At 72.8% G+C, this 57671-nt stretch carries 47 protein-coding genes (1 of these 47 cut by a window edge); 30 read left to right on the top strand and 17 right to left on the bottom strand.

The features are described 5' to 3' along the window. The 3 genes in view from B056_RS0118005 to B056_RS0117995 are tightly spaced (at most 34 nt apart) and all read left to right on the top strand, a layout consistent with a single transcriptional unit that may run on beyond the window. On the top strand, positions 1–168 hold the 3' end of the coding sequence (locus tag B056_RS0118005; protein ID WP_035751913.1) for an acyl-CoA dehydrogenase family protein. It extends 1008 nt beyond the left edge of the window; only the last 168 of its 1176 coding nucleotides appear in the window; the start codon falls outside the window, past its left edge; its stop codon occupies positions 166–168. A gap of 34 nt (positions 169–202) precedes the next feature. Then, positions 203–2125 (top strand): rhodanese-like domain-containing protein, encoded by a 1923-nt coding sequence (locus B056_RS0118000; RefSeq protein ID WP_026239827.1) that lies wholly within the window; start codon positions 203–205, stop codon positions 2123–2125. Further along, positions 2122–3531, top strand: a complete 1410-nt coding sequence (locus B056_RS0117995) for an FAD-binding oxidoreductase (protein ID WP_026239826.1) — start codon at positions 2122–2124, stop codon at positions 3529–3531. Before B056_RS0118000 ends, B056_RS0117995 begins: the two co-directional genes overlap by 4 nt. A gap of 51 nt (positions 3532–3582) precedes the next feature. On the opposite strand, the gene B056_RS0117990 is transcribed toward B056_RS0117995, so the two are convergent. The 3 genes from B056_RS0117990 to B056_RS0117980 are packed head-to-tail and all read right to left on the bottom strand — an operon-like array spanning position 3583 to position 7387. Further along, positions 3583–4950 (bottom strand): NtaA/DmoA family FMN-dependent monooxygenase, encoded by a 1368-nt coding sequence (locus B056_RS0117990; RefSeq protein ID WP_018503258.1) that lies wholly within the window; start codon positions 4948–4950, stop codon positions 3583–3585. Between the two features lie 44 nt (positions 4951–4994). After that, positions 4995–6206, bottom strand: a complete 1212-nt coding sequence (locus B056_RS0117985; RefSeq protein ID WP_018503257.1) for an LLM class flavin-dependent oxidoreductase — start codon at positions 6204–6206, stop codon at positions 4995–4997. 14 nt (positions 6207–6220) lie between these two features. Next, on the bottom strand, positions 6221–7387 hold the full coding sequence (locus B056_RS0117980) for an LLM class flavin-dependent oxidoreductase (RefSeq protein WP_018503256.1): 1167 nt from the start codon (positions 7385–7387) through the stop codon (positions 6221–6223). A 474-nt stretch (positions 7388–7861) separates the two neighbouring features. On the opposite strand from B056_RS0117980, the gene B056_RS0117975 reads away from it, so the two are divergent. Then, complete coding sequence (locus B056_RS0117975) at positions 7862–8188, top strand: hypothetical protein (protein ID WP_018503255.1); 327 nt, start codon at positions 7862–7864, stop codon at positions 8186–8188. Positions 8189–8281: 93 nt separating this feature from the next. Here B056_RS0117975 and B056_RS43650 read toward each other — a convergent pair whose 3' ends face one another. Both B056_RS43650 and ddaH read right to left on the bottom strand, forming a co-directional pair. Then, the gene (locus tag B056_RS43650; protein WP_165938603.1) at positions 8282–8428 is read right to left on the bottom strand and encodes a hypothetical protein; all 147 of its coding nucleotides are present in this window, start codon (positions 8426–8428) and stop codon (positions 8282–8284) included. 210 nt (positions 8429–8638) lie between these two features. Further along, positions 8639–9418 carry a dimethylargininase gene (gene ddaH / locus B056_RS0117965; RefSeq protein ID WP_018503253.1) on the bottom strand — a complete coding sequence of 260 codons (780 nt, stop codon included), beginning with the start codon at positions 9416–9418 and terminating at the stop codon, positions 8639–8641. A 238-nt stretch (positions 9419–9656) separates the two neighbouring features. Between ddaH and B056_RS37025 the strand changes: the two genes are divergently transcribed. The 3 genes from B056_RS37025 to B056_RS0117950 all read left to right on the top strand — a co-directional run bounded on the left by B056_RS37025 (position 9657) and on the right by B056_RS0117950 (position 12724). Further along, positions 9657–10553: an alpha/beta fold hydrolase gene (locus B056_RS37025; protein ID WP_018503252.1), complete on the top strand. Its 897-nt coding sequence runs from the start codon at positions 9657–9659 to the stop codon at positions 10551–10553. A gap of 93 nt (positions 10554–10646) precedes the next feature. Further along, positions 10647–11972, top strand: a complete 1326-nt coding sequence (locus B056_RS0117955; protein WP_076784718.1) for a DUF427 domain-containing protein — start codon at positions 10647–10649, stop codon at positions 11970–11972. Further along, positions 11969–12724, top strand: coding sequence for a DUF427 domain-containing protein (locus B056_RS0117950; RefSeq protein WP_026239824.1), 756 nt, complete (start codon positions 11969–11971; stop codon positions 12722–12724). The genes B056_RS0117955 and B056_RS0117950 overlap by 4 nt, the downstream gene beginning before the upstream one ends. Positions 12725–12805: 81 nt before the next feature. Here B056_RS0117950 and B056_RS0117945 read toward each other — a convergent pair whose 3' ends face one another. The 3 genes from B056_RS0117945 to B056_RS0117935 form a co-directional block, all read right to left on the bottom strand. After that, positions 12806–13636 (bottom strand): crotonase/enoyl-CoA hydratase family protein, encoded by an 831-nt coding sequence (locus tag B056_RS0117945; RefSeq protein WP_018503249.1) that lies wholly within the window; start codon positions 13634–13636, stop codon positions 12806–12808. Positions 13637–13708: 72 nt separating this feature from the next. Beyond that, positions 13709–14590 carry a DUF2889 domain-containing protein gene (locus B056_RS0117940; protein WP_230203051.1) on the bottom strand — a complete coding sequence of 294 codons (882 nt, stop codon included), beginning with the start codon at positions 14588–14590 and terminating at the stop codon, positions 13709–13711. Positions 14591–14855: 265 nt separating this feature from the next. Next, complete coding sequence (locus B056_RS0117935; protein WP_018503247.1) at positions 14856–15863, bottom strand: LLM class F420-dependent oxidoreductase; 1008 nt, start codon at positions 15861–15863, stop codon at positions 14856–14858. Positions 15864–16101: 238 nt separating this feature from the next. Between B056_RS0117935 and B056_RS0117930 the strand changes: the two genes are divergently transcribed. Together B056_RS0117930 and B056_RS0117925 are read left to right on the top strand one after the other, a co-directional pair. After that, a complete protein-coding gene (locus B056_RS0117930; RefSeq protein WP_018503246.1) occupies positions 16102–17061 on the top strand; it encodes an HdeD family acid-resistance protein in 960 nt (319 codons plus the stop codon). Between the two features lie 165 nt (positions 17062–17226). Beyond that, a complete protein-coding gene (locus tag B056_RS0117925) occupies positions 17227–18033 on the top strand; it encodes an enoyl-CoA hydratase-related protein (RefSeq protein ID WP_018503245.1) in 807 nt (268 codons plus the stop codon). Here B056_RS0117925 and B056_RS0117920 read toward each other — a convergent pair. Continuing rightward, on the bottom strand, positions 18017–18994 hold the full coding sequence (locus tag B056_RS0117920; protein ID WP_018503244.1) for a GlxA family transcriptional regulator: 978 nt from the start codon (positions 18992–18994) through the stop codon (positions 18017–18019). The two genes, B056_RS0117925 and B056_RS0117920, sit on opposite strands and share 17 nt — an antisense overlap. Positions 18995–19265: 271 nt before the next feature. Here B056_RS0117920 and B056_RS0117915 point away from each other — a divergent pair, with 271 nt between their 5' ends. Further along, complete coding sequence (locus tag B056_RS0117915) at positions 19266–19766, top strand: hypothetical protein (RefSeq protein WP_018503243.1); 501 nt, start codon at positions 19266–19268, stop codon at positions 19764–19766. 60 nt (positions 19767–19826) lie between these two features. Here B056_RS0117915 and B056_RS0117910 read toward each other — a convergent pair whose 3' ends face one another. Then, positions 19827–20327: a MarR family winged helix-turn-helix transcriptional regulator gene (locus B056_RS0117910; RefSeq protein WP_018503242.1), complete on the bottom strand. Its 501-nt coding sequence runs from the start codon at positions 20325–20327 to the stop codon at positions 19827–19829. A 467-nt stretch (positions 20328–20794) separates the two neighbouring features. Between B056_RS0117910 and B056_RS0117905 the strand changes: the two genes are divergently transcribed. Further along, the gene (locus tag B056_RS0117905; RefSeq protein WP_018503241.1) at positions 20795–22531 is read left to right on the top strand and encodes a serine/threonine-protein kinase; all 1737 of its coding nucleotides are present in this window, start codon (positions 20795–20797) and stop codon (positions 22529–22531) included. A 5-nt stretch (positions 22532–22536) separates the two neighbouring features. Here B056_RS0117905 and B056_RS0117900 read toward each other — a convergent pair whose 3' ends face one another. Further along, positions 22537–25110: a helicase-associated domain-containing protein gene (locus tag B056_RS0117900; protein ID WP_018503240.1), complete on the bottom strand. Its 2574-nt coding sequence runs from the start codon at positions 25108–25110 to the stop codon at positions 22537–22539. Positions 25111–25334: 224 nt separating this feature from the next. On the opposite strand from B056_RS0117900, the gene B056_RS0117895 reads away from it, so the two are divergent. Continuing rightward, positions 25335–28073, top strand: coding sequence for a bifunctional acetate--CoA ligase family protein/GNAT family N-acetyltransferase (locus tag B056_RS0117895; protein WP_026239822.1), 2739 nt, complete (start codon positions 25335–25337; stop codon positions 28071–28073). 80 nt (positions 28074–28153) lie between these two features. On the opposite strand, the gene B056_RS42865 is transcribed toward B056_RS0117895, so the two are convergent. Beyond that, positions 28154–28351, bottom strand: a complete 198-nt coding sequence (locus B056_RS42865; RefSeq protein WP_154677095.1) for a hypothetical protein — start codon at positions 28349–28351, stop codon at positions 28154–28156. A gap of 60 nt (positions 28352–28411) precedes the next feature. Between B056_RS42865 and B056_RS0117885 the strand changes: the two genes are divergently transcribed. The 12 genes from B056_RS0117885 to B056_RS0117830 all read left to right on the top strand — a co-directional run bounded on the left by B056_RS0117885 (position 28412) and on the right by B056_RS0117830 (position 43664). After that, positions 28412–28969, top strand: a complete 558-nt coding sequence (locus B056_RS0117885) for a DUF4180 domain-containing protein (RefSeq protein ID WP_018503237.1) — start codon at positions 28412–28414, stop codon at positions 28967–28969. A gap of 415 nt (positions 28970–29384) precedes the next feature. Next, positions 29385–30152 (top strand): FadR/GntR family transcriptional regulator, encoded by a 768-nt coding sequence (locus tag B056_RS37020; RefSeq protein WP_018503236.1) that lies wholly within the window; start codon positions 29385–29387, stop codon positions 30150–30152. A gap of 136 nt (positions 30153–30288) precedes the next feature. Next, positions 30289–31077, top strand: coding sequence for an SDR family oxidoreductase (locus B056_RS0117875; RefSeq protein ID WP_018503235.1), 789 nt, complete (start codon positions 30289–30291; stop codon positions 31075–31077). Positions 31078–31195: 118 nt separating this feature from the next. After that, positions 31196–31405, top strand: a complete 210-nt coding sequence (locus B056_RS0117870) for a hypothetical protein (RefSeq protein WP_018503234.1) — start codon at positions 31196–31198, stop codon at positions 31403–31405. A 269-nt stretch (positions 31406–31674) separates the two neighbouring features. Next, positions 31675–32982 carry a metallophosphoesterase family protein gene (locus B056_RS0117865; protein WP_018503233.1) on the top strand — a complete coding sequence of 436 codons (1308 nt, stop codon included), beginning with the start codon at positions 31675–31677 and terminating at the stop codon, positions 32980–32982. Further along, positions 32982–36911, top strand: coding sequence for an AAA family ATPase (locus B056_RS0117860; protein ID WP_018503232.1), 3930 nt, complete (start codon positions 32982–32984; stop codon positions 36909–36911). Before B056_RS0117865 ends, B056_RS0117860 begins: the two co-directional genes overlap by 1 nt. Before the next feature lie 192 nt (positions 36912–37103). Next, entirely contained in the window at positions 37104–37967 is an 864-nt protein-coding gene (locus B056_RS0117855; protein WP_018503231.1) for a prephenate dehydratase, read from the top strand. A 6-nt stretch (positions 37968–37973) separates the two neighbouring features. Further along, positions 37974–38807: a PhzF family phenazine biosynthesis protein gene (locus tag B056_RS0117850; RefSeq protein ID WP_026239820.1), complete on the top strand. Its 834-nt coding sequence runs from the start codon at positions 37974–37976 to the stop codon at positions 38805–38807. A 137-nt stretch (positions 38808–38944) separates the two neighbouring features. Next, the gene (locus tag B056_RS0117845; RefSeq protein ID WP_018503229.1) at positions 38945–39208 is read left to right on the top strand and encodes a DUF2277 domain-containing protein; all 264 of its coding nucleotides are present in this window, start codon (positions 38945–38947) and stop codon (positions 39206–39208) included. A gap of 102 nt (positions 39209–39310) precedes the next feature. Continuing rightward, positions 39311–40210 carry a KPN_02809 family neutral zinc metallopeptidase gene (gene ypfJ / locus B056_RS0117840; protein WP_018503228.1) on the top strand — a complete coding sequence of 300 codons (900 nt, stop codon included), beginning with the start codon at positions 39311–39313 and terminating at the stop codon, positions 40208–40210. Positions 40211–40358: 148 nt separating this feature from the next. After that, complete coding sequence (gene ftsH / locus B056_RS0117835; protein ID WP_026239819.1) at positions 40359–42338, top strand: ATP-dependent zinc metalloprotease FtsH; 1980 nt, start codon at positions 40359–40361, stop codon at positions 42336–42338. A gap of 48 nt (positions 42339–42386) precedes the next feature. Beyond that, positions 42387–43664, top strand: coding sequence for an FAD-dependent oxidoreductase (locus tag B056_RS0117830; protein WP_018503225.1), 1278 nt, complete (start codon positions 42387–42389; stop codon positions 43662–43664). 100 nt (positions 43665–43764) lie between these two features. Here B056_RS0117830 and B056_RS0117825 read toward each other — a convergent pair whose 3' ends face one another. After that, on the bottom strand, positions 43765–44181 hold the full coding sequence (locus tag B056_RS0117825; protein ID WP_051105664.1) for a MarR family winged helix-turn-helix transcriptional regulator: 417 nt from the start codon (positions 44179–44181) through the stop codon (positions 43765–43767). Between the two features lie 201 nt (positions 44182–44382). On the opposite strand from B056_RS0117825, the gene B056_RS0117820 reads away from it, so the two are divergent. After that, positions 44383–45156: a pirin family protein gene (locus tag B056_RS0117820; protein ID WP_018503223.1), complete on the top strand. Its 774-nt coding sequence runs from the start codon at positions 44383–44385 to the stop codon at positions 45154–45156. 35 nt (positions 45157–45191) lie between these two features. Here B056_RS0117820 and B056_RS40025 read toward each other — a convergent pair whose 3' ends face one another. Next, a complete protein-coding gene (locus B056_RS40025; protein WP_026239818.1) occupies positions 45192–46391 on the bottom strand; it encodes a glycoside hydrolase family protein in 1200 nt (399 codons plus the stop codon). A gap of 773 nt (positions 46392–47164) precedes the next feature. Between B056_RS40025 and B056_RS0117810 the strand changes: the two genes are divergently transcribed. The 4 genes from B056_RS0117810 (at position 47165) to B056_RS0117795 (ending at position 53553) form a co-directional block, all read left to right on the top strand. Beyond that, entirely contained in the window at positions 47165–48223 is a 1059-nt protein-coding gene (locus B056_RS0117810) for a class I SAM-dependent methyltransferase (protein WP_230203072.1), read from the top strand. Positions 48224–48865: 642 nt separating this feature from the next. Then, positions 48866–49807 carry a hypothetical protein gene (locus B056_RS0117805; RefSeq protein WP_026239817.1) on the top strand — a complete coding sequence of 314 codons (942 nt, stop codon included), beginning with the start codon at positions 48866–48868 and terminating at the stop codon, positions 49805–49807. A 537-nt stretch (positions 49808–50344) separates the two neighbouring features. After that, a complete protein-coding gene (locus B056_RS0117800) occupies positions 50345–52297 on the top strand; it encodes a DUF1800 domain-containing protein (RefSeq protein ID WP_018503219.1) in 1953 nt (650 codons plus the stop codon). Between the two features lie 11 nt (positions 52298–52308). Further along, positions 52309–53553 carry a DUF1501 domain-containing protein gene (locus B056_RS0117795; RefSeq protein ID WP_026239815.1) on the top strand — a complete coding sequence of 415 codons (1245 nt, stop codon included), beginning with the start codon at positions 52309–52311 and terminating at the stop codon, positions 53551–53553. Positions 53554–53662: 109 nt separating this feature from the next. On the opposite strand, the gene B056_RS0117790 is transcribed toward B056_RS0117795, so the two are convergent. After that, complete coding sequence (locus B056_RS0117790) at positions 53663–53959, bottom strand: GNAT family N-acetyltransferase (RefSeq protein WP_018503217.1); 297 nt, start codon at positions 53957–53959, stop codon at positions 53663–53665. Positions 53960–53986: 27 nt separating this feature from the next. Continuing rightward, complete coding sequence (locus B056_RS0117785) at positions 53987–55015, bottom strand: Acg family FMN-binding oxidoreductase (RefSeq protein WP_018503216.1); 1029 nt, start codon at positions 55013–55015, stop codon at positions 53987–53989. 142 nt (positions 55016–55157) lie between these two features. Here B056_RS0117785 and B056_RS0117780 point away from each other — a divergent pair, with 142 nt between their 5' ends. Next, entirely contained in the window at positions 55158–55853 is a 696-nt protein-coding gene (locus B056_RS0117780) for a response regulator (protein WP_018503215.1), read from the top strand. A gap of 67 nt (positions 55854–55920) precedes the next feature. On the opposite strand, the gene B056_RS0117775 is transcribed toward B056_RS0117780, so the two are convergent. Continuing rightward, positions 55921–57510: a bifunctional aminoglycoside phosphotransferase/ATP-binding protein gene (locus B056_RS0117775; RefSeq protein WP_018503214.1), complete on the bottom strand. Its 1590-nt coding sequence runs from the start codon at positions 57508–57510 to the stop codon at positions 55921–55923. Positions 57511–57671: the final 161 nt, after the last annotated feature.

The raw sequence follows: 57671 nt of genomic DNA, 5'->3' as shown, positions 1-57671 counted from the left end.
GCCGCCGTCACGGCGGTGCAGACGGCCGTCGCCGCGATCGGCAACCCGGCGCTGACCAGACACAATCCCCTCGAACGCCATCTGCGGGACGTGCTGTGCGCCCGGGTCCACCCGCCGCAGGAGGACACCGCGCTGCTGGTGGCCGGCCGCCGCGCGCTCGGCCTCTGAGCGCTCGACTGTCCAGACGACTTACGGAGACCGCATGACCGCCAGATATGTGATCATCGGGGCGGGCGCCGTCGGGGGGACCGTCGCCGCCCAGCTGCACGACGCCGGGGTCGACGTCGTCCTCGTCGCCCGGGGGGCGAACCTGGCGGCGCTGCGCGCCGACGGCCTGCGCTACCTGCGGCCCGAGACCGACCGCCCCGACTGGGACCGGCGCCTGCCCCTGCCCGTGGCCGGCGGTCCCGACGAGGTCGAGCTGCGCCCCGGCGACGTGCTGGTGCTCGCCGCCAAGTCCCAGGACACCGAGGCGCTCGTCGCCCAGTGGGCGTGGCGGCCGGTGCGCCCGGACGGCACCGCCGCCGAGCGGCTGCCCGTCCTGCTGCTGCAGAACGGGGTGGAGAACGCCCGGGCCGCGCTGCGCCGGTTCGACACCGTCATCGACGCGGTCGTGATCATCCCGTCGTCCCACTCGACCCCCGGCACGGTGGCCTCGCCGGGCGCCCCGCTGGCCGGCGCCTTCTACCTGGGACGCGCCCCGCGGGGTGACAGCGCGGCGGCCGAGCGGATCGCCGCCGACCTGCGGCGCGCGCGGTTCGCGGTGAAGGTCGTCCCGGACATCGAGCGGTGGAAGGTCGGCAAGCTGCTCGGGAACCTCGCCTACAACCTCGACGCGGTCTACCCGCCCAGCGCGGCCCGCGACCGGCTCGGCGCGGCGCTGGTCGCCGAGGCCCGCGCGGTGCTGGCCGCCGCCGGGGTCGAGGTGACCGACATGCTCAGCGGCGACACCGGGCTCGACCTGTCCGGCCTGGTCCTGCACGACATCCCCGGCCATCCCCGGCAGGGCAGCTCGACGTGGCAGAGCCTGGCCCGCGGCGCCACGGTCGAGTCGGACTTCCTCAACGGTGAGATCGCGCTGCTGGCCCGCCTGCACGGGACGTCCGCGCCGCTGAACGCGGGGGTGCAGCGGCGCATCGCGCTCGCCGCCCTGGGCGGGGCGAACCCCGGCGGCCTGGGCGAGGACGACCTCACCGCCCTGCTCGCGTCCGCGGCACCCGCCGACGGCGGCGCTCCCGACGGCGACAGCCGCGACGGGCTCGGCGAGGTGCTCGTCGACGCCAAGCGGCTGCACGACCTGGTGGCGGCGGGGCCCGCGCCGGTGCTGCTCGACGTCCGCTGGGCGCTCGGCGACCCGCACGGGCGGGAGCACTACCTGGCCGGTCACCTCCCGGGCGCCGTCTACGTCGACCTGGACACCGAACTGGCCGCCGCGCCGGGCGGGACCGCGGGACGCCACCCGCTGCCCGCCGTCGAGGATCTGCAGCGGGCGGCCCGACGCTGGGGGGTGGCGGCCGGCCGGCCCGTCGTCGTGTACGACGACAACGGCGGGCTGTCCGCCGCGCGGGCCTGGTGGCTGCTGCGCTGGGCGGGTGTCGCGGACGTCCGCATCCTCGACGGCGCGCTCGGCGCCTGGCGTGAGGCCGGGTTCCCGCTCGCCACCGGCGACGTCGTCCCCACCCCGGGGGACGTGGTGCTCGAGGCCGGCCACCTGCCGACCCTCGACGCGGACGACGCGGCCCGGACCGCCCGTGACGGCGTGCTGCTCGACGCCCGTGCCGGGGAGCGCTTCCGCGGCGAGGTGGAACCGGTCGACCCACGGGCGGGCCACATCCCCGGGGCGGTCAGCGCGCCCACCGGTGACAACCTGGACGAGCACGGCCACTTCCTCAGCCCGGACCGGCTGCGGGAACGTTTCGCCGCCCTCGGGACGTCCGCCGGTGGGACCTCCGACGGTGAGACGTCCGCCGGTGACCGGCCCGTCGGCGTGTACTGCGGCTCCGGGGTGACCGCCGCGCACGAGATCGCGGCCCTGGCCACCGTCGGGATCGAGGCCGCGCTCTACCCGGGCTCGTGGTCGGCCTGGTCGTCCGACCCGCAGCGCCCCGCCGCCACCGGGTCATGACAGGCACGGCGGGCACGGCGGGCACGGCCGCGGGGGCCGCGTTCGCCGCGGCGCTGCCGGCCGGGCGGTGGAGCCGGGACGACGCGGTCGTCGACGCCCACCGGCTCGACCGCTCCGGGTGGCGCCCGCCGGGACGTCCGCTCGGCGTGGCGTTCGCCGACGGCGTCGACGACGTGCGGGCCGTCCTGCGCACGGCGCTCGCGGCGGGCACCCCGGTGACGGTCCGCGGCGCCGGGACGGGGCTGGCCGGCGGCGCGGCCGCCCCGGACGGCGCGGTGATCCTCGACGTCAGCGGCATGAACCGGATCCGTGAGCTGTCGGTGCCCGACGCCGTCGCCGTCGTCGAGCCCGGAGTGATCACCGACGACCTGGACCGGGCCGCCCGGGAGGTCGGACTGAGCTACTCCCCCGACCCGGCCAGCTCGGCGATCTCCACCATCGGCGGGAACATCGCGACCAACGCCGGCGGCCTGCGGTGCGCCAAGTACGGCGTGACCCGGGAGTCCGTGCTCGGCCTGGACGTGGTCCTCGCCGACGGCGAGCTGGTCAGCACCGGGCGGCGCACCGTGAAGGGCGTCGCCGGCTACGACCTGACCGGGCTGTTCGTCGGCTCCGAGGGCACCCTCGGCGTCGTCGTCGGCGCGACCCTGCGGCTGCGGCCGGCGCCGCGGCGCACGGTCACCCTCGCCGCGTTCTTCGACTCCTTCGGCGCCGCGGTGGACGCGGTCACCGCGATCATGGCCACCGGGATCGTGGTGGCCATGGCGGAGCTGCTCGACGGGCCGACCGTGCGGGCCGTGGACGCGGCGACCGGCGGCGGTCTCGCCGCCGCCGGTCAGGCCCTGCTGCTGGTCCAGACCGACGGCGCCGGAGCCGACGACGAGGCCGACGCCGTCGAGGCGGTGCTGCGCGGCCGGGCCCGCGCCGTGCGCCGCGCGGCGGACCCGGCTGCCGCGGCCGAACTGCTCGCGGCCCGCCGGGCGGCGCTGCCCGCCCTCGAACGGATCGGCCGGGTACTGATCGAGGACATCGCCGTGCCCCGCTCCCAGCTGGCACGGGCGGCGGCCCGGATCACCGAGATCAGCGCCGCCACCGGAGTCCGGATCTTCACCATCGCCCACGCGGCCGACGGAAACCTGCACCCGATCATCGTCGTGGACGGCTCAGACGGCACCGGCTCGGACGGGGCCGCCGACGAGATTCCCGCCGACGCCTGGAAGGCCGCCGATCTCCTCTTCCAGACCGCGCTGGACCTGGGCGGCACCGTCACCGGCGAGCACGGGATCGGGGCGCTCAAGCGCCGTTGGCTCGGCGCGGAGCTGGGGACCGCGAACCACTCCCTCCAACAGCGTCTGCGGCGCCTGTTCGACCCGACCGGGATCCTGTCCCCGGACCGCGGCCTGTGACGGGGTCGCTCGTGGACCCGGGCCCCCACCCGGGTTCGCGGCAGGAAAGTCTCAGACCGCGTGAACCGGCTGTCCCGGGACCGGAGCGAGACCGAGATGGTCGCGCAGCGTCGTCCCCGTGTAGTCGGCTCGGAACACGCCGCGTTCCTGGAGCAGCGGGACGACCGTGTCCGCGAACTCGTCCAGGCCGGCGGGGGTGATGTGCGGGACGAGGATGAAACCGTCCGCCGCGCGGGCCTGCACGAACCGGTTGATCGTCTCCGCGACGGTCGCCGGGCTGCCGACGAACGCCTGCCGCCCGCTGACCTCGATGACCAGCTCGCGGGTGCTCAGCCCGCCGGCCTCGGCGATCTCGCGCCAGCGGCGGGCGGTGGCCAGCCGGTCCTCGTACATCCGCACGCTCGCCCGGCCCTGGGCGACCGTGTTCTCCCCGGGCACCGGGTCGACCTCGGGCAACGGCCCCTCCGGATCGTGGTCGCCGAGGTCGCGGTTCCACACCTGTTCGAGGAACTGGATCGCGGTCGCGCCGCTGACCTGCTGGCGGCGGACCTCCTCGGCCCGCTCCCGCGCCTGCTCGTCGGTGTCACCGAGGACGAACGTCGCCGCCGGCAGGACCAGGAGATCCTCGGGCGCGCGGCCGTAGCGGGCCAGGCGGCGCTTGACGTCCGCGTGGAACGCCTGACCGGCGTCGAACGTGCTGTGCCGGCTGAAGATCGCGTCGGCGGAGCGGGCGGCGAACTCCCGGCCCGCGTCGGAGTCACCCGCCTGGAAGATCACCGGCCGGCCCTGCGGGCTGCGCGGCACCGTGAACTGCCCGCTGATGTCGAAGTGGGCGTCGTGATGCTCGAACGCCCCCGCCTTGGGCTCGGCCAGGAAGACGCCGGACTCCTTGTCCGCGACGATCTCGTCGCCCCGCCAGGAGTCGAACAGCTCGCCGGCCGTCCGCAGAAACAGCTCGGCGCGCTCGTAACGCTGCTCCTCGGCCAGGAAACCACCGCGGCGGAAGTTCTCCCCGGTGAACGCGTCCCAGGAGGTGACGACGTTCCAGGCGGCGCGCCCGTCGGAGAGATGGTCCAGGCTGGCGAACTGGCGGGCCACCTCGTACGGCTCGTTGAACGTCGAGTTGATCGTCCCGGCCAGGCCGAGACGGTCGGTCACCGCCGCCAGCGCCGCCAGCACGGTGAACGTGTCGGGACGTCCGACGACGTCCAGGTCGTGGAGGCGCCCGCGCTGCTCCCGCAGCCGCAGACCCTCCGCCAGGAACAGGAAGTCGAACTTCGCGCGCTCCGCCGTCCGGGCGAAGTGGACGAACGACTCGAACTCGATGTGGCTGCCCGAACGCGGATCGCTCCACACGGTCGTGTTGTTCACGCCCGGGAAGTGCGCGGCGAGGTGGATCTGCCTGGTCGGGCTGCTCATCCGGTTCTCCCCGGTAAGGACGGACGCGTCAGGTCGTGGCGGGCTCAGGTGGCGGCGGGCTCGGGCCGTGCGGCGGCGTAGCGGTTGGCCGGCCGGGGGAACCCGAGCAGCCCGCGCAGCGTGCCCGCGTCGTACCCGGGCGGCACGAGGCCACGGCGGCGCAGCTCCGGCACCAGCCCGCGGGTGATCGCGGTCAGATCGGTGGGAATCCCCGCCGGGCGCAGCTGGAAGCCGTCGATGCCCACCCCGGCCCACTCCTGCAGGACGTCGGCGAGGCCGGCCGGTGTGCCGGTGAAGACGGCCGCGTCCGAGCGGAACTCACGGCCGGCGAGCTCGTCCAGGCGGCCCTTGCGCGCGGCGGCCCGGCCCTCGGCGACCGGTCCCTCGGCGTCGTCGAGGAACACCACCAGGTCGGCGAACACCCGCAGCGACTCCGCGGGCCGCCCGGCCGCCGCCAGCTCGGCCCGCAGATCGCGCAGGATCCGCGCGGCGTCGGCGGCGTCGCGCGGTGTCACATGGACGAGGTCCACCGAGCCCGCGGCGAAACGGTACGGACCGGCCGCGTGCGCGAGCGCGGTGACCAGCGGCTGCCCCTGTGGTGGACGCGGCACGATCGACGGCCCCCGCACGCTGAACCACCGGCCCGCGAAGTCGATGTGGTGCAGCTTGTCCCGGTCGATGAACCGGCCCGTGGCCACGTCGCGGATCTCGGCGTCGTCCTCCCAGCTGTCCCACAGCCGGCGCATGACCTCGACGTAGTCCGCGGCCTCGTCGAACAGGTCCGCGGGCCGCGCCGATGCCAGGTCGCGGCGGCCGAAGTGGGCGGCCTCGTCCCGCCCCGCGCGGACGCGCACCCGCACCCCGGCCCGCCCGGAACTGACATGGTCGAGAGTCGCGACGGCCTTCGCCACGTGGAACGGCTCGGTGTGCGTCACGACCACCGTCGGGACGACGCCGATGCCCCGCGTGCGCGGCGCGGCGCGGGCCGCCACCAGGACCGCGTCGAGCCGGCCGCGGACCTCGTCGACCCGGCCGTCCGGGCCGTCGTACCGGGACGACTGCAGCGCCAGCGTGTCCTCGATCGTCACGAAGTCGAGCCGGCCGCGCTCGGCCTCCTGGACGAGCTCCGTCCAGTACCGGCCGGAGAACAGCTCGCGGGGCCGGGCATCCGGCTCCCGCCACGCGGCGGGATGCCAGCCGCAGCCGTCGAGCGCGACGGCGAGCCGCAGCTCGCCAGGGGCGGTTGGACCGGTCATCGTCGTCAGCCCGCTCAGCTCGACCGGGACCAGGCCTCGGCGAGCAGCTCGTAGGAGCGCACGCGGTCGGCATGATCGTGGGTGATCGTGGTGATCAGCAACTCGTCGGCGCCGGTGACATCCCGCAGGACCCGCAGCCCCCGCACGACCGTCTCGGGCGAACCGACGAACTGGGTGTCGACCCGGTCGGCGACCAGCACCCGCTCGGCGTCGCTCAGCCCGCGCTCCGCCACCTCCGCCGGGCTCGGATACGGGATGGCGCCGCCGCCCGCCCGAATGCTGGCCACCCACGGACCGTAGCCGCTGGCGAGCCGGCGGGCGGTCTCGTCGTCCGGCCCGACGACCACGTCGGCGGAGACCATCACCCGCGGCTCACTCAGCACCCCGGGCCGGAACGCCGCCCGGTACGCCGCGATCGTGTCGAGCACCGTGGAGGGGACGATGTGGTAGTTCGCCCCGAGCGGCAGGCCGAGCTCCGCGGCCGTGAGCGCGCTCCCGCCCGCGGTCGCCGCCAGGACCCAGATCTCCAGATCGGCGCCCTCCGCGGCCGGCGCCGAGAGCGGTGTGCCGTCAGGTGCCCGGTAGGTACCACCGACGAACGCCTGGATGTCCCGGACCAGCGCGGTGTAGTCCTCCTCCGGGCCGTTCCGGAAACCGACCAGCCGCAGCTGCCGACTGAGGCGCTCCACGTCGAAGGCGAGCGCCGGCGGCTCGGGCAGAAGCAGGCCGTCGACCACCCGCGCCGCTGGCCGAGACGGCTGCCGCTCGGCGCCGTTCGGCGGTGGTGCCGCGCCGTTCGGCGTGGGCTTCGCGGCCCGGTCGACCAGGCGGCCCACGCTGGAGCGGCCAAGGCCCAGGTCGACCCGCCCAGGATGAAGATGGGCGATCGTGCCGAACTGTTCGGCGACGACCACCGCCGTGTCATGCCCCGTCTGGACCGCCCCGGAGCCGACCCTGATCCGCTCCGTCGCCGCCGCCACCAGGGCGATCAGGACAGCGGGCGCGGCGGAGACGACCCCCGGGGTCAGGTGATGCTCGGCGAGCCAGTAGCGGGCGTAGCCGAACCGTTCGGCCTGCCGGGCCAGATCGAGCGTGTTGCGCAGCGCGTCGGCCGCCGAGGATCCCGAGGTGAGGGGTGTCAGGTCGAGCACTGACAGCGGGATCGAGCCTGCTGGAGGCATGAGAGCCACCGCCCTTCCGTCGCCCTTCGATCACCATTCGATCACCATTCGATCGCCGTCAGTAACCCCACTTTGTTCAGTCAATTAGTGAACATATGACCGTGGTCGCACGCTGTCCAGTCCTCGGACCGCCCGGTCGGCGACGCCCCACCTGAGCAGGCCGCTCGGGCAGTGCCCCTCGGGCGGCACCGTGGCCAGCGCTCCCACGACCGATGCGCCGACGCCGACGCCAGCGCCAGCCTGCGCCCGAACAAAGCCATCGAACGTCCCATGGCCCGCCGACCAGACCGCAAATTCCACTATTCCGAACAGCTCGAAATTCTGGATTCAACCGGCGGATATGGACGCCACACGCACCTTGATACCAGCCCACATAATTAGTCCTCGGCTTTGCCGGGAGACGTTCCTGCGGTAGCGTCACGGGCGCCGCCTAGCGGGAAATAAAAATCCCGACCGAAAGGAGTCTTCCGAACCATGGAGCAGCAGCAGGCACAGCAGGTGGAGCAGCAGCTTCGGCAGAACTGGCGCCAGATCCGCTACCGCATCCTGGACCAGTTCGGTCAGGTGAGCACCGCCGACCTGGACGCCTCGACCAGCGTCAACGACCTCGTTGCGCGGATCGCGGACAAGACGAACCACAGCGAGCGGTACGTCGAGAACCGTATCCAGGAGCTCGTCGGCGCCGGTTCGGCCCTGAGCGGCGCCTCGCGCGACCGACTCGGCTCCAACCAGTACAGCCAGTACAGCCAGTTCAACCAGGGCGGCCAGCAGCAGGGCCAGCCGTTCGGGGCGCAGCAGTGACCCGATGAGGCCTCACCGGACGACGTCGCCTGCCCGGTAGGGCCGGAAACGCCGTCCGGCGCAGCCGGGTTCCGGTCGCTCTGGAGCAGTCGCTCAGACGGCGGCGGCGAGGAGCGACCGGAAATCCAGCAGCTCGTCGATCAGATCGGTCACCACCGGATCCCGCGGAAGCCGATTCAGTTCGACCAGCATCGCATCTGTTTCTTCTATGGTCGGCAGGCCATCCACGGCCGCGACCATCGTGACAATTTTAGTCATATATTGTCCAACGTCGTCCCGATGAGTTCGTTCCAGAGTGGTACAGGGCGCTATAGAAAATACCTCCGCCACGCATCAGGCGAAACTTGCCACGATTGGCAGGCCCCACGCACCCACGTAACGTGCACGATCTTCGACAGAAAGACGCAACGGTTCCGCTCGGTGAGCGCCTCCGGGCCCAGCCAGCCGGACTCAGCTGGCCGGACGCAGTTCCAGCGTGCAGCATTTCGCGCCGCCGCCACCCCGCCGGATCTCATCCGTGGCCACGCCGATCGGGATGAATCCATGGTCACGCAGCATGCTCGCGAACCCGGTGGCGTCGGCCGAGATCACCACATGCAGCCCGTCACTGACCGCATTCAGCGCGAACGCGACCGCCTCTCGCTCGGTAACCGTGAGTGCTCCCGGAAACACCTCCCGAAGGACCGCGTTGCTGCACGCGCTGAATGCAGCCGGATAATACGCGATAAGATCCTCGGTGAGGACGCAGAGCGCGGTGTCGAGATGATAGAAGCGAGGGTCGACCAGTTCCAGGGTCAGGACCCTGCGGCCAAGGATGCCCGCCACCTCGGCATGCGCGCGTTTCTCGGTACGGAAACCCGTCCCGGCCAGGACGACGCCACCGACCGCCAGGAAGTCCCCCTCCCCCTCGTTGACGTAAGACGGAGCGTGCGCCCGCATTCCAGCGCCGCGGAACCAGTCGAGATAGTGGTCCGCCTCGGCCCGCCGCTGCGGGTACCGGAAACGCGCCCCGACCGCGACACCGTCGACGACCAGGCCGCCGTTGGCCGCGTAGACCATGTCCGGCAGCCCGGGTACCGGCTCGACCAGCTCGACCTGGTGGCCCAGCTCCAGGTACACGGTCCGTAGTGCCTCCCACTGGGCCTTCACCCGAGCGAGGTCCGTCGGCACCTCCGGCCGCATCCACGGGTTGATGGCATAGGTGACGTCGAAGTACTCCGGTGGGCACATAAGGTACGTGCGGGCGGAGGCTCGACGCGAGACAGTCGAATCGCCCGGGGCAGCGTCCACGTCCAACAGGATGCCAGCCCTCGGCCACGGACTCACGGAATAGCGGGAACGTCGGACGGGCACGGATCGTCGATCTGGCAGGGCTTCGTCCGCATCATGCGTATACCCTCCCGGGTCGGACCCGGCATCCTCCCCGGTCCACTGCCAACGAACGTCGTCTAGCGAACGGGGGCTGCCGATGCCGCACTTCGACCTCGGGGTCGAGACCAAGCTGTTCTTCACCGACGATCCCGCCCAGGACGGAAGCGCGCTCCTCGGCGAGAACCCAGGCCCACTGAGCCTGAACGGAACGAAAGCACCCAGCGCACCCCCACCGCTGGTGCTCATCCACGGCTGGTGTTGCGACTCGCACGACTGGAACTTCCAGATCCCGGCTTTCCTCCGACGCCACCGGGTGATCGCCGTCGATCTACGCGGCCACGGTCGATCCACCGGTTCGAAGGGGCTACGACCGCGGATCCTCGCGACCGACGTCGCGGCTCTGCTCCGCGAGCGGGGGGTGACCGCGGACAGCGGCGGGGTGATCGCCATCGGACACTCGCTGGGAGCGATGGTGGCCAGTGCGCTGGCCGTGGAACATCCCGATCTCGTCCGCGCCGTCGTCGCGGTGGAGCCCGCCTACGGTCTACCCGAGGCCGACGTCGAGAGATCCGCGCGGTCGCTGGCGAACCTTGGCGAGCCCGGCGGGATGGACCGTCTGCTGAGGTATCTCGCGGCGCTGGCGGGCCCCGACGCCCCCGAGAGCCTGACGACCTGGCACCGTCGACGCGCGCTGGGTGTACCCGTCGACGTGGCCCAGGCGGCCTTCGCCGGCATGTGGCTGGACGTCGACCAGTTCGGCCGCCGAGAGCAGAGCAACGACTACCTGGCCAAACGCACCTGCCCCGTGCTGTCCGTGTACGCGGAACGGCGTGCCGACCAGGCCGAGTGGGAACGCGGACTGGCCACGGGCCCGTCCGACGAGGTTCATGTGCTGCCGGGTGGGCACTGGTTGCACCAGAAGCACCCCGAGGTGTTCAACTCGCTTGTCCTCGACTGGCTGACCCGCCTCTCCTCGAGGGCGGGCACCCCCTGAGCGGACGGCGACGACTCAGGACAGTAGGGCCGGATGCCTCCCGGCTCCGCATTCCTCGTCCCGACCCGGGGCACGGTGTTAGCTTCCTGTGACGTGCAGCCTGTAACGGCCGACGCGACGTCGGCAAGCGATCCGGCCTTAACTCGGCAGCCATGCCTCTACCAGGCCCGAGCGTGGTGGGGCGGCACCCTGGTGGCGGAGTCGACAGCCGCCGTCCGGGTGCAGGAGCCGGGGCAGGTCCCAGTTCTTTACTTCCCACGCTCCGATATCCGGTTCGACTCCTTCGGAGACGAAGGCCGCACGGTGTCGTGCCCGGTGAAGGGCACCGCGCGCCTGTGGTCCCTTGAGGGGAAGATCGACACCGGCTCCGTCGACTGGCACGACCCCGCCAGCACCACGACGGTCGACGGCCGAGACGCGCTGTGGGTCTTCACCCAGCCGACCTCCGGTCTGGAGTGGCTGACCGACCTCGCCGCCTTCGACCACGACCGGGTCAGGGTGGAGATCGTCGACGAGGTCCCCGGCGAGCAGCCCCGCGACAGCACGATCAAGCGCTTCCCCACCTGGGGCGACGCCACCGATCTCATCGACATCATGAATGTCCGCCAGGCCGGCGACCGCAGATACGTCAGCGTGGCCCTCGCGGATCCCCGGCGACCCGTGGTCGAGGGCAGTCAGATGCTCGGGCAGGCCGTGGTGGCCGGCGGTCGCCACGCGCCCGGGCGGCGGGTCGTCTCGGCGCACATGGTGTTCTACCGGGCGGCCGACGCTCGCGAACCACTCGAGTTCGAGGTGGACGAACTCAGTTCCGGTCGGAGCTTCACGACACTGGCAGTGCATGTCTCCCAGCGCGGAAAGCGGCGTGCCAGCGGCACTCTGCTGCTCGACGTCACCGCACCGGACGTCGTCCGCCACGCCGCGGACCCGCCGCCGTGCGCAGGGCCATACGACAGCGAACCCTACGACATGTCGGTGACGGGGCGCGATATCCGCATGGTCGACGCGGCGTACACCGACGACTCGGCCGCGCCAGTGGGGCCTCCGGTCATCGACACGTGGGTTCGGTTTCGCGCGGTGCCGGACGATCCGTACCTACAGGCCGGGCTACTTGCCCAGTTCACCGGGCACATCTCCATCGCCGCCGCCCTGCGCCCGCACGAGGGGGTCGGCCAGAACCAGGCCCATCGCACCCTTTCGATGGGGATCAACGCGATTGCCATCTCCTTCCACTCCGAGGTCCGGGCCGACCACTGGATGCGCTACCACCATCTGTCGACCTTCGCCGGCGATGGGATGACCCATTCCGAATGCCGGGTCTACGACGAGGCCGATACCCTGATCTCGTCGTTCACGGTCGATGCCATGTTGCGTGGCTTCCGGAATGACGGGCGCGCGGTCGACGGCAGGACCGCGCTGTGAGTCTCACTACAGGACGAGGCCCCCTGTCCGCGCGGCCGGCCGGCCGATTCAGCGTCCCGCTCCCGACACCGCTCGGCTACGTTGAGCCTTTCCAACGTCGGGTACGTGGCCGGTCCGGCGGCCAGACCGTGGTCGACAGCGAGCGAGTGCTGCTGGTTCACGCCCCGGGACAACCTCCGACCTATGCGTTCCCCGCCGAGGACGTCCAGGCGACCGTGGCGTCCGAACCAGAGCCCGCCGTCGCGGGACACCTACGGGTCCCGTGGGAGGCAGTCGACGAATGGTGGGAGGAGGAAGAACGGATGCTCGGCCATCCGCGCAATCCCTACCATCGGATCGACTGCCTCCGCTCGACTCGGCACCTGCGCGTCGAGGTCGGCGACGTGGTGCTCGTCGACACCTCGGACACCGTCGCCCTGTACGAGTCAGCGCTCGCGCCGCGGCTCTACGTTCGCCGCGAGCAGGTCGACATGGGGCTTCTCCACCCGAGCGCGACGAAGACCTACTGCCCCTACAAGGGGGCCGCGTCCTACTGGTCGGCGATCGTCGGGGACGTCGTCGTGGAGGACATCGCCTGGTCCTACGAGGATCCCCTCCCCGAAAGTGTCCCGATCTCCGGCCTGTTGAGTTTTGACGGGTCCCGCGCGACGGTGGAGCACGACCTGCCCGCGCCGACCCGTGTCCTCGAGGACCTCGAGGACCTCGAACCGCGGCTGGACGGACCCACCTGCGATAGCGGGGGACAGTGCTGACCGGGTGAGCCGTTCCCGGCAGCCGGGGTCCACCGCGAACTTCGGCAGTACGCCTGGATACCGGGCGGCGGCGCCAGTCAGTCAGTCAGTCGAGGTCGGCGGAAGATCCGGATAGCTTGGAACGCGCTTCTCCATCCGGGCCTGAATCGATTCGGTCACGTCCACCGGCTGGAGTGCCCCCGCCTGCCAGGTCGCCGTGTGTGCCAGCGCGTCGGAGACAGAGTGATCACGGGAGTAGAGCAGCATCTCCTTGCTCCCCCAGACCGCCATCGGACTGTTGGCGGCGATTTCCTCCGCGACCTCGCGCACACCGCGCAGCATCGCCTCCTGATCGGGATAGACCTCGTTCACGAGGCCGACGGTGAGCGCACGGTCGGCGGGAAGTCGGCGACCGGTGTAGACGAGCTCGCGCGCGACTCCCTCCGGAATTATCTTGGGGAGCCGTTGAAGTGTGCCGAGATCGGCAGTGATTCCGATCTTTGTCTCCTGGACGACAAAAAACGCGTCCACCGTGGCATAACGCATATCGCATGCGGTAACGAGATCGAGTCCGCCGCCGACACAACCGCCCTGCACGGCGGCGAGGACGGGAAAGCGCGCCCGTTCCAGCGCGGTGAGAGCGTCCTGCATGCGAAGAACAAGCGAGCGGCGGGCCATGTTGACGCGGGCCGGCTCGCCGTCCGGGAAAAGCTCGGTGCCGCCGAAGACATTCAGGTCCAGGCCCGCGGTGAAGTGCCGACCGGTCGACGATATTACGAGCGCCCGAACGCCTCCGTCCTGGTCGATTTTCGACACGGCCAGCGGAAGATCCTGCCAGAAATCAGACTGAAGCGTGTTGAGTTCTTCTGGCCTGGATAGGACGAGCCACGCGACCTTGTCGACCACGTCCATCTCGAAACTGCGGCTACCCACGAAGGACTCCCGAGGAAATTGTGGCCCGTCCGAATCTCCCCACCTTCTCCTATCGACACACCCGCCGCAAGATCACGCCTGGTGCGCCGACCGGCCTGGCAGCATGGCCACCAGGGCGGGGACATCTCCAAGCGATCGCAGTGTGTCGTTCAGGTGGGTGCAGGTGGACGTCCCGCGGAAGGTCGTGCCCACGACCTGCCGGGCGTCGGCGGCAGCGGTGCCAGCCAGTCGGGCCGCGCTCGCGGCCGCGAGCGGGCACTCGACCCAGGGCAGCACGCGAGGAGTCGACTCGATCTCGGTGAAGGTCAGTGTTCCCGAGTCGAGCGCCGCGTTCACCTCGTACTCGTGGATGACGGCCTCAGGTCCACCGTCGGACTGGTAGCTGTCTCGGAAGAACACGTCCAGCCGCAGTTCGTCGACACCGGTCGGGAGCAGGTCAAGACGGCGGGCCCGCCTCATGCCGTGTGGCGGCAGCCCGGCCAGTTCGTGCCATGCCATCGGATCGGCTGGCACCAGTACGGACGGCGCCGGTGGACCGGTGACCATGGGCGGGCCGTTCCCGTCCTCGATCGAGCCGATGATCGTCGCGTCGCGCGCCCAGCCTGCGCACTGATCGGCCTGTGCCAGCATGATTCGCCCATTGCCGTGGACAAGCCCCATGCGGGTTGTCGCGTAGCCGGAGACGAGCGAGGTCACCGGGGCGTCGTCAAGCAACGCGGCGAACAGCGGGTGGGTGGTGCGCAGCTCCGGCGCGATCTCGGCGAGGTGACGGCGGAAGCCGGATGTGGAACTGACGCCGACGAGGCCGGCCAGCGCGGGAACCTCTGGAACGGTCTCGACGCGCAGGATCTCGCGTCGCCCCTGAAAGGCGATCTCGAACCGGAACATCGCCTCGGCGATCACGGAGGCGGCGCCGTCGAGGCCGGTGACCAGGTCCCGACCGCGACCGATCATGATCACATTTCCGGTCGGGCCGTCTGGACGCGCCGAGTCGAGTGTGATCGTCCGTCGGACCGAACCGGGCCGGCGCGGAGGGCTGCCCACGGTCGGTTCCTGGATGCCGTGCCGCGGGTGCAGTGGCGGCTCCGCGGGCGGTGGGGCTACAAGTTCCCAGCTCGAGGCCATCCTGATCACCCTCCGCGGCTCGGGACTCGTCTAGCACGACACCTGGCGACGGCTACCCATTCCCGATTGGGACGGACAGGACGGACCGGGCAGGTCAGCGTGCCGCGTCGAGCACCGCGGGCCAGTGCGCCGGGTCGGAGCCGCCCGAGTCGTAAAGCGTGGTCCGGGCGTAGACGCCGCCGATCTTCTCGCTGAGCGCGCGGCCGACCTCCTCGGGGGTGCCGACGACGGAGAACTCGGCCAGCATCTCGTCGGTCACCAGGTCGGCCATGTCATCCCAGCGGCCCTGCTTGGAGAGAGCGGTCAGCTCGGGCTGCGCCTCGCCCCAGCCGTGCATGTCGAAGACCGCGCGGTAGGCGGGGGTGGACCCGTAGAAGGCGATCTGCTTCTTGGTGGCGGCCACCGACCGTCCCATCTCCTCAGCGGTCCGGCCGATGGTGACGAAGGAGGGCCCGCAGATCGTGAAGCCCTCCAGGTCGGCCTTGCCAGCCTTGGCCCGGCCGCGCAGCAGCGCGGGAATCGTCACCTCCTCGACGTAGCGCATGGTGCTGAAGGGATGGACGAAGAACCCGTCCGCGACCTCGCCGGCGACCTCGGTCATGCCGGGTCCCACCGCGGCGAGGTAGATCGGGGGCGGGCCGAAGGCGTGCGGCTTGGGGGTGAAGAACGGGGTCATGAGCGTGTGGGTGTAGAAGTCGCCACGGAAGTCCAGCTTCGTGCCGTTCTGCCAGCAGTCCCAGACCGTCCGGATCGCCAGGATGAGCTCACGCATGCGGGCGGCGGGGTGCGACCACGGCATCGAGAAGCGCTTCTCGATGTGCGGCTTGATCTGCGAGCCGAGGCCGAGGACGAACCGACCCTCGCTGTACTGCGCCAGGTCGTATCCCAGGTTCGCCAGCGTCATCGGCGTGCGGGCGAACGCGATCGCGATCGACGTCCCGACCGTCAGGGAGCTGGTCGCGGTCGCGGCCTGGAGGCACTGCATGAACGGGTCGTGCCGGGTCTCCCCGACCCAGGCGCCGGCGTACCCGTCCTTCTCGACCTGGGCGGCACTGGTCGAGGTCGAGGCGATGTCGTCAGACAGAGTGAAATCGATCTTCATCGCGTCTCCTCGTTGCAGTCCCCGGGCACGCCGCCGGTCATCAGGTTGGTGCCAGCGGACCGACGCAGGCAACCGATCCTGCCACCAGGTCCGTCGTGTGTACCGATCGGACCGATCTCGTCACGCACGGTATGAGATGCCCGCGCTCAGGGCACGTGAAAGACCGGAGGACACGTGAGGAGCACGCGCGAAGGAGGACAGGCGGCACAACCACCACTTCGATGGAGGGGATGACCTCATGAGTGCATCTACTGGCGCCGGCGGTCCGCGGCGTGAACGACGCGGCGGGCGCGCCGATCCGGACCTGCCCGGCGACTTCTCCACCCGATCAGGTGGGGATCTCCCATCGGGCAGGGAGATCACGGAGCATCCGAACGCCGGTACGAACGAACAGACGATCTTCGCGGATCGATCCCGGGCGCCCGAGCGCACCCACCAGAACCAGCCGGATCACCCGCGCGGTGATCACGCGCACGGCGGTCGGCCGGGCGCTGGCGGCAAAAAGGCCATCGGCGGCCCTGGGCTGGCGGCGAAAGCCGGTCCCGCGCTGCTGATGCTCGGGATCGGCTGGATCCTCTTCGCGCTGGCCATACCGATGTTCGGCCTCACCACCGGCAATTCGATCGCCAACCTGCTCGGGATCATGCTGTTGGTCGCAGCGGTCAGTGAGCTCGCCGCCGCGATGACGACCGCGGCGGACTGGCGCCCCACGCACGCCCTGCTGGCGCTGCTGTTCGTCATCGGCGGCATCGTCGCGCTCGCCTGGCCGGCGCCCACGCTCACCGTGGTGGCCCGCATGGTGGCGTGGTATCTGCTGGTCGCGGGCATCCACGCCATCGCGACGTCGTTCGCGCACCGACGCGTCGGCCGCGGTGGTCCGGCGTTCGGCACGGCGGCCGGGAACCTGCGTGGTGGGGCTCCGTGGTGGGCGCCGCTGGCGATCGGTGCATTCTCGATCGGCATCGCCTTCTGGGCGGCGGCGCACCACCACCCGACCTACTCGTTCGTCGTCCTGTGGGTCGCGCTGGCCGCGCTCGTCACCGGTCTTACCAAGTTGGCCGCGGCGTTCCACTCCAATGACCACGGCGAGGAGCAGGAGGTGGACTCGCTGACCGAGAGCGGCTTCAGCGGACGCGCCACCGCCGAGTCGGCGCGGTCGCAGGCACGTGGCGACGCCCGGGTCCGCGGTGGAACGTAGCCGAGTGGACCGTGGCTGGTCAGGAACCGCAGCTGATCAGAAGCGGAAAGCGGCGGCCGGGGATTCCCGGCCGCCAGGCACAACCCATGTCACAAGCGGGCGCATCGCCTGCCCGCGGTCCCCTAGGCTCGCGGGCGACGACCAACGACGACGGAGGCGGGCGCGGTGACGGCGGAGACCGACGAGAAGGAGATCCTGACCGAGATCCGCGACGGCGTCTCTGTCATCACGTTCAACCGACCGCAGGCACGCAACGCGGTGACCAGCACGATGGCGCTCGCGTATGCGGCCGCCCTGCGCGCGGCGGATGACGACCCGCAGGTCCGGGCAATCGTGGTCACCGGTGCCGGCGCGGGCTTCTGCGCCGGAGCCGATCTCGCGGTGCTGCGCGACGGCGCCGAAGCGATCAAGAAGTTCGTACCGGCCCGCGAGGACCTGCCGGCCCTCACGATGCGCCTGCGCAAGCCGGTGATCGCCGCGGTGAACGGCGCCGCGGTGGGCATCGGTTTCGCCTACATGATGGGCAGCGACATCCGCATCGCCGCCGAGTCAGCGAAGATCGCGACCGCGTTCTCCCGGCTCGGCCTGGCGGCGGAGTACGGCGTCTCCTGGCTGCTGCCGCGGGCCATCGGCCTCCAGCCGGCACTGGATCTCCTCCTCACCGGGCGGACCGTCGGCGCGCAGGAGGCCGCGAAGCTCGGGCTCGTCCACCAGGTCGTCCCCGACGGGACCGTGCTGGAGGCCGCGGTCGCCTACGCGAAGGACCTGGTCGACAACTGCTCGCCGTTCTCCCTGGCAATGATCAAGGAGCAGGTCTACCTGGACCTCGATCGTTCCCAGGACGACGCGCTGACCGACACGCTCCGCCGGATGGACATCGCCTTCGAGGGCCCGGGCCTCGCGGAGGCACTGACCGCGCGTACGGAGAAGCGGTCGGCCGTCTTCGACCCGCTCCCTACCCGGGAGGCGTGACGGCACCGGCGTCGCGGAAGGCCCGGCGGTAGGCCTGCGGGCTGGTGCCGACCAGCCGGCGGAACCCGTCCCGGAAGGCGGTGGGCGATCCGAAGCCGACCTGGGCGGCGATCCGCTCCACCGAGTGCCCGGTGGTCTCGAGCAGGTACTGCGCCTGGCGCAGGCGCACCCGGTGCAGCCACTGGGACGGGGTCGTACCCGTCTGCTCACGGAAGCGGCGGTTGAGCGTGCGCGGGCTCGTCATCGCCTGGGCGGCGAGGTCGTCCACGGTCAGCGGGCGGTGGCAGTTCGCCTCCATCCACCGCAGCAGCGGTTCGAGGACGGAGCCGTCCGGCGGCGGGCGGTCGCGGACGATGAACTGGGCCTGACCGCCTTCCCTGGCCAGCGGGACGACTGACAGCCGGGCGACGTCGGCCGCCACGGCGACCCCGTGGTCGGAGCGGATCATGTGCAGACACAGGTCGAGGCCGGCCGCGGCGCCGGCCGAGGTGAGGATCTGCCCGTTGTCGACGAACAGCACGTTCGGGTCCACCCGCACCGTGGGGTGACGGCGGGCGAGCTCCTCGGCGGCGATCCAGTGCGTGGTGGCGCGCAGACCGTCCAGCAGGCCGGTCTGCGCGAGCAGGAACGCCCCGCCGCAGACGGAGGCGATGCGGGTGCCACGCGCGGCGGCGGCCCGCAGCGCGACGACGGCCTCCTCCGGCAGGGGCCCGGCGTGCTCGCCGACGCCGGGGATGACGATCGTGTCGGCCTCGGCGAGCGTGTCCAGCCCCCAGGGGGCCCGCAGGGAGAACGCCCCGCCGTCCGCCTCGACGGCGCCGTTGACACTCCGGCCAGCGCAGATCCTCACCCGGTAGGCGGCCCGGCCGTCGGGTAGCCGGGCCCGGCCGAAGGTGTCGACCGGTACCGCCAGGTCGAAGGGGACCACGCCGTCGATGGCCAGGACCGCCACGGTGTGCATGGCAGGACGATAACCAGGCGACCGCTTCCCGCCAACGGGCGATCCTGCCGGTACCGCCCGTGACCTGAGCCGCGCCCACCGGGGTATTACGCCATGAAAAGGAAGTATCGATCGCCGACAGCTGTGGGTGTCAAGGGCAGAAGGGGTCGGACCACCCTGGCGGGAATCCGTCGACAGCTGGCGCTCCCGCCACTCACGGGAATGGTGACTGGACGCCTAGCGTGGCGGTTGCCGACTCCTCCGGCTGCCCCCGCACTCCCAGGACGGACCCGTGACCACATTCCTGCTGAGCGTCCACGTACTCGTAGCGATCATCGCCATCGGCCCGGTGACGGTCGCGGCGAGCATGTACGCGCCGGCGGTGCGGGCGGCGCTGCGCGACCCCGGCGACGTCCGGGCTACCGGAGTGGTCGAGACTCTGCACCGCATCTGCAACGTCTATGCCGCGATCGGCATCACAGTGCCGATCTTCGGCTTCGCCACCGCCGCGAGCATGGACGTCCTCGGTGACCCGTGGCTCGTCGCCTCGATCATCCTGACGGGGCTGGCGGCGGTGCTGCTGGCGACGGCGGTCCTCCCCTGGCAGCGGCAGCTTCTGGAGGAGATCGCCCCGGGCGAGGGCACCGGGCCGGCCGGTGCCGGGCCCGTGCGTCAGGCGGCCATCGCCGCCCGGACGAAGCGGCTCGCGATGACCACCGGCATGTTCAGCCTGCTGTGGGCCGTGGTCACCGTGCTGATGATCGCCCGGCCGGGGTCGACCACAGGCGTCTGACCTTCGAGCGGGTCGCGCCGGGCCGGCAGGCCGGGCAGCCAGGCAGGCCAGGCAGGCGGATCAGCGCGACCGGGGCGGCGGCACGGTGTCGAGGCGGTCGAGGATCTGGCCGCAGATGGCGGCGAGCTGGTCGAGCTGGTCCCGCGCGAGCGCCTCCACGACCAGGTCGCGCACGGTCTCGACGTGGCCGGGAGCGGAGGCGGCCAGCTTCGCGAAACCGGTGTCGGTCAGCGTGGCGTTCGTGACTCTCCCGTCGGCCGCGCACGGGGCGCGGCGCACCCAGCCCTTGTCCTCGAGGCGCTTGACCGCGTGCGAGAGCCTGGACAGCGAGCCGCAGGTGAACTGGGCGAGCCGGGCCATCGCGAGCGTCCGGTTCGGCGCCTCCGACAGCCCGACGAGCACCGAGTACTCGAAGTGGCTCAGCCCGGCGTCCCGGCGGAGCTGCGTGTCGAGGGCGGCGGGCAGCCGGGTCATGACACCGATCAGACCCCGCCAGGCGGCCCGTTCGTCGGCGTCGAGCCAACGCGGCTCGGCGGCCGGCGTCGCCGCCTCGCCGAACACCGGCTCGCCGGACGTCGCCTCCCCGGGCGGGGCAGCCTCCCCGGGCGGGGCGGGCGGCTCCGTCCGTCCGCCGCCGGGGTCGCGGTCCGCCTCCCGGCGCCCCGCGCCATCCGACCCGTGACCTGCGTGCGCGTTCAAGCTGTCTGCCTGTGCCTTCCGACTCGAGGTGCCGACCCGTGGACGGCGGCCCGGCCGGCGTCCCGTGGACGTCCGCCGCACCCCCTTGTCTACGACTTCGGCGGGTTCGGACCGCCGCCGCCGCCGGATGACCTGTGACACTCCCGGAACCGGAGCCCACCATGGCCCGAGGCGCCGGTCGTCGCCGCGGCCGAGGGCTACATGATGGGACTTGCCCAAACGATCGTTCCAGGTCGCCCGAGTCGCACGGCGGCGGGACGGGGCCGGCCGCGCAGGACGGCCGCCGCCCCGGCCGGCAGTCACGCGGCGGGCGGGAGGAGTCGTCCCGGATGGAACCCCTCCGCGCGGATGATCCCCGGACCACCGGCGGATACCGGCTGCTCGGCCTGCTCGGTGCCGGCGGGATGGGCCGGGTGTACCTGGCCCGGAGCCCGGGCGGGCGCACTGTCGCCGTCAAGGTGATCCGGCCGGAGTTCGCCGGCGACCCGACGTTCCGGACCCGCTTCCGCCGCGAGGTCGAGGCGGCCCGCCGGGTCGGCGGCTCCTGGACCGCGCCGGTGATCGACGCCGACCCGGATGCCGAGCAGCCCTATCTGGTCACCGGTTACGTCCCGGGGCCGTCCCTGCTGGAGGCGGTGCGCCGACGCGGCCCACTGCCGGTGTCGACCGTGCGAGCACTGGGTGCCGGCCTCGCCGAGGCCCTGAGTGCCGTGCACGCCGCCGGCCTGGTGCACCGCGATCTCAAGCCCTCGAACGTGCTGCTCGGCCTCGACGGGCCACGGGTCATCGACTTCGGGATCTCCCGCGCGTTCGACGCCACCGTGCTCACCCACTCGGGGTCCGCGATCGGCTCGCCGGCCTTCATGTCACCCGAGCAGATCGGCGGGCGGGACGTCGGGCCGGCCAGCGACGTCTTCGCCCTCGGTTCGGTGCTCGTCTTCGCCGCGACGGGGTCGGGCCCGTTCTCGGGCAGCGGGATGCCCGCGGTGATGTACGGCATCCTGACGGGCGAGCCGCGGCTCGACGCGGTCCCGGCCGAGTTGCGTGCCGTCGTGGACGCCTGCCTGCGCAAGGCGCCGGCTGAGCGCCCGGGGCCGCTCGGCGTGCTCGCGGAGCTCGCGCCGGGCGGCGGCGCCGCGGGGCTGATCACCACCGGATGGCTGCCGCAGGATCTGGTCACCGGGCTGAGCCGGCAGGCCGTCGCGCTCCTCGACCTGGACGCCCCCGTCATCACCTCGACCAACGACCACCCCACGCCCGAAGATCACAACCGGGCACAGCCCTGGCCGCCGGCGCCGGCCATGCCGACCACACCGACACGGGCCACACCGTCGGGCGCATCGCGGGCCACACCACCAGGCGCACCGCCCGCACCGTCGGGTGCCCCGGTCGGACCCGTCGCCAGGCCGGGCGGTGGGCGGCGCGCACTCGTGACCGTCGCCGCCCTGGGTGTCGTGTGCCTCGCCGTGATCGTGACGGCTGTCATGACGGTCGCCCTACGCGGCTCGGACAGCGACACGGGCGCCGGCACGGGCGCCGAGGTGAGTCCCGGGACGACCGCCGGGCTCGGCTCCCTGACCGACCTGCTCGACCATTCGACCGCGGATCCGTCCGCCGGCGGACCGCCAACGCCTTCGGGCGGGTCCGGTCCCACGGTGCCCGGGGCCCTGCCGGCCGGGTACGCCGGGACCTGGGAGGGGCCGATCACCTCGCGGCTGGGGGTCGCGCAGGACGTCGTGATCACGTTGCGGCCCGGTGAGAGCGGCCAGACCGTGGGCCACGCCGAGGTCACGCTGGTCGGGCTGGGGGCGTTGGGAGGCGGCGCGCCGATCCGGTGCGTCGGCGACCAGCAGCTCGTGGGGATCAGCGGCGCGGCGGGCTCCGGGCCCGAGGTCGTTCTGCGCGACATCGGCGGCTCGGGCGACAACCCCACCCTGCTGGGCCTGCCGGTGTGCACGAGCGGCGGCACGACCAGGCTGCGCCTCGCACCCGACGGCGCGCTCGAGTACCGGTCCGAGGACGAGGCCGGTGGCCGCCCGGCGGGCAGCCTGCGCCACCGGCCCTGACCCGCTCAGCCGGGTGCCACCCCCTCGATACGGGCGACGTTGAACTCACGCTGCGCCTCGCGGAGGTGGCACCAGGAGTCGAGCCGGCCGCCGAGCAGCTCCACCGGTGCGATCGGACGGCTGGTCCGCCGTTCGAACCGGTCCCGGTAGATGATCGTCACGATCTCGCCGTGGTCGAGCGCGGCGGCGAGGAGCTGCCGTTCGGCGAGGGTGAGCCGCGGGTTCAGCCGGCCGAGCTGGCGCACGACGCGTGGGTCGGCACGGGAGGCGTCGCCGGCGCCGGACCGGTTCGCGAGGATGCGCCGCGCCACGTCCACCGGAGCCACCCACCCGCCGTCCCCGCCCCGGTCCCCCGCGCCGCCCCGGTTCCCAACCCCAGCCCGGTTACCAGCCCCGTTCCCAACGCCGCCGCCGTTCCCAGCGGCGCCGCCCGCCAAAGCCGTCGCCGGACCGCCCGGCCGCCGGTGGAGGACGACGGTGCCGTGCTCGTCCTCGACCACCGGGGCCATGCCCGCGGCGCGCAGGCGTTCGGCCACCTCCCGCGCGTCCGTACCGCACGCGGCGACGGTCGGCGCCAGCCGCCGCAGACCCAGCGACCGCAGCGCGCGGGTCGCCAGGATCTCGCTGATCGTCGCCTCGTCCGCGACCACCGTGGCCCGTACCGCCCGCGCGCGGATGTGCCCGTGACGGCGGGCGACGTCCGCGACGAGGTACTCGAGCCCCTGGGGTACCCCGTACGCGGCGCCGGCGCGCAGTTCGTCGAGCAGTTCCCGCTCGCTCCAGCCGACGTCCAGCGCGCCGCGGACACTCGCCGGGGTGAAACGCCAGGTTCCGGCCGTGCCGCGCGACTCCGAGACGGCGGCGTCGGCGAGCAGGCGGGCGATCGCGTGGTTGGGCTGGCCGGCGACGGTCGCGGTCAGGTCGGACTGCAGGATCATCGTGGACGCGTCGCGTGGCAGGGCGGGACCGCACCGGCCGGCCAGCTCGTCCACCAGCGGCCCGAGGGTTCCGGTGACGAACCCGGTCAGGGTCGGCGTCGGGAAGCCGAACTGGTGGGCCCGCATCTGCCCGGTCGGGTCGACCGGCGCCGCCGCGGTGACCTCGCAGAGGGCGACACCGAGGTCGGAGACGGTGTCCCCGGCGGCGACGCCGAGCAGTTCGGCCTCCCGGACGGCGGCTCGACGCTTGTTCGCCAGCTGGGGCCGGTCATAGCCGTGCAACGGCAGGAACCACTCGAGGTGCCGGCCCGTGGCGGCCAGCGACCGCCCGGGGCCGGCCGTGGTCAGCAGCGTCCGGCGCACCCGGCCCGCGCCGGAGGCGAGCGGGAGCGGCGGCGGCTGGTCCCGGCCACTGTCGATCTCGCGGTGTGTCGGCGACTGGTCGAGGAGGAACCAGGCCAGCGCGAGCACCGCCCAGCGACGTCCGACGTCCGACCCGCGCCAGCCGGGGTACTCACCGGTCGGCGCGTAGCCGCCGTCCTCGTGGGCCAGTAGGCCGGCGGCGTGGGCGACGTCGATCCAGAGCGGGAGCTCGTCCTCCGGGAGCGAGAGGGTCCGCGCCAGCCGGGCACGTTCCCGGGTGCCGATGCCGCCCTTCTTCAGCGCCACGAGGGGGGTCCGTTCCGCCTCGGCGAGCAGCGCCGAGACCGAGCGCAGGGCGTGCCCGGCGGCGGCCTGGATCCCGGCGGCGAACGCCTCGTCCGCGCGGTCCGTATCCGCCGGGCGCAGGCTCGGCGGTCCGGTCAGCCGGACCTGCGGGTCGGCCGCCCAGAGAACGGCCACGACCTCCCGGGGCACCTCGAGCTCACCGCCGACGGGCAGGAACAGCCCGGACTCGACGAGCACCCCGACCGCGGCCTCCTCCGGCACTTCGTCCACTTCGCCATCGAGGCTGTCGGGGTCGTCGAGGTCCTCGGGCCTGTCGCCGGTCACCAGGCCGATCGGGTCACGGACCAGCGCGGCCAGCAGGTCGCGGGCCGCGGGAGGCAGCCGCCGCACCGCGGTGGCGACACCGCCCGGGTCGGCCATCAGCTGCCCGACGACGCGGGCGGCCCGCTCCCGGGTCGTGGACGAGGTGATCCGGGCCCCGGGGACGAGCCCGCGGGCGGCGCGGCGCAGGTCGGCGACGGAGGCGGCCGTGATGAGCTCCGCGGCCGGGCGCCAGACGGCGATCTCGTCGTCCCACAGCCGCCGGAACGGCTCGAAGGCGTGGACGACCCCGTCGTTCTCCCAGAGCAGCGCCCGCCGGCTGATCGGGCGCAGCGCCGCGCGGATGCCGTCCCCGGACCCGCCGAGCAGCGCCACCAACCGGTCCAGCGGGACGGGCGGGCCCAGCGTCATGACGGCGTCGCAGAGCAGGAGCCCGTCGCGGTCCAGATCGTTGAGGGCGATGAGCATCGAGGCCGCGTCCCCGAGCCGGCGCACGAGCTCACCGACGCCGCGCGGCGGATCCTCGAGGACGTCCGGGCGCGCCCGGAGGACAGCGGTGAGGGCCGCCTCGTCCAGGCCCTGGAGGAAGTCGAGGTAGCTGTCGGCCGACCCGCGCGGTTCCCGCAGGGCCGCCGCCCGCCGTTCAGCCATGTGACGCTCCCTCGTCGATTCGGCCCTGCCAGCTCGTCGCCGCCGGTTCGGTCCTGCCGGCTTGTCGGCATTCCCGTGGCATCGCCGGCCGCCGGCCGGTCCGAGCCATTGTGCAATCCGGTGGCGGGCGGTGTCGGCTCCGGGCGGCGGAGGACCGGGAACGGAACACGGAAGACCGTGAAGGGCAGGGGCGGCGTGGTCCGGCGCGGCATAGCGTCGGCAGGGTGACATCTCGCTTCCCGGCGCACTGGGCGGCGGACGGCGTTCTTGCCGACGGCGCTCCCGTCCAGCTGCGCCCCGTGCTGGACACCGACGGCCCGGGGCTGGCCGAACTGCGGGCCGGCCTGTCCGCCACGGACGTCGCGCGCCTGCCCGCGCGGTGGGCGGAGCGTTCCCCGGACGAGCTGGCCAGGCACCTCACCACAGCCGGTGAACCGACCTCCGCCGGTGACGCCGGTGACGCCCGGGAGGGCGGGCGGCTCGCCGTCGCGGCCGTGCTGCGCGGACGTCTGGTCGGAGCGGCGGACTACGAACGGATCACCGGCTCCGACGACGCGGTGGTCGCGCTCGTCGTCGAGGCGGCGCTGCGCGGGCGCGGGCTCGGGTTGCTGGTGCTCGAGCATCTGATCGCCGCGGCCCGCGAGCGCGGGGTGCGCCACCTCGTCGCCGATCTGCGCGCGGGCGACGACCGGGCGCTGCGGGTCTTCCACGCCGCGGGTTTCGCCGGCGCCGAGACCCGCTCGCGCGGCCCCCGGCCGGACGGCGCCGGTGGCGTGCGGGTGGTGTTCCCGACGGCGCAGACTCCGCGCACCCGGGGCATCTCCCGGGCGTTGGAGCAGCGCGCGGAGGCGCGGAGCATCGCGCGGCTGCTCACACCGCGCACGGTCGCGGTCCTCGGCGCGAGCCGCCAGCCCGGCAGCGCCGGCCACGAGGTGTTCCGTCGGCTGCTGGCCAGCGACTTCCACGGCCCGGTCTACCCGGTCAACCCGACGGCGCGGCAGATCGCCTCGGTCTACGCCTATCCGGACGTCCGCGAGATCCCCGACGCGGTCGACCTCGCCGTGATCGCCGTCCCGGCACCGGCCGTGGCCGACGCGGTACGGGCCTGCGCGGAGAAGGACGTCCGTGGCCTGATCGTCGTCTCGGCCGGGTTCGCCGAGGCCGGTCCCGAGGGACGGGCCCGGCTCGCCGAGGTCACCCGGCTGGCCCGCGAGTCCGGAATGCGGCTGATCGGCCCGAACGCGATGGGTGTGATCAACACCGATCCGGCGGTCCGCCTGCACGCCACCTTCGCGGCCGGCGACCCGCCGGTGGGACGGGTCGGCGCCTTCGCCCAGTCGGGGGCGCTGGCCGGGACCTTCCTCACCGAGGCGTCCCGGCGCGCGATCGGCCTGTCCACGTTCGTCTCCACCGGGGACCGCTCGGACGTCTCGGCCAACGACGTGCTCCAGTACTGGCAGTCGGACCCGCGCACCGATGTGATCATGCTGCACCTGCAGGGGTTCGGCAACCCGCGCAAGTTCGCCCGGATCGCCCGGCGGGTGGGCCGGCGCAAGCCGGTGATCGCGCTGAAGAGCGGGCGCAGCGCCGCCGACCCGGCCCTGGACGCCCTGTTCACCAGCGCCGGAGTCATCCGGGTGGACACGTTGAGCCAACTGTTCGACCTGGCCGGGCTGCTGGCGTCGCAGCCACTGCCCGCCGGGCGGCGGGTCGGCGTCGTGGGGACGTCCAGCGCGCTCGCCGCCCTGGCGACGGACGCCTGCCGAACGGCCGGCCTGGAGGTACCGCCCTTCTCCGCCGCCACGGCGGAGGCGTTGAGCGACCCGCTCGGCCGCCCGGAGCCGGCCAACCCGGTGGACCTGGGCGCGATGGCCACGCCGGAACGGTTCGAGCGCGCGCTGCGCGCGGTCGCCGCCAGCGCGGACGTCGACGCCGTGCTGGCGCTGATCACCCCGCACCCGGCCGTCGAGGAGCTCGCGCGGGCCGTGCGAGCCGTCGCGGGCTCCGGCCGGATGCCCGTGGTGGCCTCCTACCTCGGGCACGACGGGATGCCGTCCGCGCTGGCCGCCCCAGGCGACGCCGAGGGCACCGTGACACCCGCGCCCGGCTCCGTACCGTCGTTCGCCTCCCCCGAGTCGGCGGCGCTCGCCCTCGCCCGGGCGGCGGGCCACGCGGCCTGGCGCAGCCGTGAGCAGGGCGCCGTCCCCGCGCTCGACCGGCTCGACCTGGACCGCGCGCGCCGCGCGGCGGACGCCGGCCCGACGGACGGGACCTGGCTGTCCCAGGAACTGGTCGGCGACATCCTGGGCGGGGTGGGGCTGGCGGTCTGGCCCAGCGAGCCGGTGACGACCGCCGCCCAGGCCCTGGACGCGGCCGGGCGGCTCGGCTGGCCCGTCGCGCTGAAGATCGCCGACGAGCGCTTCCGCGGGCGACTGGACGTCGGTGCCGTCCAGCTGGGCATCGCGGAACCCGGCGCGCTCGCGGAGGCCTGGCGCACGATCCGGGCCGCGGTCGGACCGGGCGACATGGTCGTCCAGCCGATGGCACCGGCCGGGGTGTCGACCGTGGTCCGGATGACCCAGGACCCGGCGATCGGGCCGCTGCTGTCGCTGCGCCTCGGCGGGGCCGTCGCGGACCTGCTGGTCGACCCGCTGGCCCGGGCGCTGCCGATCACCGACCGGGACGCCGCCGAGATGGTGCGGGGCATCCGCGGCGCGGTACTGCTCGTCGGCGGCGCCGGCACCCCGGCGGCGGACACGGCCGCCCTGGAGGACGTGCTGCACCGGCTGGCCCGCCTCGCCGAGGAGGTTCCGGCGGTCGCCGAGGTGCTCCTGGACCCGGTGCTCGTCGGCCGGCCCGGCGTGGTCCTGCTGCATGCCGGCGTCCGCCTGCTCCCACCGGGAACCGATCCCGAGTCACTGCCCCGGCGGATGACGGGCTCCGGCGTCGAGTACTTCCGCTAGCACCGCGCGGTATCCGAGTATGGGGCCTCGCGTCAGGCGACGGAGTCCGTCAGGCGACGGAATGCGTCACGGTGCAGGAGTCAGGTGCCGACGACCACCTGCGGCGGCACGGTGACGGTCACGGTGCCGAGCTGCGCGGTGAGCGTGCCACCGCCGTTCCGGCGCTCCTCGCCGCGCCGGGCGTCAGCCGCCGGCTCGCCGCGCGTTCCCGGGACGGGGACCACCACCGACGGCCCCTCCTGATCAATTCCGGGGCCATCCAGCCGCGGAACGCTCACTGTCAGTCCCTAAACTTCCCAAAGGGGAGAACTGATGATGCATGATAGGGAGGTATAGGGGTGGCGACGACGGAGATCGGTCCGGAGATGGAGAAGTCGATGAAGGAGAACGGCATCATGCCCACGGGCGCCCGGCCGACCACCGCCGCGGTCGCGCCCGAGGAGATCACCCTCGGGGCGGTGCCGCCCGCCGGGGCCGGGACCGGTCCCGCGGAGATCGCCCCGGGCGAGCCTGAGCCCGACGGGATCGAGCACCTGGGCGACACACCCGTCCTCGTCTGCTCCCCGGGCGGCCCGGTGGTGCGTTCCGAACAGGACGCGCTGGACGTCATCGGAACAGCGCTCCATCTCGGAGCCACCTGGGCGGTGGTCCCGGTCACGCGGCTCGCTCCGGATTTCTTCGACCTACGCGGCGGCCTCGCCGGGCAGGTCCTGCAGAAGTTCGTCAACTACCGGATCGGGCTGGCTGTCGTGGGTGACATCTCGGCGTACACCGCGGGCAGCGGCGCGCTACGGGACCTGGTGCGCGAGTCCAACCGGAGGACGCACGCCTGGTTCCTCCCCGACCTGGACGCCGTCCGTTCCCGGCTCGCCCCGCCCGACAGAAGAACCTCCTGATCAACCTGATCGACGTTCGTCGGCGACGCGCCCACCCAGGGTTTTGCTCACCATTTCGTATCCCGCTCGCCCTTTTGGAGCCGATCACGGCCAGATCTCATCCCGACAGGACGAGCGGGATACCAAACGACGAGCTGGGAGCGATTCAGGCACCCGGGTTCGCGCCGGGCACCCTCCCGAAAGAAGCGGTCGCCTTCATGGCAGATACGACGCCGCTTTCTCGGCGCACTCCCCGGCAGATGTCACACAAGACAACCTCTGATCGGACGGGCCCCGACAGACTCCTCTTCCGACTACACCACCTAAATCGTCCGATGTATAGTGACCTCGCTGACTGGCGACTTCTCGCGGCTGTTCCTCGAGACGGTCGTTGCTTCGACATCCGCTGTGGCGGCCGCGAGACGGGTGGACTGGGATGCTCAGCGTGGAGCGGGTGCGCCCCGCCTACGTCCAGGTTGCGGTGCAGCTACAGGAACTGATCGTGCGCGGTGATCTGACCGCCGGTCAGCGCCTGCCCGTCGAGGCCGAGCTGTCGACGATGTTCGGCGTCAGCCGGAGCACGGTCCGCGAGGCGCTGCGGCTGCTGTCGTCCCAGCACCTGGTCGAGACGCGGCGGGGGGTCCACGGCGGCACCTTCGTCGCGGCGCCGGACACCGGTCTGATGGGCGATTTCCTTGAGACCGGCCTCGGTCTGCTCTCGGGCGCCGACCTGGTCAGCGTGGAACAGCTGCTCGAGGCCTGCGACCTGTTCGAGGTCCCGGCCGCCCGGCTGGCCGCCGTCCGGCGGACACCCGCCCAGCTCGAGACGATCCGGAAGGCGACGACGACCGCCGAGCGGATCGACGATCCGGTCGAACGGTACGAGGGCGACAACGGATTCCATGCCGCAATCCTGGCCGCCTGCGGCAATCCCCTGCTGAATCTGGTGGCGACACCGGTCTTCAGTGTTCTGCGGACCCGCTTCCAGCGCTCGGGCGTCAACGCCGCGTTCTGGGAAAACTCCGCCCGGCAGCATCATGAGATCTACGCGGCCATCGAACACGGCGACGCGGAACAGGCCGGCGTTCTGATGCGAGCCCACATAGCCGAGCTGCGCGTTCTTGTTCCCGGCGCGGTGGAGGCCACGACTTTCGATGCTCCGGCCGTTCCGGCTGGGGAGACCCCGATCACCGAGGCCCGCTGAGTACGAAATCGAGGAACGCCCCGTCGAGGCCCGCGGAGCCCGCGGAACGTCGGTCGCGGGGCCGCATAGGGTTGCGGGCAGTGGCGGATCAGGCGCGCGCCAGGCTGGACGGGCCGCGGGCGACGGAGGAGACGGCGTGGATCTCGAACTGGCGGGCAAGGTCGTCCTGATCACCGGCGGCTCGGACGGTCTCGGTGCCGCGCTGGTGCGCGCTCTCGCCGTCGAGGGGGCGCGTGTCGCGTTCTGCGCCCGCGACGCGGACCGCCTCAACCGCCTCGCCGCCGAGGTGGCATCGTCCGCCGCGGCCGGTGCCGAGCTGCTGCCCGTGCCCGCGGACGTCACCCGCCCGGCCGATCTGGAGCGGTTCGTCGAGCAGGCCGTCGGCCGCTGGGGGCGGATCGACGGCCTGGTGAACAACGCCGGGCGCAGCGCCGCCGGGCCGTTCGCCTCGCACACCGACGAGGTCTGGGACGCCGACCTGCAGCTCAAGGTGCACAGCACCGTCCGGCTGACCCGGTTGGCGCTGCCGCACCTGCGCGCGGCGGGGGGCGGGTCCGTGATCAACACGCTGGCCATCGCCGCGAAGACCCCCGGCGCCGGGACGACCCCCACCTCGGTCTCCCGCGCGGCCGGGCTGGCCCTGACCAAGGCGCTGTCCAAGGAACTCGGCCCGGACGGAATCCGGGTGAACGCGGTGCTGATCGGCCTGCTGGAGAGCGGCCAGTGGGACCGCCAGGCCGCCGAGCGCGGCATCGGCGTGGACGAGCTGTACGCCGAGCTGGGCCGGGGCGCCGGCATCCCCCTCGGACGGGTGGGCCGGGCTCAGGACTTCGCCGACCTCGCGGCCTTCCTGCTCTCCCCCCGCTCCGGCTACCTGACCGGCGTCGGCATCAACCTCGACGGCGGCCTCTCGCCGGCGCCCTGATTGCCGGCACCAGGAATCCCCGTCGCCGGGAAAAAGCGGCGATCGCACGCTTTAACACGCTCGACCCGGGCAGCAGACGAGTGAACCCCGAGGTCGACCCGCAGCGTGGAGGAACACCGTGACCCTGATAAACAGCCTGCTCGAAGGTCTCGACGACGGCGACCGCGACCGGACGGTCGGGCTCATCAACAGCAGCATCAGCGCCGACCTGGAGAACGTCGCCGCCGGCGCCGGCCCGGCCCGGCAGGTGGACGTCGGCACCCGCTCGCGGGCCCGCCGCTCCGGGGGCGGATCGCGCTCCGGCTCCCACTCCAAGTCCGGGCGCTGAACCGCCCGAACCCACGGCTCCGACCCACACCCCACCAGGACAACACTCCGAAAAAACAGGGACAACACACCAGAAACTTGGCGAGGTCATCGGATCCTCCGGCGTGGACAGTTCGAGATGTCCGATTGCGGTACTAGGTTCTGGTCGTTCGGCCCGCCCCCTTGTTCCGACGGGCCGTCCGCGTCTCCCGGCGACCGCCCGCGGGACGCGCCGACCGCCCGGAACCACACGCCCTCCCCGGCCTGTGGCGGCCCGATGCCTGGGGGAAGATGCGCCTCGTCCACGCCGCGGACATCCATCTCGACAGCCCGCTGCGAGGGCTGACCCGGCTGGGTGACGGCGACCTGGCCCACCTGCTGCGGCAGGCGACCCGGCGGGCTCTGGCGAACCTCGTCGATCTCAGCGTCGACCGGGCCGCCGACGCGCTCCTGCTCGCCGGGGACGTCTACGACGGAACCTGGCGGGACTACGCGACCGGCCGTTTCTTCGTCGAGCAGATGGGCCGCCTGCGCGACGCCGGCATCCCCGTCTACATGATCTCCGGCAACCACGACGCGGAGAGCGAGATCACCCGGTCGTTGACGCTGCCGCCCAACGTCCGGGTGTTCGCCTCCGACCAGCCGGGCACGCACGTCGCCGACGACCTCGGGCTGGCCGTGCACGGGCAGAGCTACGCGACCGCCGCCGTCCACGACAATCTCGTCCAGCGCTATCCGGACGCCGTGGCCGGGCTGGTGAACGTCGGCCTGCTGCACACCGCCGCCGACGGCGCCGAGGGCCATGCCAACTACGCTCCATGCTCGGCGGACGACCTGGCCCGCACGGGCTACGACTACTTCGCTCTCGGCCACGTCCACTCACATCGCGTCGTGCACGGCGGCCCGCCGCCCGACGGCGTGCTTTCCGACGGCGTGCCTTCCGGCGGCGCGGCCACCCGGGGGGACCGGCCCGGGGGCCACCAGGTCGCGGCGTTCAGCGGCAACCTCCAGGGCCGCACCCCCCGGGAGAGCGGGCCGAAGGGCGCGCTCGTGGTCGAGGTCTCCCAGGACGGCCCCACCCGGATCGAGCACGTCCCCTGCGACGTGGCCCGCTGGGCCGTCCTCACCGTGGACGCCACCGGTGCCGACACCCTCGACGACATCCTGGGCCGGGTCACGACCGAGCTGCGGACGGCGCGGGACTCCGCGGGCGACCGCCCGGTCGTCGCCCGCACCGTGCTCACCGGCGTGTCGCGGGCCGCCGCGGGTCTCGCCGACGCCGAACGGTTGCGGGAGGAGCTCCGTACGGTCGCCGACGGCCTGCAGGTCTGCCTGGAGAAGATCGTCAATCGGGTGAGCGACCCGCGGCCGGCCGGGGCCGTCGACCCCGAGCTGCTCTCCGCCGTACGCGCGGCCTGCGACGATCTGGGCGCCCGCCCGGGGGACCTCGCGCGCTGGATCGGCCCGCTGGACCGTGAGGTCGGGCGGCTGCTGCGCGGAGCCGACCTGCTCGACCTGGGCGATCCCCGCACGCTCGCCGACCTGGCCCGGCGTGCCGGGGACGGCCTGCTCGCACGCCTCTCCGGGGACGACACCTGATGCGGGTCCGCGCGCTCGGCCTGGACCGTTACGGTGCCTTCGAGGACCGCCGGGTCGAGTTCGGCCGTGGGCTGACACTGGTCGTCGGCGCGAACGAGGCCGGCAAGTCGACGATGCTCGACGCTCTGTCGGACCTGCTCTGGACCTTCCGTGGCACCCGGCGGAGTTTCCAGTTCGGCCAGGGCGCACTGAGCCTGACGGCCGACCTCGAACTGCCCGCGGCGCCTTCGGCCGGGGCCGCTTCGGCCGGGGCGACGCCGCCGGTGAGGGTCGAGGTGAGGCGTCGCAACAGCGGTCTGCAGACCGTGGATGACGGCGCGGTCTTCCTCCCCCCGTGGGGTTCCGGCGGGGCCGACGCCCGCCGGCGCTGGCGGCAGGCGTTCGGGCTGTCCCACACCGAGTTGCGGGCGGGCGGCGCGAGCGTCTTCGAGGGCACCGGCGATCTGGCGGAGCTCGTCTTCACCGCGCGCAGTGGGCGGGCGGTCCGCGGCCTGCTCGACACACTCGCCGCGGAGATGGACTCCCTTTACAAGGCCCACCGCAACAACAAGAACGTCCAGGTCCGCACCGCGCTGGCGGACTACGAGCGGCTGGCCGCGCAGGCGGCGTCCGCCATGACCCGCGCGGCCCATGTCGAGGACGCCCGCCGGGAGCAGGCACTGCGCCGCCGGGACGCGCAGACGGCCGCGGCGGCCACCCGGGCCGCCGCCGACCGCCGGTCCCGCCTGGAGCGGTGGGCGCGCGCCGCCCCGCACGCCCGGGAACTGATCAGGCTCCGGGAACGCCACGCCACGCTGCTCGCCGCGGGCGTGGCCCTCACCGCCGAGCAGACGGCGCTGTTCGACGCCAGCGTGCGGGAGGCCGCGGCGGCCGAGGCCGACCTCGACCGGCTGACCGCCGACCTGCTCGACCGCCGGGCCGCGCGGGAGGCGCTGACGACCGACGAGTCCGGGCTCGCCGACGGCGAGATGATCACCCGCCTGGAGCAGTCCCGCGTGGCACGGCTCGGCGACGGTACCGAGGCCCGCGCGCTCGAGAGTGAGGCCGGACGCCACGCGGACTCCGCCCGTCTGCTCCTGCTCGACCTGGCCGGCCCGGACGACCCACGCACCGCCGCCGAGCTCCTGGCCGACCTGCACGTGCCACGGGACATCTCCGCCCAGCTCGACGCGCTCGCCGTGACCGCCGGGGAGTTGACCGACGAGCTGCGCCGCGCCGAGGACGCGCTCGCCACCGCCCGCCTGCGCCGCGACGGCGCCGACCAGTCCCCGGGCCACGACCCGGCGTCCGTCAGCCAGTTGAAGGCGGTGCTCACCGCGATAGCCGGCGACGGGTCGGCGACCGCGCTGACCAGGGCAGCCGTCGACGAGGTGGCCCGCGCGGTCCGCGACCGCCGGGAGGCGATGCGCCGGGCCGGTGCCCGCGACCCGGACGGACCCCCACCCGCGATGCCCGGGCGCGACGAGATCCGGCTGGCGCGCGACCGGCTCGACACCGCGGAGGTGGCACTCGCCCGGCGCGAGGAGGAACTCGTCGACGCCACCCGGGACCTCGAGCTCGCGCAGAGCCGGGTCGCTGACGCCGACGGCCGTGACCTCCCGGACCAGGCCACGTTGGACCGGGCCCGCGCGACCCGCGAGGAGCTCTGGAACCTGCTGGTCGACGCGGCCGGCAGCCAGCCGCCGGCGACCCCGGCCCCGGTCCTGGCCCCGGCCGGCGGTGGGCTCACCCCACAGCGGGCTCGCGAGCTGCTGCCGGTCATCGCCGCCGGAATCGCCCGCGCCGACGAGGTCGCGGATCAGCTCATCCGCCATGCCGACCTGGCCGCCCGGCGAGCCCAGCTGCACCGGGACGCCGACCTCGCGCGGGAACGGGCCTCCGTGGCGCTCGCGGCCACCGCGACCGCCACGGAGGAAGCCGACCGAGCCCGCGCGGCGTGGGAGGGCCAGTGGCGCGAGCCGGGTCTGGCCGTACCCTCGCGGGCGGACGCCGACGACGTCCAGCGGGCCGTTGACGAGGCGCACCGGGCGCACGCGGAGCTGCTCGCCGCCGAGATCCGCATCGCCCGGCTGGGTGAGCAGGCCGGCGCCCAGCGGACCGCGCTCGCCCAGGCACTCGCCGAGATCGGCCTCGCCCGGGTGGACGCCGACCTCGACAGCCTCCTCACCTGCGCCCAGACCGTCCTCGCGGACGACGACCTCGCCCAGGTCCGCCGGGCCGACGCCACCCACTTCGGGCGGGCCGTCGAGGAGGCCGAACGCGAACGGGACAAGCGGCGGGAGGAGCTGCTCGGCGCCGAGGCCGACTGGGACGTCCTCGTCCGGGCGGCCGGGCTGGCGTCGGTCACCGACCCGCGGGGCTGGACCGAACGGCGTGGCGTGCTCGCCCGGGCCGCGGCCCTGCACGAGCAGGCCGACCGGGCGGCGCGGGACGCCGAGCGCGCCGCCGGCCGCCATCGCGCGTTCGCCACGGAGGTCCACGAGCTCGCGGCCCGACACGGCCTCCTGTGCCGCTCGCGTGGCGAGCACTCCGGCCCGCCCGACGAGGCCGGCCCGCCCGACGAGGCCCACGAGGCCGGCGAGCTGGCCGATCTGCTCGATCAGCTCAGCGCACGGCACCGGGCGAGCATCGAGAGCCGTACCCGTCGCACGGAGATCGACCAGGCGGTCGCCACGCTGAACACCCGGGTCACCGCCGCGACGCTGCTTCGGGACAGCGCCACTGGCCGCCTGGACGACCTGCGCGCGCAGGTCGTCCTCGCACCCGGGGAGGAGCTGTCCGGCGCCGCGGACCGTGGCCGGGACCTCGCCGGGATCACGGCGGCGATGACCGCCACCGAGGGCCTGCTGCGTGCCGCGGCGCCCGACGACGACCTCGAGACCGCTGTCGACGCGTTGGCCGCGAGCACCGACGAGGACCTCGCCGCCGACCTCGCCGCCGCCCGCGACGAGCACGAGCGCCGCACGGCCGCTCAGACAGCGGCCTGGACGGCCGTCGGGACGGTCGAGCGACATCTGCGCGATCTTGAGAGCGGCGCGGCGACCGGCGAGCTGCACGCCCGTGCCCAGGAGTCGCTGGCGCTCGTGGCGGAGACAGCGGAGCGCTACGTCATCGCGCGCATTCAGTACGAGACGCTCGGTCGCGAGCTGGAGTCCTATGAGCGTCGTCACGCGTCCCCGCTGCTCGCGGACGCGGGACGCCTGCTCGAACGGCTCACCGAGGGCCGCTACGTCGCCCTGCGGGCCATCGATCGCGGCGACGGTGCCCGGACGCTGCGGGTCATCCGCGCCGACGAGGACGAGCTCGGCCCGGGCGAGCTCTCGGAGGGCACGGCCGACCAGGTGTTCCTGGCCCTGCGCCTGGCCGCGATCGACCAGCTCCAGCGGGAGCGGATCGGCCGCGGCGAGCCGACGCTGCCGGTCGTGCTCGACGACGTCCTGATGACGTTCGACGACACGCGGGCCGAGGCGGCGCTCCGGGTGCTGGCCGAGATCGCCGGACGCTGGCAGATCATTCTGCTGACGCATCACGCGCATCTCACCGACCTGGCCCGAGCGGTGTGTGCGCGGCCGCCCGCCGACAGCCCCGGGCTGGTCGACGACAACGACGCCACGCCTGACGACGACGACGACGAGCCGATCACGATCAGCTACCTGCCGGGGGCGAACGTGCTCACGTCCACCAGGGACGCGGAGCAGATCCGGACACTGGCCACGCAGGTGGTCCCACCCGACCCCGGGGCCGCCGGTGAGCCCGGCGGCGCCCCGACCCCCACCACGACGGCCGCGAGCGGGGGCGGGAACGGGGCCGCCGGCCGGGACGCCGGGAGGATCCGTGTCTGGGCCCGCCAGAACGGATTCGAGGTCGGCGACCGCGGCCGCATCCCCCGGGAGATCCTCGACGCGTTCGCCCAGGCGCACTCCGCCTGATCCCCGCCCGGACACCCGGACCGGCACCAGAAGACCCGGCGGCGGCGGGCGGCGGGGTGGCGGGCCGGTACCGTCGGATGCGGCGGTCGGACTTCCAGGCCGTGAGCCGGCCGGCCAGCCACGGCGGGTCCGGCGGGACCGCCCGCGCGACGGCTTTGCAGCGGAACCACAGACCGGAGGCAGGAACCCGCGATGACCGGGAGCCAGAAGATCGCATATCAGGGCGAGCCGGGGGCCAACTCCCACATCGCCTGCCGCGACGTCTACCCCGACTTCGAGGCGGTGCCCTTCCAGACCTTCGAGGAGTGCTTCACCGCGCTGGAGGACGGCGCGGTCGGCCTGGCGATGATCCCGGTGGAGAACTCGACCGCGGGCCGGGTCGCCGACATCCACCATCTGCTGCCGAACTCGTCCGTACACATTATCGGCGAGTTCTTCCTGCCCATACGTCATCAGCTCCTCGGGCTCCCGCGGGCGACCATGGATGATCTGAAGACCGTGCACAGCCATCCGCAGGCCCTGGCCCAGTGCCGCAACGCGATCCGCGGGCTCGGCCTCACCGCCGTACCGGCCGCGGACACCGCGGGCAGCGCCCGCGAGGTCGCCGAGTGGGGTGATGTGACGAAGGCGGCCGTCGCCTCGCGGCTGGCAGCCGAGGAGTACGGCCTGCGGGTGCTCCGGCCCGACCTCGAGGACGAGGATCACAACACGACCCGGTTCCTCATCCTGTCGAACGAGCGCCTGCGGGCCGCGGCCGGTGTCGGGCCGATCGTGACCACCTTCGTGTTCAAGGTGCGCAACATGCCCGCCGCCCTGTACAAGGCGCTCGGCGGTTTCGCCACGAACGGCATCAACATGACGAAGCTCGAAAGCTGCATGATCAGCGGTGAGTTCGTGGCGACGCAGTTCCTCGCCGACATCGAGGGCAGCCCGGAGGATCCCGCGGTGGAACGCGCCTTCGCCGAACTCGGGTTCTTCGCCGACTACCGCATTCTCGGGGTCTACCGTGCCAGTCGGTATCGCGAACGCTTCGACCCCCTGCGGCTGAGCTCGTAACCGGTCATGCAACGAGCCTTTCAACAGGTGGATGTCTTCACGTCCGTGCGTTGCCTGGGTAATCCCGTCGCGGTCGTCCTCGACGCCGAAGGGCTGACGACCGCGGCGATGCGCCGTTTCGCCGCCTGGACGAACCTTTCCGAGACGACGTTCGTCCAGGCTCCGACGACACCCGGGGCCGACTACCGGGTGCGCATCTTCACGCCGACAGCGGAGCTGCCGTTCGCGGGTCATCCCACCCTGGGGACGTGCCACGCCTGGCTCACCTCCGGCCACCCACCGCGCGACCTCAACCGGATCGTGCAGGAGTGCGACGCGGGGCTGATCGCCATCCGCCGTGACGGCACCTCGGGACTGGCCTTCTCGGGACCGCCGCTGCTGCGCTACGAGCCCGCCGGGGCCGAGCTCGTGCGGCACCTCGCCGAGGTGCTCCGCGTCGATCCGGGGGACATCCTCGCCGCGCAGTGGGTGGACAACGGCCCGGGCTGGGTCGGTGTGCTGCTCGGCTCCGCCGCGGCCGTGCTCGCGATCCGTCCGGGCGCCGTCGACCTGGCCGTCGGGGTGGTCGGGCCGCACCCGCCCGGCGGGCCGGCCGCGTTCGAGGTCCGTGCCTTCATCCCCCAGATCCCCACCGTCGAGGATCCGGTTACCGGCAGCCTCAACGCCTCCCTCGCCACCTGGCTGTTCGACCTCGGCGAAACGGACGGCGCGTACGTCGTCAGCCAGGGGACGCGGCTCGGGCGGGAGGGCCGGGTCCGCCTCTCCCGCGATCCGGACGGGTCGGTGTGGGTCGGTGGCGACACCGTCACCTGTATCTCGGGGACAGTGGACCTCCCCTGACAGGCACCACCCCCGCCCTGCACCGGAGACACCCGCGCACAGGCCGCGGTCACGCCTGTTCCGGACCCGCGTGCCCCGGGCACGCGAGCCCGGGACACGTCGCCGGGACGGCACCGGACGGGACCTACCGTGGAGTCATGTGTCGCAGTATCACTGAACTGCGCGGACTCGAGCCCCCGGCGACCGACGAGGAGATCGAGGCGGCCGCTCGGCAGTTCGTCCGGAAGGTGAGCGGCGTTCGCCAGCCGCCGCCCGCCGCAGCCGAGGCCTTCGAGGCGGCGGTGGCCGAGGTGTCCGCGAGCGTCCACCGTCTGCTCGGGGAGCTGCCCGCACGCCGCCAGCCGCCCGCGGCCCTGCCACCGCTGCGCCGGCCGGAGGTACGGGCCCGCCTCGAGCGCTGAACCCGTAGGCCGTCCCGATGTTCGCCCTTGCCACATCGTGGACATATCCCATATGACGTCTGCTCCCGGACGGTATCCACGAGGCGCGTCGAGAGGCAGGCCATGCGGTTCGACGATTCGTCGGTCGACACGTCCCAGCTCGAGGACAGGCGCGGCGGCGGCCTGGGCCGCGGCGCCGTCATCGGCGGCGGGGGCGCCGGACTGGTCGGCCTGCTCATCTACCTGGTGGTGGCCGTGCTCGGCGGCGGCGACGGGTCGGGCGCGAACGGAACCGGCATCGACGGATCGGGGGGTGCGCAGCCGGGCACCGGACAGGGCACGGCGGGCGGCGACATCGCCACCCGCTGCAACACCGACGGCGCGCTGGACCAGTACGACGACTGCTTCGTCCTCAAGGTCTTCAACGAGGTGAACGAGGTCTGGACAGCGCAGTTCGCCCAGGCCGGCCAGCAGTACCCCGACCCGCGGCTGGTCTACTTCTCCGACGCGGTCTCGACCGGATGCGGAACGGCGTCCGCGGAGGTCGGGCCCTTCTACTGCCCGCCCGACCGACGGGTGTTCATCGATCTCGGGTTCCTCGAACAGCTCCAGCGGGAGTTCGGGGCACAGGGCCGTTACGCGCAGGCCTACATCGTCGCGCACGAGGTCGGGCATCACATCCAGACGATCACCGGGACCGAGCAGCGGCTGCGCGAGGCGCAGGACGCCGACCCGTCCCGACGCAACGCGCTGTCGGTGCAGCTCGAGCTGCAGGCCGACTGTTACGCCGGGGTGTGGAGCACGCTGGCGAACTCCGCCGGCAACGTCACGATCAACGAAACCGAACTCGGCGAGGCGCTCCGGGCGGCCGAAGCCGTGGGCGACGACCGGATCCAGGCCTCCGCGGGTGGCCGCGTCGACCCGGAGTCGTGGACCCACGGCTCGGCGGACCAGCGACGCGAGGCCTTCCTGAACGGATACCGAGGCGCCTCGATGGCGGCGTGCGGCACCGTCCCGGCCTGAGCCGGCACGGCGCGTCCCCGCCACGGGACGGCCGCCACGGCCCGATACATCGCGACAGAAAACGCTGGTAGAAAGGGCGAATGGGCGTCAATTCGCCGGCTCTCAGCAGCCGGTACCCGGACCGATCCGCGGACGCCAGGAGCAGACCGTGATCTCCCGTGTGAGCATCGGACATATTCACGCCTCCGCGCCGGCGAGATCCGGGCCGCCGAAGGACACTCCCCCGAAACCCGCACCGCCGCCGATGCCCGGCTGGCGCCGGTTCCTCATCCCGTTCGGGCTGCTCGTCACCGTGCTGCTGCTGATCGGTCCAAGCCTGTTCGCCGCCCAGCCGGATTCGCTGACCTACTCCGACTTCGTCGGTCGGGTCGACAGCGGCGGGGTGCGCTCGGTCACCGTCGACGACCGCGGTGGCGTCGACGGCGAGTTGACCGACGGCTCCGACTTCACCACCCAGATCCCCACCGCACTCGACACGACCGCGCTCGAACGTCAGCTCGCCGCCAAGAAGGTGCAGATCACCGCCACCAGGACGGGCACGTCGTTCTGGTCGGTGGTGCTGAGTTTCCTGCCGCTGCTGCTCCTGATCGGTTTCTTCGTCTGGTCCGGCCGCATGGCTCGGCGCCAGCTCTCCGGTGGCGGCGCGCTCGGGATGTTCGGCCGCTCCCGCGCGAAGATCACCGAGGCGGACCGACCGGAGACCCGCTTCAGCGACGTGGCGGGCTACGAGGGCGCGAAGCAGGAGATCAGCGAGGTCGTCGACTTCCTGCGCAATCCCGACCAGTACCTCGAGGTCGGCGCGCACGGACCGCGCGGGGTGCTGATGGTCGGCCCTCCCGGCACCGGCAAGACCCTGCTCGCGCGCGCCGTCGCCGGCGAGGCCGAGGTACCGTTCCTCTCGATCACCGGCTCGGGCTTCGTCGAGATGTTCGTCGGCGTCGGCGCGTCCCGGGTGCGGGATCTCTTCGCCGAGGCCCGCAAGCGGGCACCGTCCATCATCTTCATCGACGAGATCGACGCCATCGGCGGCCGGCGCGGCTCCAGCGCGTTCGGCGGATCCAACGACGAGCGCGAGCAGACCCTGAACCAGCTCCTCGCCGAGATGGACGGGTTCGAGTCCACCTCGGGCGTGGTCGTCCTCGCCGCCACGAACCGGCCCGAGACTCTTGACCGTGCGCTGCTGCGTCCGGGCCGTTTCGACCGTCAGGTCACGGTGCCGCTGCCGACCCAGTCCGAACGGGCCGAGATCCTCGCCGTGCACACGCGCGGCAAGGCACTCACCGACGATGCCGACCTCACCCGGATCGCCCGGGGCACACCCGGGTTCTCCGGCGCGGACCTGGCCAGTCTCGTCAACGAGGCGGCGATCAACGCCGTCCGCGGCGGACGTTCGGTGGTGAGCGCCGCCGACCTCGACGCCGCGCGCGACCGCATCCTCCTGGGACGGCGCGACGCCTCGAACGCCCTGCTTCCGGACGAGAAGCGGTCCGTCGCCGTGCACGAGTCCGGCCACGCTCTGGTGGCGGCGCTCTGCGACGACGCCGACCCGGTGGCGAAGGTGACCATCCTCCCCGCGGGCATGGCGCTCGGCGTCACCCAGCAGCTCCCCGAGGCCGAGCGGCACCTCTACTCCGAGGCCTACCTGATGGACAGCCTGGCCGTGCGGCTCGGCGGCCGGGCGGCCGAGCTGGTGGTGTTCGGCCACGGTTCCACCGGCGCCTCCAACGACCTGGCCGGCGCGACCCAGCTCGCCACCCGGATGGTGCGTGAGTTCGGGCTGTCGGAGGAGATCGGACCGGTGGGCTACTCGTCCGACGGGCCCAACTTCCTCGGCGGGGACGACCTGACGGCCCGTCCCTACTCGGAGCAGACGCAACGGGTGATCGACGCCGAGGTGGCCCGGCTGCTGCGGGAGGCTCAGGCGCGAGCCGTCGACCTGTTGCGCATGCATCGGAGCGCGCTCGACGCCCTGACCGCGCGTCTGCTGGAGCGGGAGACCGTCGACGGCACGGTGGTGGAAGAGCTCGCCGCCGCGTCCGTGGCGAGCTTCGCGCGCAGCCCGAACGGAACCGGATCGGGAGAAGGCCCGGACGGCGGCATCCCGCCGCAGATCTCCCTGCAGACCTGATCTTCCTGGCCCGCGCTCGGGTCCCGCGGCGGTGGGTACTGCACCCGTATGACGCCTGACGCCGCGGACCCCGTGTTCGACGTGTGTGTGGTGGGCGCAGGCCCGGCCGGGATGATGCTCGGTCTGTTGCTCGCCCGGGATGGACTCAGGACCTGCGTGTTGGAGAAGCACGCCGATTTCCTGCGCGACTTCCGCGGTGACACCGTGCACCCGTCCACGCTCGATCTGCTGGACTCGATCGGCCTTGGCGAACGCGTGCGCGACCTGCCCGGACGCCGGGTCACCGAGCTGAGTTTCACCTTCGCCGACGGGACCTACCAGATCGCCGACTTCTCCCGGCTGCGGGTGCGGCATCCCTACGTGTACTTCGTCCCGCAGTGGGATCTGCTGGAGATGCTCGCGCGGGCCGGCGCCGACCTTCCAGCCTTCACGCTGCTGCGTGAGCATGAGGTGACCGGCCTTGTCCGGGATGGCGATCGGGTGGTGGGCGTCGAGGCCCGGACCGCCCAGGGCCGCCGGATCGTACGGGCGCGACTCACGGTCGGCGCCGACGGCCGCGGATCCGTCGTCCGCGCGTCGCTCGGCCTGCCGCTGCGGCGTTTCGGCGCCCCGATGGACGTGCTGTGGTTCCGGCTCCCCCGCCGGGCGAGTGACGGGGATGGCCTCGGCGGCCTGGTCGGCCCAGGACGGATGCTGATCCGCATCGACCGGGGCAGCTACTGGCAGGCCGCCTACCTGATCCGCAAAAACGGGTTCGAGGCCGTCCGCGCGCAGGGGCTCGACCGCCTTCGCCAGAACGTCGCGACGCTTGCTCCTGAGCTCGCCGACCGAGTCGACGGGATCAGGAGCTGGGAGGACGTCCGTCTGCTCACGGTGCAGATCAACCGGGTGCGGCGCTGGCACGCTCCCGGCGCACTTCTCGTCGGGGACGCTGCCCACGCGATGTCGCCTGTCGGCGGGGTCGGCATCAATCTGGCGATCCAGGACGCGGTCGCGGCGGCACGCATCCTGCGTGCACCCCTTCGCACCGGCCAGGGCACCGCAACGGCGCCATCGGCCAGGTACCTGGCCGCGGTGCAGCGGCGCCGTACACCACCGACCGTCCTCACCCAGCTCGCGCAGCGGGCGGTGCAACGAGGACTGCTGCGCCCGACGTTGGAGGCCGGCGGCAGGCCCGTCACGCCGCCCCTGCCGGTCCGGCTCATCGCCCGGCTGCCGGCCGCCCAGCACGCACTCGCGCATGCGGTCGGTGTCGGCCTCCGCCCCGAATCACCCGGCCAGCAGCCGAGGCCGGCCCGCAGCCGCGGAACCGTGGCGGTCGAGTGACAGCCCAGACTCACTCGGTCGCCACACTTCGCACGGCGGCGGGAGCCGGCCTGGACGCCCGGGGCCCTGTGTAGCTGGTCAGTCCGGTGGTGGCGGAGGGTCAGGTGGCGGAGGGGTGGTCATCCGCGGCGAGTCGCGTCAGTACTGAGGTGGCGATCGCGTCGAGGGCGTCGACCTGGGCTTCCGTGAGCACGTCGAACACACGCTCACGGACGAAGGCGACATGAGCGGGAGCCGCGTGTTCGATCATGGCTCGGCCACGCTCCGTAAGCACGACGAGGGCGCCACGGCCGTCGTCGGCGCACTCCTCCCGGGCCACGAGGCCACGTCGCTGCATCCGGGCGACGTGGTGGGACAGCCTGCTCTGCTCCCACGACAGCTCCCTGGCCAGCTTGGTCACCCGCAGCCGCCCCTCGGGGGTGTCGGTGAGCCGGACAAGAACGTCGTAGTCGGCAAGCGAGATCCCCGCCTCGGCGGCGAGCTGACGGTTCATACGCACGGTGAGCTGGCTGGTCATGAGCAGGTAATGCCGCCAGGCACGCTGCTCCCGCTGATTCAGCCAGGGCGCGGCGCTCACGGGCGAGGACGCGGCACCCGTTGGCGAGGGTGCGACAGGCGGCGGGACCTCGGGCAGCGGGGTCGGGAATGCGTCACCCCGGGATCTGATTGACACGTCATGCACCTTAATGATGCGTCATGGAGACGGGAAGGGGCCACCATGGCCGACATGGCACAGCGGTCGAAGGTCGACATCCGCCGCGCGGACGAGCGCCCCAAGACAAAGATCGACTGGCTTGACTCCAAGCACTCCTTCTCATTCGGCCACCACTACGATCCGTCCAACACCCATCACGGACTGCTTCTGGTCAACAACGACGACACCGTGCGCGCAGGCACGGGCTTCGAGACCCACCCGCACCGTGACATGGAGATCGTCACCTGGGTCCTGCGAGGCTCTCTCGTCCACCAGGACTCGACCGGCAACTCGGGTGTGATCTACCCCGGGCTGGCCCAGCGGATGAGCGCCGGCCGAGGCATCCTGCACTCCGAGAAGAACGACTCGTGGCGGCTGCGCGGTGGCGGCGAGCCGCACGACGAACCCGTCCACTTCGTTCAGATGTGGGTTGTGCCGGACGAGAACGGGATCGCCCCCGGCTACGAACAGCTCGAGATCGACGACGAGTTGCTCCGGGGTGGCCTTGTCACGGTCGCGTCCGGGATGGAACGGCACGACGGCGCCGCCGCCATCCGGATCAAGAACCGGCACGCGGCGCTGCACGTCGCCAGGCTCGGCGTCGGGCAGAGCGTCGAGCTGCCCGACGCGCCTTACCTGCACCTGTTCGTCGCGAGAGGAGAGGTGACGCTCGAAGGCGCGGGGCAGCTGCACGAGGGCGACGCTGTCAGGTTCACCGCGGTGGGCGGTCAGCGGATCACGGCCGACGAGCCCGCCGAGGTCATGGTGTGGGAGATGCACGCCAGCCTGTCCGTCTGACGCCGCGTGTCATCGGCCGGCCGGCCAACCGGAGATCAGCGGCCGGCCGCTCGATAGGCGACACCAGCCGGGGTCGGCCGGCCTGACTCGTCATACAGGCCGGTCCGGCTGTCGGGATTGGCGGGAAACGCGAACCACGCGTACCGCTCGACGAACGGGAGGCTCTCGAGCATCGCGGTGGAGGCGGTGACGAACGCCGCCTGGCCCTCGGGGCTCGGGACCGTCGCGGGGGAGGTCGAGAAGTTCATCAGGCTGTACTCGGTCAGCCAGATCGGCAGGTGGTATCGGTCGTACACGTCCTGGATGTAGGAGCGGAGCTGACTGGTCGCCCGGGTGGGGTCGAAGTCGCCGCCGTACCAGTGCAGCGCGATGAAGTCGACCTTGTAGCCCCGTTGGGCCGCACCGACCATGAACTGGCCGAACCAACTGTTCGGGTCCGCGGCGCCGGCAGCGGGCGCCGGGCTGCCCAGGCGCATTCCGGTGGCCTGCAGCTGCGGCCACAGATCGAGCGCGGTCTGGACCGGCATGTCCGCCTGGCCGCGGAGGTCAGGCTCGTTGAAACCGAGCAGCGTGTGGCCGTTGGCCTTCACCGTCGCGAGGGTCTGCGGGGTGACCGAGCCCGGCCCCCAGATCATCGGAACGAACTCGACTCCCGCCGGGGCCGCGATCCGCTCCGGCGCGGCCCCCCAGGTGTAGAACCACGAGACGCCGGCGTCCGTCATCGACGGTGCGATCTTGTCGAAATACCAGGTGCTCGCGCCCTTCGCGACCGTCCCGACAGGCGGGTCGGTCGACCCGGGGGTCGTGGGCACCGGCGCGGCGACGCTTGGCGTGGCCCCCGGCAGGGTGGTCACCGGGGCCGAGCTGGGAGTCGGAACCGGGGTGAGGCCGGGGTTCGGAGCCGAGCTCGGGCCCGGAGCCGGGCTGGGGCCGGCGGATGGCGATCCCGTCGGAGCGGCGGGGCCGGGAGCCGCACTGGCCGTCGGCGCGGGGCCACCTCCTCCGCCATGGACGGGAGTCACGCAGCCCACGAGCGCCACCACCGCCAGCAACGCCATCGACAGCAGCCTGAGCATGCTCGGCGTCCGCCGCATGATCGGCGCCTGTGGCATGCCGGCTTCCGAACCCGCCCGATGTGTCCGCACCCCGGACCCGAACGCGAACGCGGTTGCCGCGCTGTTCGCGGTGCGTCGCCGTTCCCCGGCGTCGTAAACGGTCACGCCGACCCTGCGCATGGATCTCTCCTTGCCTTGCCCCCCTGATGCCCTTCCGTGAACCGCTGTTCCGTCGGTGGCGCCGTGCCGGAGATCCGGCCCGCTGGCAGCCTCGGCTCGCCGATGAACCGCCGCCGCCCGACGGATCGCCGCTACCTGACAGACCGCTGTCATCCGACAGACCGCTGTCATCCGACAGACCGTTACCGCCCGACGGACCGCCGCAAAATCTGACAAAAAGGTGCAGCGGCGATCACTCTGCCACAGCGAACGTGGGCACGCCAGGCTGTCAGTCCGAGCGGACCACGGACGGACCTGTGGCGATACCGCGGGGCAGGAGCGACAGGCGGCCTGGACACAGCTGGCGAGCCAAACGGCGGACGACCCGCGGACAGCCCCGAGGCGGCGTGCGGACGGCGACCATCCCGGTTACCCGGATGACACATTCGGGCCAGAACGCCGACCAGTTTCGAGGGGTCTCAACCCGAAGAGCGATGATGTGGGTGTCTTGCCGCCAGCCCGGAACACATGTCCACGCGACCCCCGCGTCTCCCCCGCGTTCCTCACCCGCAGCGACCGGGGAGAACACCGGATGGAGGCCGAGGGAGGCGCCGACGGGTGGGCGGGCGTCGATCGAGCCACCGGGTCTCGACCGGGCGCACGCGGATTTCGGGGCGGGCGGCGCGGGACGTGGCATCCCCTCGCGGGGTGAGGGGGCCCGTCACCTGCCCGGGCGAGGACGCAGCGGCAACGTCGACAGGGGGCACACGGACATGGAGCATGGGGTGGCCGGCATGTACCGGGCCGGCGGCGGCCGGGGACCGGCGGACTTCGTGGCCAGGCGCGTGAACGGTCTACTCCCGGAGGACCCGCGGGCGGCCGTGCGGCGCGCGGCCGGCGCGGCCTACCGGGTGGCCGGCCGGGCCGGGCGGGCCGCGTTGCGTCCGGCGGAGGCAGCGGACCTCGGCGAGGTACTGACGGACGAGGCTGCCCCGGCGGTCGGGACCCCCGGCCTCGACGGTTCCGAGGTCCTCGGCGGCGAGCGTCGCCCGGTGCCGGACCCGGAGATCCCACCGTGGGTGCCGCTCAACGACGAGGGACCGGTGACCTGCAACATCTGCCGGTGGCATGGCGAGGAGTTCGATCTCGCCGGCCATGTGGAGATGTCGCTGTGCCCGTCCTGCGGTGCCAACGGACGTGACCGGTTCATGCACTGGTGCCTGTCCCGGTCGGTGGACCTCAATCCCGCGCTCCGGGTCATCGAGTGCAGTCCGCGCCTCGGCGAGGACTACCGCTCGGCGATGTCCAGCTGGTTCTTCTACCGGACGTCCGATCTGGACATGCGCGCGCACCGCGGCAGCATCCGGCTCGATCTGCAGGCGATCGACCTGCCGGACGCCTCACTGGACGTCATGCTCTGCTCGCACGTGCTCGAGCACGTTCCGGACACGGACAGTGCGCTGGCGGAGCTGCGCAGGGTGATCGCCCCGGGCGGGCATCTCATCCTGCAGGTCCCGGTCGGCCAGGGGGTGACCGCGCCGCCGACGGAACCGGAGTTCCACATGGACTGGACTCCGGTCTTCTGGCGCTTCGGGTTCGATCTGACCGAGCGGCTCCGCAAGGCCGGGTTCGAGGCGGATCTGCTGTGCACCGCGTCGATGCTCGAGGCCGCGCTGACCGGCGAGAACCTCTGGCCCGACTGGTCCCGGGAGTTCGACGTCCCCGGAATGCTCGACGCGGTGATCGCCGAGGACCTGAAGGTCGTCGCCGACCGGGCGGCCGAGCACCGTCTCGGGATCAACCCGGGGTACATGTACTTCACGTGGCACTGCCGGGTGCCCCCGCTCGACTAGGGCATCAGCCGGCAGCCACAGCGTCTCCCCGCCGGCCATGGCGTCTCCCCGCCGGCCGGGGCACGCCCACCCGAAGCAAGTTGCGTCACCAGCACCCGGGCTCACTCACACGACTCGCACCCCGCCCCGACAACCCGACCCCGTCGGGGGTGCGCCTGCTGATCCGTGGTGTGTCAGCAGTACCTGGACTGGCTCAGGCAACTCGCAACAACGCTGTTCTATTGAAACATACTGGTTGACGGGCGTCGGCCCTGCAATTTTGGCGGGCGACGGGACTGGGGCCATCAATTGTTTTCTCCGGTGTTACGTGTCGGCGTTCAGCGACTCTCGAAGCCCATGGTCGCCGCTCGACGTGGGGTCGCCGCTCGGCGTGGGGTGTTGCCCGCCGGCACTCGGCACCGGAGACTGCTTCACGGCCGCCCCACAGGGGCCGCCGCCACGTGCCCATCGCACCGGCCGATGCCAGTACCTGGACATCTGTGGTGTCCCTCGACCAGGCACCCCGTCCGGCAGTCCCCAGCCGGGCGAAGTGTCACGAATAACGACAAAGTGCCACGTTGTCGTGAATGAGACGTCCGACGAACCGCCGTTGACCCGCGGTAAACCGCCAGAATCGGATTGGCGGAACCGAAAGGACTGAATATGCGCGCGGTGCGGGGCACGTCGACCTGGCGGCCGAGAATTCTGCTGATCGCGGCGTTGCCCTCGGTACTCACCGCGGCACTTCTCGTGCCGGCCGCCCCGGCGCAGGCGGGCCCGCCGGGCCGGGAGGCCACCGCACCGGGTCGGGTCGCCCTCGTCGCGTTCGGGTCCGAGTCGGAGGACGTACTCGGCGAGATCGACGTCGATGTTGATCTCGATTCCGACGAGGAGTCCGAGAGCACCCGCCGAGTCCAGGAGGCCGCGGAGACGATCGCCGAGCTCTCCCACCAGGCCGCGGCCCGCGGCAACCCCGCGCCCGCGCAGGCTCCGCCTGATCCGCCGGTGACCCGGCCGCGACCCGCGCCACCCACTGGGACGGGCAGCGGCGACGGGTCGCGCGGCGCCGGTTCACCGGCGGGGACCGGCGCGGGGAGCGGGACGGACACAGCTGGCGGCACCAGCGCTGAAAGTGGTTCCGAAGTGGCCGGAACCAGCTCAGCAGACGGCGCCCCCGGCCGGCCAGGCACCGCGGCCGACGGAACACCGACCGACAGCGCACCTACCGACGGAACACCGGCTGGCAGCGTGCCGCCCGGCAGCTCATCAACCGGCGACGCTCGCCCTGACGACACCTCGACCGGCGGCGACAGCGCGGACGGCGACAGCGCGGGCGGCGGCGGGGGCGCGGGCGGCGGAACAGGTCCACGCATGGCCGCGCCACGCTCCGGTACGGAGCAGGCGTTGCTCACCGGGATGAACACACTGGCAGTCGGCCTCGCTGTGGCCGGTCTGGCCGGCGCTCCCCTGGCCGGCGGGCTGCGGCGCCGGTCGCTTCGGGAGCGGAGCCGCCGCGGGCCCGCTGTCGCCCTCGCGCCCGCCGCCCCGCCCGGGTGGGATCAGTTCCCCGCCCTCGAAGAGGTACGGGAGCGCGGCGGGCCCTGAGCGGCCCGGGAGGATCACGCCGGCGAGATCAGCCGCCCGCAGGCCGCCCGCGACCGTAACGGCCACGGCGACGGTTCACGACCAGCACTACGGGCGCTCCATGGACGTCGCCGACCGAGCCGCGGAGTGACCCAGGGAACACTTCGCCACATGTCGCTCCGGGCACCGAGTGTGCACTCCCGGCCATCCGTTCAGCCGCCACAAGGTCGTCCGTAGGCCATCCCATGGCAGTTCAAGGGTTCCACCGACGAGGCAACCGTCAAGCCAGCACCCGGGGACCTGCCGGCCGGCACCCGACATCGCCTGCGAGACAGCACATATCAGACATCTCGCCGGCCATTCGGTGCGACCATCCGCGACCGCCGACCCCCGACGGACTCCCATCGCCGGATCGTTGCGCTACACCAGATCAAACCCTGAAAAACGCGACAGACCTCCCCAGGTGAGGTCCAGGCGCCGCATTACTGTGACGCCGTCGAGTAACCGAACGGGCCCTTGGGGGGGTCTTGGGGCTCGACTCCTACAGGGATGGTCTGCATGGCAGGCAGGCACGAAGCCGACCGGACGCCGGTCGGCTCACCGCCACGGGGCGGCGGCGCCGGACTCGCGAGGCTCCGGTACCGCGCCCGGTCGCACAACCCGGACGGCCCAGGCAACCCGCACCGCGCGGACCAGCGCAACCCGCAGGGCGCTGACCTGCACGACTCCGATCTCCCCGGCGCGGATCTACCCGGCACCGATCCACACGGCACCGATCCACACGGCACGGTCACGACCGGATCGCGAACGCTGGCCGGCACCGCGAGCCGACGCGGGCTGTTCGGCTCGCTGGCGGCCTTCGGGCTGACCGCCGCGGGCTGCTCGGTCGGCAGCCCCGGCGGTGGCGGCGGGGTGACACCGACCGCCACGGCGACGGCCGTCGCGCCGACCACCCGGCCTCCGATGACCGGCGGGCCCACCACGGCTCCGCCGGCCGGTGGCACGCCGACCGCGATGCCGACGGCACCGGGCACCCCGGGTCCGTCACCGACGGCCTCGCCTCCCCCGCCGGCCGGGGGTGGCGCCGGTGCCGCGACGCCGGCGTTCCTGCGTGGGCGCGACCCGGTGGTGCACCTGCTGAACCGGGCCACGTTCGGACCGACACCCGAGCTGGTGGCGGAGGTGAAGGCGACGGGCTCCGGGGCGTGGCTGGACCGCCAGCTCGATCCGGCCTCGATCGGCGACGGGCCGGTCGACGCGGTCCTCGGTCGTTTCCCGTTCCTGGCCAGGACCGGCCGGGAGCTGCACGCCATCGAGGGCGACATCGACTACAAGGACGTGATCGGGCTCGGGGTGGCCTCGATCGCGCGGATGACCTGGTCGAACCGGCAACTGCTGGAGCGGATGGTCGACTTCTGGCAGTCGCACGTGTTCAACAAGGGCTACCCGAACGACAACCTGTGGCGGGACTCGTTCCCGGACGACCGGGAGGTCATCCGACCGAACGCGCTGGGCCGGTTCGCGGATCTGCTGCTCGCGGAGACGACGAGCCCGGCGATGATCCGTCGGCTGAACGCCGACCGGTCCACCGTGCGGGCGCTCAACGAGAATCTCGGCCGGGAACTGCTCGAGCTGCACACCGTCGGCGTGGGGGCCGGCTACGGCCAGGACGGGGTCGTGAACAGCTCCCGCATCCTGACCGGGATCTCCATCGACGCCGACTCGAAGAAGTACGTGTTCAAGCCGAAGGACCATTACGTCGGCCCGGTCCAGGTGCTGGACTTCTCCGCGCCGAACGACTCCACCGAGGGCGGGGAGGCCGTGATGAAGGCCTACCTGGATCATCTGGCGCATCACCCGGCGACCGCCGCGTACCTCACCCGCAAGCTGGCGACCTATTTCGTCGCGGACGACCCGCCGCAGTCCCTCTGCGACTCGCTGGCACGGACCTATCTGGCGAGCGACACCGCGATCGCGCCGGTGCTGAAGGCGTTGTTCACCTCCGCCGAGTTCGGCCAGGCGGTCGGGCTGCGCACCCGCCGGCCGCTGGAGGACATCGTCGCCACGCTGCGCGTTCTCGGGATCGGCCCGCCGGCCTCCGGCACCGATCCCGTCGTCGCGCTGTACTGGATGGCCAACGACATGGGAATGGCGCCGCTGGCGTGGCCGGCTCCCGACGGATACCCGCTGCGGGCGGAGCGGTGGGTCTCGGCGTCGGCCACGATCGGCCGCTGGAACATGCACCGGAACCTGCTCAACGGGTGGTACCCGAAGGGCCTGGGGACCCCCGCGGTGAACAGCCTGCTCGGGGACGCGCCGCCGGCGACGATGGCCGAGGTGGTGGACGTGCTGGCCCGCCGGCTCGTGTTCCAGCCGCTCGCTCCCGAGCACGGCGCGGCGCTGGCGACGTTCCTTGGTGACCGCGGGCCGCGGAAGCCGGCGGACAACGAGTATCTCGTCGGCCAGCTCGGTTCGCTCCTTCTCGACTCCCCCTACCACGTCTACGGATAGGCGGCCGACCGATGGTAAAGAATCTGCCTCCGGCCGAGGGGTGCACGCTCAGCCGGCGCGGAGTGCTCGCGGCGGCCGGCGCCGTCGGCATCACGGCCGGCGTCGCCTCCGTGCTGCCGGTCCGCATGGCCTTCGCCGACACTCCCGGCCGGACCGTGGTCGTGATCTCGTTGCGCGGCGGAATGGACGGCCTGAACGCGCTGGTGCCGGGCGCGGACCCGAACTACGCGGGCCTGCGCGCCGACATCGCCATCCCGACCGGCCAGCTCATCCCGCTGGATCGGACCTTCGGTCTGCATCCCGCCTACGCGTCGCTGAAGCCGCTGCTGGACGCCGGAAAAGTGGCGGCGGTTCCCGCCGCGGGGCTGCTCGACAACTCACGCAGCCACTTTCAGGACACGTTCGACGTCGAGATCGGCGGAGCCGGTCAGAACACCGGTTACCTCGCCCGTCTGCTGAGCGTCCTGAGTCCGGGTTCGGCGTTCCGCGGGATCCAGGAGGGCGGCTCGCTGCCGACCTCCTACCTCGGCTCCACCGAGGCGCTGACCCTCAGCGGCATCGACAACTTCAAGGCGAACGGCTGGGGCCAGGGCGCCGAGGAGGCCGCGACGGCCACCGCGCTCGGCACGCTCTTCGCCGGGCCGGACGCGGGCCGTCCCTTCGCCCGCGGCGTCGCGACGACCCTGGCCGCGCTCGCCGAGGGCAAGCAGATCGCGGCCAAGCCCTACACCCCGACCAGCGGCGTCACCTACCCGGACGAGGGCCTGGGCCGGGCGTTGCGGGACGTCGCCCGTCTGATCAGGTCCGGGGCCGGGCTGCGGGTCGCGGCGATCGAGACCGGGGGCTACGACACCCATGTCGGCCAGGGCGGGGTGACCGGCACCCTGGCGACGTTGCAGAAGCGGCAGGGTGACTCGATCGCGGCGTTCTTCGCCGACCTCGGCCCGCAGGCCGCCGACGTCACCCTGGTCACCATCCAGGAGTTCGGCCGGCGCGCGGACACCAACGGCAACGGCGGGACCGACCACGGCGGTGGCGGCGTCATGTTCGTCATCGGCGGCGGCGCGGTCGGCGGGGTGCACGGCAAGTGGACGGGGCTGGCGCCCGACCAGCTCGACGACGGCGCGGTGCCGGTCCTGAACGACTACCGCAACGTCCTGGGCGACGTGATCCGCTGGCTCGGGATGTCCCCGGAGCAGCTCGGGACGGTCTTCCCCGGGCTGACTCACGCCCCGGTCGGGGTCACCTCGGCCTGACGCGGTGGTTGGGGCTCCGGTGGGCACCGGAGCCCGGTGCCGGCCGGAGCCCGCGGTACCGGCCCGAGGCCTCAGCGCTGGCCGGGAACTTCAGCGCTGGCCGGGAACTTCAGCGCTGGCCGGGACCCCGCACCAGGTCCGCGTACTCGGGATGCCGATCTATGTAGGCCTTGATGAACGGGCATCGGGGTACGACCGCCAGGCCCTGGGCGCGCGCCGCGTCGAGCGCCCCGGCGGCCAACGCGGAGCCCACGCCGGTGCCCTCGTAGGCCGGATCGACCTCGGTGTGGGTGAAGATGATCCGCGAGCTCGACCGCGCGTACTCGGCGAACCCCGCGACCTCCCCGGTCGGGGTCCTGGCCTCGAACCGTCCGGCCGGGGGGTTGTCGGCGACTTTGACATCCATGGCGTCATCCTTGCCGGTCCACGCGGATCAGGCGAGGTCGAGGATCTCCTCGACCGGCCGGCGTGGGGTGGCCGCCAGCGGCGGCTGGCCCGGGTCGGGGCGGCCCAGCCGCAGCAGCATCTGGATGTGCCCCAGGCCCCCGGTCGCCGAGCGCATCAGCTCGCGGATGGCGGACACGTCCAGCACCTGCCCCAGTGGCGAGGCGGCGAGCCCGCGCGCCGTCGCCGTCAGCAGCACCCGGCCCGTCGCGCCGCCGGCGAGCAGCCGGTCGGTGGGCCGGTCCGAGTCGGTGCCGATGGCGACGACGGTCGGCCGCTCCACCGCCGACCCGGCCGGGTCCGGACCGGGCTCGAGGCCGCCGACCACGTCGAAGTCCCGCAGGACGAACTCGGACTGCCGCGTCGCCGCGCCGCCGACGACGGCCTCGCGGGGGATGCCGTCGCGGGCCTGCGGCGAGGTGCGGCTCCAGTGCCGCAGCTCCTCGGCGTAGGCGGGGTCGTGGGCCTCCTGCCAGTCCGCGCGGGAGAGCAGGACCGACGTCTCGACCCGGGCGTCCGCGCTCTCGACGAACCGCACCCAGGCCGACTCCGCCTCGGCGGCGCGACGCAGCGCGGCGAGGTCGTCGGCGCCGAGCCGCCCCCGCTCGCCCGCCAGGAACGGACGGCGGTCGGTGTGCCGGTCGGCCATCGCCGCCGCCAGCTCCGCCTCCGCCGGCGCGGCCGGGCGGCGGTCCGCGACGGCGATCGTGGCCAGCGGGACGTCCGCGGACGGCGGGGCGCCGTCGTCGAGCGGGCCGAGGGCCACGACGGGGAGCAAGCCGCGCGAGCGCGCGGCGAGCCGGGCGAAGGTCAGGGCGGCCCCGCAGCTGACCAGGAGCTGGCGCCCCTCCGGGTCGGCGACGTGCAGCAGCCGCCCGGGATCGGCGAACAGGTGCAGACCCTCGGCGTCGAAACGCCACCGCCAGGGCTGGGTGTTGTGGATCGACGGCGCGAGCGCGGCCTGCGCCACGATCGCGCGGGCGTCGTCCTCCGTCAGGCGTACCGCGGTGTCGACCATGATCTCTCCCGTCTGTCTGCTCCGAGCATCCTTATTCCCGCCCGGGCGCCGACTGCCCCGGCCCCCGCGGGACGCGTGTCTCGTCGCGGTCCGCCCTCGTTCGGTGACCGGAAAAGCCGGCACCGCGGCTATTGTTGCCGGAATGGACGTCGCGGGGACGAACACGGCACGGGCACACCCGGCACGAGCACACCCGGCACGGGGCCACACGGTACGTGTCTTCCTCCTCGACGACCACGAGATCGTCCGCCGCGGGGTCCGCGAGGTGCTCAGTGACGCCGGCGGCATCGAGGTCGTGGGCGAGGCGTCGACCGGGGCCGAGGCGGCCGTCCTCGTCCCCCGCCTGCGCCCGGACGTCGCGCTCCTCGACGCCCGGCTGGAGGACGGCAGCGGCATCGACGTCTGCCGGGACATCCGCGCGGCCCGCCCGGAGATCGGATGTCTGATCCTCACCTCCTACGACGACGATGACGCCCTCTTCGCCGCGATCATGGCGGGGGCGGCGGGGTACCTGCTCAAGCAGATCCGGGGCACCGACCTGGTGGGCGCGATCCGGACCATCGCGGCCGGCGGCTCCCTGCTCGACCCGGCCGTGACCGCCAAGGTCCTCGACCGGCTCCGGGAGGGAACCGACATGGGCCGGGCCTCGGCGGTGCTGGGGAACCGGGAGCGGGAGATCCTCGTCCTGATCACCGAGGGCCTGACCAACCGACAGATCGCCGGCCGGCTCCAGCTCTCCGAGAAGACCGTGAAGAACTACGTCTCGTCGATCCTCGACAAGCTCGGCCTGAGCAGCCGCACGCAGGCGGCCGTGTACGCCACGCGCCACCACGCCTGACCGCGGTGCCTGATGACGACCGCGGTGCCTGAGGGCGGTGTCTGAGGACGGTGCCTGACCGCGGCGGTCAGGCGATGCAGCGCTCGGCCGCGTGGAACACCTCGGCGACCGGCACGGTCGTCTGGATCACCCTGGCGGTCGGCCACGGTTCCGCCCACGAACTCATCGCGCGGTGTACCGCCGACGTGGCGCCGGCCGGGTCGCTGGCCGAGTCGCGGCGGGTCAGCCGGGCGGCCGCGACCTCCGGTGAGGTGACACAGCGCAGCTCGAGGAACTCCGCGGCCGTCTCGCGGGCCAGCCGGGCAGCCGCCGCGCGGTGGCGGCCGTCCGACCAGGAGGCGTCGATGATCACCGTCTCGCCGCGTTCCAGGGCTCGGTGGGCGCGGGCCAGCAGCACCGTGTAGGTCCGCGCGGTGATCTCCGAGGACAACGGCCAGACGAAGGACGCGCCGAGGTCCGCGGGCACGGCGGGCCGGTCCGGGATGACCGGCCCGCCCCCGGGGCCGTTCGGATCGGCGTGGCCGTCGGCGGCGAGCTCGGCCCGCACGGCGTCGGAGCGCAGCAGCAGGCGGCCGTCGGCCGCGTCGGCGAGCCGGCGGGCCAGCGTGGACTTCCCGGTGCCGGGCAGTCCGCCGACCAGGACCAGCCGTACCCGGGCCCGGCGCAGGTGCCGGTAGGCGATGTCGGCGAGCCGGCGGGCCTGTTCACCGGCCTCGGCGCCCGGGCCCGGCCCGGCGTCCGCGCCCGACTCGGCCAGGATCCGCCGGTACCGCAGGCAGGTCGCCCCGGCCTCGACGCAGGCCCGGTAGGCGAGGTAGAAGTGTTCCAGCGAGGGCGGATGGGCCGGCGTCGTGTACTCGCGGTACCAGCGCAGCAGACGCTCGGCGTCCTCGGGTGAGCCGAGCTGTTCGAGGTCCATCGCCAGGACGGCGATGTCGCCCAGGACGTCCCCGGCCCGCAGCCACGGGTCGGACTCGACCCGGTCCAGGATGCGCGGCCCGTCGTCGAGGCAGTGGATGTTGTCGGCCCGCAGGTCACCATGACCGTCGCGGATCCGCCCGGCCCGCCGGCGCTCGGCCAGCAGCGGGCCGCGGCCGGCCAGGTACCGCTGCGCCAGCCGCCCGATCTCGTCGACGACGTCGGCGTCGATGACCTTCCCCTGAAAGGGCTCGAGACCGCTGAACGCGTCCTTCCACCGCTCCGTGACGGCCTCGGCGTCACCGCGACGGCCGATCATCTCGGACGTCCCGCACCGCTCGTGGAACGCGGCGACCGCCCGCGCGACGGCGCGGAGGTGGTCGTCGACGTGGTCCGCGCGGCGCACGAGCGTGGCGAGCCGGCGGCCGGGGGGCAGGCGGCGCAGGACGACGGCATGGTCACACACCGCGCCGTCGGCGCCGAGGACGTCGGCGACCCCCAGGTACACGTCGGGCGCGAGCCGCCGGTTCAGCTCCACCTCGGCGCGGCAGGCGGCCAGCCGGGCCGCCCGGCTCCGGGCGTCGAGGGGCTCCGGATCGACGGGTTTCCGCCGTTTGTAGACGCGATCACCATGCAGGCAGAGGACCGCGCTCGCCGTCTCGACGACCCGCGTCCCGCCGGTGGGGCGGGACCACAGAGCGGCCGGGACGGGCGGTGTGGTCTTCTGGTCAGCCGGCATGGCACCTCCCGCGCGCCGGACACCGCCGCCCCGCCGTCGGGTTCCGATCGCCGCTGTCCTGTCGATGGTCCGTCTCGTCCGGAACCATCGTGCCGCGCCCGACCCGCCGGCTGGTCCCGCCGAGGGCACCGGTCGACAGGCCCTTCGCACCCCCCGCGATG

Source organism: Parafrankia discariae, from assembly GCF_000373365.1.
GTDB classification, from domain to species: domain Bacteria; phylum Actinomycetota; class Actinomycetes; order Frankiales; family Frankiaceae; genus Parafrankia; species Parafrankia discariae.
The sequence above is the reverse complement of the archived record's forward strand: the minus strand, read 5'-3'. Positions and strand labels throughout refer to the sequence as shown.

Bases quoted from the DNA above. Each gene is read 5' to 3' on its own strand.
- B056_RS0117810 (WP_230203072.1), top strand. From the start codon at position 47,165: ATGTACCGGGCCGGCGGCGGCCGGGGACCGGCGGACTTCGTGGCCAGG.
- B056_RS0117845 (WP_018503229.1), top strand. From the start codon at position 38,945: ATGTGTCGCAGTATCACTGAACTGCGCGGACTCGAGCCCCCGGCGACC.
- B056_RS0117905 (WP_018503241.1), top strand. From the start codon at position 20,795: ATGGAACCCCTCCGCGCGGATGATCCCCGGACCACCGGCGGATACCGG.
- B056_RS0117785 (WP_018503216.1), bottom strand. From the start codon at position 55,015: ATGGTCGACACCGCGGTACGCCTGACGGAGGACGACGCCCGCGCGATC.
- B056_RS0117975 (WP_018503255.1), top strand. From the start codon at position 7,862: ATGGAGCAGCAGCAGGCACAGCAGGTGGAGCAGCAGCTTCGGCAGAAC.
- B056_RS37025 (WP_018503252.1), top strand. From the start codon at position 9,657: ATGCCGCACTTCGACCTCGGGGTCGAGACCAAGCTGTTCTTCACCGAC.
- B056_RS0117820 (WP_018503223.1), top strand. From the start codon at position 44,383: ATGGCCGACATGGCACAGCGGTCGAAGGTCGACATCCGCCGCGCGGAC.
- B056_RS0117995 (WP_026239826.1), top strand. From the start codon at position 2,122: ATGACAGGCACGGCGGGCACGGCGGGCACGGCCGCGGGGGCCGCGTTC.
- B056_RS0117920 (WP_018503244.1), bottom strand. From the start codon at position 18,994: ATGCACACCGTGGCGGTCCTGGCCATCGACGGCGTGGTCCCCTTCGAC.
- B056_RS0117830 (WP_018503225.1), top strand. From the start codon at position 42,387: ATGACGCCTGACGCCGCGGACCCCGTGTTCGACGTGTGTGTGGTGGGC.
- B056_RS0118000 (WP_026239827.1), top strand. From the start codon at position 203: ATGACCGCCAGATATGTGATCATCGGGGCGGGCGCCGTCGGGGGGACC.
- ddaH (WP_018503253.1), bottom strand. From the start codon at position 9,418: ATGTGCCCACCGGAGTACTTCGACGTCACCTATGCCATCAACCCGTGG.
- B056_RS0117775 (WP_018503214.1), bottom strand. From the start codon at position 57,510: ATGCCGGCTGACCAGAAGACCACACCGCCCGTCCCGGCCGCTCTGTGG.
- B056_RS0117790 (WP_018503217.1), bottom strand. From the start codon at position 53,959: ATGGATGTCAAAGTCGCCGACAACCCCCCGGCCGGACGGTTCGAGGCC.
- B056_RS0117805 (WP_026239817.1), top strand. From the start codon at position 48,866: ATGCGCGCGGTGCGGGGCACGTCGACCTGGCGGCCGAGAATTCTGCTG.
- B056_RS0117930 (WP_018503246.1), top strand. From the start codon at position 16,102: ATGAGTGCATCTACTGGCGCCGGCGGTCCGCGGCGTGAACGACGCGGC.
- ypfJ (WP_018503228.1), top strand. From the start codon at position 39,311: ATGCGGTTCGACGATTCGTCGGTCGACACGTCCCAGCTCGAGGACAGG.
- B056_RS0117985 (WP_018503257.1), bottom strand. From the start codon at position 6,206: ATGACCGGTCCAACCGCCCCTGGCGAGCTGCGGCTCGCCGTCGCGCTC.
- B056_RS0117825 (WP_051105664.1), bottom strand. From the start codon at position 44,181: ATGACCAGCCAGCTCACCGTGCGTATGAACCGTCAGCTCGCCGCCGAG.
- B056_RS0117855 (WP_018503231.1), top strand. From the start codon at position 37,104: ATGACCGGGAGCCAGAAGATCGCATATCAGGGCGAGCCGGGGGCCAAC.
- B056_RS0117940 (WP_230203051.1), bottom strand. From the start codon at position 14,590: ATGATCGGTCGCGGTCGGGACCTGGTCACCGGCCTCGACGGCGCCGCC.
- B056_RS0117935 (WP_018503247.1), bottom strand. From the start codon at position 15,863: ATGAAGATCGATTTCACTCTGTCTGACGACATCGCCTCGACCTCGACC.
- B056_RS0117865 (WP_018503233.1), top strand. From the start codon at position 31,675: ATGCGCCTCGTCCACGCCGCGGACATCCATCTCGACAGCCCGCTGCGA.
- B056_RS0117990 (WP_018503258.1), bottom strand. From the start codon at position 4,950: ATGAGCAGCCCGACCAGGCAGATCCACCTCGCCGCGCACTTCCCGGGC.
- B056_RS0117900 (WP_018503240.1), bottom strand. From the start codon at position 25,110: ATGGCTGAACGGCGGGCGGCGGCCCTGCGGGAACCGCGCGGGTCGGCC.
- B056_RS37020 (WP_018503236.1), top strand. From the start codon at position 29,385: ATGCTCAGCGTGGAGCGGGTGCGCCCCGCCTACGTCCAGGTTGCGGTG.
- B056_RS43650 (WP_165938603.1), bottom strand. From the start codon at position 8,428: ATGGTCGCGGCCGTGGATGGCCTGCCGACCATAGAAGAAACAGATGCG.
- B056_RS40025 (WP_026239818.1), bottom strand. From the start codon at position 46,391: ATGCGCAGGGTCGGCGTGACCGTTTACGACGCCGGGGAACGGCGACGC.
- B056_RS0117850 (WP_026239820.1), top strand. From the start codon at position 37,974: ATGCAACGAGCCTTTCAACAGGTGGATGTCTTCACGTCCGTGCGTTGC.
- B056_RS0117860 (WP_018503232.1), top strand. From the start codon at position 32,982: ATGCGGGTCCGCGCGCTCGGCCTGGACCGTTACGGTGCCTTCGAGGAC.
- B056_RS0117780 (WP_018503215.1), top strand. From the start codon at position 55,158: ATGGACGTCGCGGGGACGAACACGGCACGGGCACACCCGGCACGAGCA.
- B056_RS0117795 (WP_026239815.1), top strand. From the start codon at position 52,309: ATGGTAAAGAATCTGCCTCCGGCCGAGGGGTGCACGCTCAGCCGGCGC.
- B056_RS0117980 (WP_018503256.1), bottom strand. From the start codon at position 7,387: ATGCCTCCAGCAGGCTCGATCCCGCTGTCAGTGCTCGACCTGACACCC.
- B056_RS0117800 (WP_018503219.1), top strand. From the start codon at position 50,345: ATGGCAGGCAGGCACGAAGCCGACCGGACGCCGGTCGGCTCACCGCCA.